Source organism: Pannonibacter sp. (assembly GCF_051860505.1).
In the GTDB taxonomy this organism is placed as follows: Bacteria; Pseudomonadota; Alphaproteobacteria; order Rhizobiales; family Stappiaceae; genus Pannonibacter.
The window spans coordinates 56814-114484 of sequence record NZ_JBHYDX010000014.1; the positions used below are offsets into that span (position 1 = coordinate 56814).

Annotated in this window: 49 protein-coding genes and 1 other annotated feature (2 of these 50 cut by a window edge); of the genes, 8 read left to right on the forward strand and 41 right to left on the reverse strand. The window is 62.7% G+C overall.

Annotation, left to right across the window (positions count from 1 at the left end; translation table 11 throughout):
* From ACTIFE_RS11495 to ACTIFE_RS11505, 3 genes are all read right to left on the reverse strand, one after another.
* Positions 1–626, reverse strand: the 5' portion of a protein-coding gene (locus ACTIFE_RS11495) for a universal stress protein (RefSeq protein ID WP_439529294.1). The gene continues 223 nt to the left of window position 1, outside the view; only the first 626 of its 849 coding nucleotides appear in the window; it begins with the start codon at positions 624–626; its stop codon lies off the left edge, out of view.
* A 13-nt stretch (positions 627–639) separates the two neighbouring features.
* Positions 640–2124: a SulP family inorganic anion transporter gene (locus tag ACTIFE_RS11500; protein WP_439529295.1), complete on the reverse strand. Its 1485-nt coding sequence runs from the start codon at positions 2122–2124 to the stop codon at positions 640–642.
* A gap of 82 nt (positions 2125–2206) precedes the next feature.
* Positions 2207–2262 (reverse strand) — a sequence feature (sul1 is cis-regulatory element that is thought to sense ions involved in sulfur or methionine metabolism; They are found in Alphaproteobacteria).
* Between the two features lie 101 nt (positions 2263–2363).
* Positions 2364–2756: a RidA family protein gene (locus ACTIFE_RS11505; protein ID WP_439529345.1), complete on the reverse strand. Its 393-nt coding sequence runs from the start codon at positions 2754–2756 to the stop codon at positions 2364–2366.
* 152 nt (positions 2757–2908) lie between these two features.
* On the opposite strand from ACTIFE_RS11505, the gene ACTIFE_RS11510 reads away from it, so the two are divergent.
* Positions 2909–3511, forward strand: coding sequence for a TetR/AcrR family transcriptional regulator (locus tag ACTIFE_RS11510; RefSeq protein ID WP_439529296.1), 603 nt, complete (start codon positions 2909–2911; stop codon positions 3509–3511).
* Between the two features lie 43 nt (positions 3512–3554).
* Here ACTIFE_RS11510 and glpK read toward each other — a convergent pair whose 3' ends face one another.
* From glpK to glpD, 8 genes are all read right to left on the reverse strand, one after another.
* Complete coding sequence (gene glpK, locus ACTIFE_RS11515; RefSeq protein ID WP_439529297.1) at positions 3555–5042, reverse strand: glycerol kinase GlpK; 1488 nt, start codon at positions 5040–5042, stop codon at positions 3555–3557.
* 193 nt (positions 5043–5235) lie between these two features.
* Positions 5236–6942 (reverse strand): ABC transporter substrate-binding protein, encoded by a 1707-nt coding sequence (locus ACTIFE_RS11520; RefSeq protein WP_439529298.1) that lies wholly within the window; start codon positions 6940–6942, stop codon positions 5236–5238.
* A 50-nt stretch (positions 6943–6992) separates the two neighbouring features.
* Positions 6993–7265 carry a DUF2160 domain-containing protein gene (locus tag ACTIFE_RS11525; RefSeq protein ID WP_439529299.1) on the reverse strand — a complete coding sequence of 91 codons (273 nt, stop codon included), beginning with the start codon at positions 7263–7265 and terminating at the stop codon, positions 6993–6995.
* A 17-nt stretch (positions 7266–7282) separates the two neighbouring features.
* Positions 7283–8059 carry a carbohydrate ABC transporter permease gene (locus ACTIFE_RS11530; RefSeq protein WP_439529346.1) on the reverse strand — a complete coding sequence of 259 codons (777 nt, stop codon included), beginning with the start codon at positions 8057–8059 and terminating at the stop codon, positions 7283–7285.
* 83 nt (positions 8060–8142) lie between these two features.
* Positions 8143–9015, reverse strand: a complete 873-nt coding sequence (locus ACTIFE_RS11535; protein ID WP_439529300.1) for a carbohydrate ABC transporter permease — start codon at positions 9013–9015, stop codon at positions 8143–8145.
* Entirely contained in the window at positions 9015–10091 is a 1077-nt protein-coding gene (locus ACTIFE_RS11540) for an ABC transporter ATP-binding protein (protein ID WP_439529301.1), read from the reverse strand. The genes ACTIFE_RS11535 and ACTIFE_RS11540 overlap by 1 nt, the downstream gene beginning before the upstream one ends.
* Before the next feature lie 10 nt (positions 10092–10101).
* Positions 10102–11190 (reverse strand): ABC transporter ATP-binding protein, encoded by a 1089-nt coding sequence (locus ACTIFE_RS11545; RefSeq protein ID WP_439529302.1) that lies wholly within the window; start codon positions 11188–11190, stop codon positions 10102–10104.
* 22 nt (positions 11191–11212) lie between these two features.
* The gene (gene glpD / locus ACTIFE_RS11550; RefSeq protein WP_439529347.1) at positions 11213–12808 is read right to left on the reverse strand and encodes a glycerol-3-phosphate dehydrogenase; all 1596 of its coding nucleotides are present in this window, start codon (positions 12806–12808) and stop codon (positions 11213–11215) included.
* Between the two features lie 317 nt (positions 12809–13125).
* Here glpD and ACTIFE_RS11555 point away from each other — a divergent pair, with 317 nt between their 5' ends.
* From ACTIFE_RS11555 to gph, 3 genes are all read left to right on the forward strand, one after another.
* Entirely contained in the window at positions 13126–13899 is a 774-nt protein-coding gene (locus ACTIFE_RS11555; protein ID WP_439529303.1) for a DeoR/GlpR family DNA-binding transcription regulator, read from the forward strand.
* Positions 13900–14003: 104 nt separating this feature from the next.
* Entirely contained in the window at positions 14004–14699 is a 696-nt protein-coding gene (rpe, locus tag ACTIFE_RS11560; protein WP_439529304.1) for a ribulose-phosphate 3-epimerase, read from the forward strand.
* Between the two features lie 8 nt (positions 14700–14707).
* Positions 14708–15379 carry a phosphoglycolate phosphatase gene (gene gph / locus ACTIFE_RS11565; protein ID WP_439529305.1) on the forward strand — a complete coding sequence of 224 codons (672 nt, stop codon included), beginning with the start codon at positions 14708–14710 and terminating at the stop codon, positions 15377–15379.
* A gap of 27 nt (positions 15380–15406) precedes the next feature.
* Here gph and ACTIFE_RS11570 read toward each other — a convergent pair whose 3' ends face one another.
* Entirely contained in the window at positions 15407–16618 is a 1212-nt protein-coding gene (locus tag ACTIFE_RS11570) for a hypothetical protein (RefSeq protein ID WP_439529306.1), read from the reverse strand.
* Positions 16619–16769: 151 nt separating this feature from the next.
* On the opposite strand from ACTIFE_RS11570, the gene ACTIFE_RS11575 reads away from it, so the two are divergent.
* Entirely contained in the window at positions 16770–17816 is a 1047-nt protein-coding gene (locus ACTIFE_RS11575) for an ABC transporter ATP-binding protein (RefSeq protein WP_439529307.1), read from the forward strand.
* A 15-nt stretch (positions 17817–17831) separates the two neighbouring features.
* Here the strand turns inward: ACTIFE_RS11575 and ACTIFE_RS11580 are convergent, their stop codons facing one another.
* The 11 genes from ACTIFE_RS11580 to ACTIFE_RS11630 form a co-directional block, all read right to left on the reverse strand.
* Positions 17832–19547: an ABC transporter permease gene (locus tag ACTIFE_RS11580; protein WP_439529308.1), complete on the reverse strand. Its 1716-nt coding sequence runs from the start codon at positions 19545–19547 to the stop codon at positions 17832–17834.
* A gap of 6 nt (positions 19548–19553) precedes the next feature.
* Positions 19554–20531 (reverse strand): ABC transporter substrate-binding protein, encoded by a 978-nt coding sequence (locus tag ACTIFE_RS11585; protein WP_439529309.1) that lies wholly within the window; start codon positions 20529–20531, stop codon positions 19554–19556.
* A 275-nt stretch (positions 20532–20806) separates the two neighbouring features.
* Entirely contained in the window at positions 20807–21988 is a 1182-nt protein-coding gene (locus tag ACTIFE_RS11590) for an alpha-D-ribose 1-methylphosphonate 5-triphosphate diphosphatase (RefSeq protein ID WP_439529310.1), read from the reverse strand.
* Between the two features lie 37 nt (positions 21989–22025).
* Positions 22026–22844 carry a sugar phosphate isomerase/epimerase family protein gene (locus ACTIFE_RS11595; RefSeq protein WP_439529311.1) on the reverse strand — a complete coding sequence of 273 codons (819 nt, stop codon included), beginning with the start codon at positions 22842–22844 and terminating at the stop codon, positions 22026–22028.
* A gap of 150 nt (positions 22845–22994) precedes the next feature.
* A complete protein-coding gene (locus ACTIFE_RS11600; RefSeq protein ID WP_439529312.1) occupies positions 22995–23939 on the reverse strand; it encodes a 2-hydroxyacid dehydrogenase in 945 nt (314 codons plus the stop codon).
* Between the two features lie 82 nt (positions 23940–24021).
* Positions 24022–26127, reverse strand: coding sequence for a putative bifunctional diguanylate cyclase/phosphodiesterase (locus tag ACTIFE_RS11605; protein ID WP_439529313.1), 2106 nt, complete (start codon positions 26125–26127; stop codon positions 24022–24024).
* A 102-nt stretch (positions 26128–26229) separates the two neighbouring features.
* Positions 26230–27162 carry a metal ABC transporter permease gene (locus ACTIFE_RS11610; protein WP_439529314.1) on the reverse strand — a complete coding sequence of 311 codons (933 nt, stop codon included), beginning with the start codon at positions 27160–27162 and terminating at the stop codon, positions 26230–26232.
* Between the two features lie 3 nt (positions 27163–27165).
* On the reverse strand, positions 27166–28407 hold the full coding sequence (locus ACTIFE_RS11615) for a metal ABC transporter permease (protein WP_439529315.1): 1242 nt from the start codon (positions 28405–28407) through the stop codon (positions 27166–27168).
* Between the two features lie 4 nt (positions 28408–28411).
* Complete coding sequence (locus tag ACTIFE_RS11620; protein ID WP_439529316.1) at positions 28412–29224, reverse strand: metal ABC transporter ATP-binding protein; 813 nt, start codon at positions 29222–29224, stop codon at positions 28412–28414.
* Between the two features lie 39 nt (positions 29225–29263).
* Complete coding sequence (locus ACTIFE_RS11625; protein WP_439529317.1) at positions 29264–30235, reverse strand: metal ABC transporter solute-binding protein, Zn/Mn family; 972 nt, start codon at positions 30233–30235, stop codon at positions 29264–29266.
* An 852-nt stretch (positions 30236–31087) separates the two neighbouring features.
* Positions 31088–31660, reverse strand: coding sequence for a fasciclin domain-containing protein (locus tag ACTIFE_RS11630; protein WP_439529318.1), 573 nt, complete (start codon positions 31658–31660; stop codon positions 31088–31090).
* 239 nt (positions 31661–31899) lie between these two features.
* Here ACTIFE_RS11630 and ACTIFE_RS11635 point away from each other — a divergent pair, with 239 nt between their 5' ends.
* A complete protein-coding gene (locus ACTIFE_RS11635) occupies positions 31900–34335 on the forward strand; it encodes a Tex family protein (protein WP_439529319.1) in 2436 nt (811 codons plus the stop codon).
* A 274-nt stretch (positions 34336–34609) separates the two neighbouring features.
* On the opposite strand, the gene fumC is transcribed toward ACTIFE_RS11635, so the two are convergent.
* The 10 genes from fumC to ACTIFE_RS11685 all read right to left on the reverse strand — a co-directional run bounded on the left by fumC (position 34610) and on the right by ACTIFE_RS11685 (position 47808).
* On the reverse strand, positions 34610–35995 hold the full coding sequence (fumC, locus tag ACTIFE_RS11640; protein WP_439529320.1) for a class II fumarate hydratase: 1386 nt from the start codon (positions 35993–35995) through the stop codon (positions 34610–34612).
* A gap of 661 nt (positions 35996–36656) precedes the next feature.
* The gene (locus ACTIFE_RS11645; protein ID WP_439529321.1) at positions 36657–37457 is read right to left on the reverse strand and encodes an anti-sigma factor; all 801 of its coding nucleotides are present in this window, start codon (positions 37455–37457) and stop codon (positions 36657–36659) included.
* Positions 37454–37993 carry a sigma-70 family RNA polymerase sigma factor gene (locus ACTIFE_RS11650; RefSeq protein WP_439529348.1) on the reverse strand — a complete coding sequence of 180 codons (540 nt, stop codon included), beginning with the start codon at positions 37991–37993 and terminating at the stop codon, positions 37454–37456. Before ACTIFE_RS11650 ends, ACTIFE_RS11645 begins: the two co-directional genes overlap by 4 nt.
* Positions 37994–38140: 147 nt before the next feature.
* Positions 38141–39259 carry an ATP-dependent DNA helicase gene (locus tag ACTIFE_RS11655; protein WP_439529322.1) on the reverse strand — a complete coding sequence of 373 codons (1119 nt, stop codon included), beginning with the start codon at positions 39257–39259 and terminating at the stop codon, positions 38141–38143.
* A gap of 591 nt (positions 39260–39850) precedes the next feature.
* Positions 39851–40690: a dipeptide ABC transporter ATP-binding protein gene (locus tag ACTIFE_RS11660; protein WP_439529323.1), complete on the reverse strand. Its 840-nt coding sequence runs from the start codon at positions 40688–40690 to the stop codon at positions 39851–39853.
* Complete coding sequence (locus tag ACTIFE_RS11665) at positions 40687–41538, reverse strand: ABC transporter ATP-binding protein (RefSeq protein WP_439529324.1); 852 nt, start codon at positions 41536–41538, stop codon at positions 40687–40689. The genes ACTIFE_RS11660 and ACTIFE_RS11665 overlap by 4 nt, the downstream gene beginning before the upstream one ends.
* A gap of 4 nt (positions 41539–41542) precedes the next feature.
* Complete coding sequence (locus ACTIFE_RS11670; RefSeq protein WP_439529349.1) at positions 41543–42397, reverse strand: ABC transporter permease subunit; 855 nt, start codon at positions 42395–42397, stop codon at positions 41543–41545.
* 97 nt (positions 42398–42494) lie between these two features.
* Entirely contained in the window at positions 42495–43502 is a 1008-nt protein-coding gene (locus tag ACTIFE_RS11675) for an ABC transporter permease subunit (RefSeq protein WP_439529325.1), read from the reverse strand.
* A 113-nt stretch (positions 43503–43615) separates the two neighbouring features.
* Positions 43616–45220, reverse strand: coding sequence for an ABC transporter substrate-binding protein (locus ACTIFE_RS11680; protein WP_439529326.1), 1605 nt, complete (start codon positions 45218–45220; stop codon positions 43616–43618).
* Between the two features lie 461 nt (positions 45221–45681).
* Positions 45682–47808 carry a mechanosensitive ion channel domain-containing protein gene (locus ACTIFE_RS11685; RefSeq protein ID WP_439529327.1) on the reverse strand — a complete coding sequence of 709 codons (2127 nt, stop codon included), beginning with the start codon at positions 47806–47808 and terminating at the stop codon, positions 45682–45684.
* 515 nt (positions 47809–48323) lie between these two features.
* Here ACTIFE_RS11685 and ACTIFE_RS11690 point away from each other — a divergent pair.
* A complete protein-coding gene (locus ACTIFE_RS11690; protein ID WP_439529328.1) occupies positions 48324–49391 on the forward strand; it encodes a DUF2336 domain-containing protein in 1068 nt (355 codons plus the stop codon).
* A gap of 127 nt (positions 49392–49518) precedes the next feature.
* Here ACTIFE_RS11690 and fliJ read toward each other — a convergent pair whose 3' ends face one another.
* Positions 49519–49926, reverse strand: coding sequence for a flagellar export protein FliJ (gene fliJ, locus ACTIFE_RS11695; RefSeq protein ID WP_439529329.1), 408 nt, complete (start codon positions 49924–49926; stop codon positions 49519–49521).
* Positions 49927–49955: 29 nt separating this feature from the next.
* The gene (gene fliI, locus ACTIFE_RS11700) at positions 49956–51281 is read right to left on the reverse strand and encodes a flagellar protein export ATPase FliI (protein WP_439529350.1); all 1326 of its coding nucleotides are present in this window, start codon (positions 51279–51281) and stop codon (positions 49956–49958) included.
* Positions 51282–51653: 372 nt separating this feature from the next.
* On the opposite strand from fliI, the gene ctrA reads away from it, so the two are divergent.
* Complete coding sequence (gene ctrA, locus ACTIFE_RS11705; protein ID WP_106751399.1) at positions 51654–52346, forward strand: response regulator transcription factor CtrA; 693 nt, start codon at positions 51654–51656, stop codon at positions 52344–52346.
* Between the two features lie 94 nt (positions 52347–52440).
* Here ctrA and ACTIFE_RS11710 read toward each other — a convergent pair whose 3' ends face one another.
* From ACTIFE_RS11710 to ACTIFE_RS11735, 6 genes are all read right to left on the reverse strand, one after another.
* Positions 52441–53421 carry an MBL fold metallo-hydrolase gene (locus tag ACTIFE_RS11710; protein ID WP_439529330.1) on the reverse strand — a complete coding sequence of 327 codons (981 nt, stop codon included), beginning with the start codon at positions 53419–53421 and terminating at the stop codon, positions 52441–52443.
* A gap of 414 nt (positions 53422–53835) precedes the next feature.
* On the reverse strand, positions 53836–54705 hold the full coding sequence (locus ACTIFE_RS11715) for a CheR family methyltransferase (protein ID WP_439529331.1): 870 nt from the start codon (positions 54703–54705) through the stop codon (positions 53836–53838).
* Positions 54702–55901, reverse strand: a complete 1200-nt coding sequence (locus tag ACTIFE_RS11720) for a protein-glutamate methylesterase/protein-glutamine glutaminase (RefSeq protein WP_439529332.1) — start codon at positions 55899–55901, stop codon at positions 54702–54704. The genes ACTIFE_RS11715 and ACTIFE_RS11720 overlap by 4 nt, the downstream gene beginning before the upstream one ends.
* A gap of 23 nt (positions 55902–55924) precedes the next feature.
* Positions 55925–56290, reverse strand: coding sequence for a response regulator (locus tag ACTIFE_RS11725; RefSeq protein ID WP_439529333.1), 366 nt, complete (start codon positions 56288–56290; stop codon positions 55925–55927).
* A 43-nt stretch (positions 56291–56333) separates the two neighbouring features.
* Positions 56334–56810: a chemotaxis protein CheW gene (locus ACTIFE_RS11730; protein WP_439529334.1), complete on the reverse strand. Its 477-nt coding sequence runs from the start codon at positions 56808–56810 to the stop codon at positions 56334–56336.
* Positions 56807–57671 carry the end of a hybrid sensor histidine kinase/response regulator gene (locus ACTIFE_RS11735; protein ID WP_439529335.1) on the reverse strand. 1883 nt of this gene lie beyond the right edge of the window, so only the last 865 of its 2748 coding nucleotides appear in the window; its start codon lies off the right edge, out of view — the gene reads right to left on this strand; its stop codon occupies positions 56807–56809. The genes ACTIFE_RS11730 and ACTIFE_RS11735 overlap by 4 nt, the downstream gene beginning before the upstream one ends.

Genomic DNA, 57671 nt, shown 5'->3' on the forward strand with positions numbered 1-57671 from the left:
AGTTTGCGCTTCAGCTCGACGCCCGGGCTGCCCGCCATCAGCAAGCGGGCCTCAAGCCCGGCCAGCAATGGACTGCGCGCCACATGATCCACCGCCTTCAGGCTGCTTGTGCCGCCATCGAAGGCAATCAGGAAACGCTTCAGCGGCTTGAAGGCCCGCGAGGCCACAAACAGCGGCTTGTGACTTGCCCGGGCGAGACGCTCGAGATTTGACCCCAGGTGCAGTTTGTTGAAGTCTGCCGCTTCGCCTCGCTTGCCGACGACGATCATCGCAGCTTCCGCTTCAAGGTCCGCGAGAGCCTCCACGACTTCGCCATGCCGCAGCCGTTCGCTCACGCTTACGCCACCTGCAGCGACGATACCCCTGGCATCTTCCAGCAGTGCCCGGCCCTGCTTCTGGGCCAGCTTTGCCCGTTCCTCGTCAAGCCGTGTGAGTTCGGTCAGCAGAGCCGTCCGCGCACCAAGCGCAATGGAACCGCTGAGATCGGCGCTTTCAGCGGCAGGACGGGTCAATACATGCACGAGTTCAACCGGCAGTGACAGGCGGCCGGCGATCCAGGCCGAGTGCTCGCAGACGCTGCGCCCGTAGACGGAGGCGTCCACCAGGGCAATGATCTTGTTACTCATCCTCGGATCTCCTTCAATGGGCCATCAGCTTGTCGAGCGCACCCGGCTTGTCATGCAAAGCCAGGCGGTCAACGATCGTTTCACTGGCCTCATTCAGACCGACAATCGTGACTTCAGCCCCTTCACGGCGGAACTTCAACACCACCATATCGAGGGCTGCCACGCTGGAAATGTCCCAGATATGCGCCCTCGACACGTCGATGACCACACGTTCCAAAACTTCCTTGAAGTTGAATGCCGCAGAGAAGTCTTCAACCGAGGCAAAGAACACCTGCCCCTCGACCACATATACCCGCTCACGCCCATCGGCGGACAGGTCTGACGTCACGCGGAAGATCTGGGAAATCTTCCAGGCAAAGAAGATGCCCGAAAGGAGAACCCCGACGAGCACACCAATGGCCAGATTGTGAGTATAGACAACGAAAAACACGGTTGCCAGCATGACAATGGACGAGCTTCTCGGATGATCGCGCAGGTTCTTGATCGATGACCAGCTGAACGTCCCGATGGACACCATGATCATGATCGCGACAAGCGCCGCCATCGGGATCTGGCTGACCCATTTACCGAGAACAACGATCAGGAACAGCAGGATGACGCCGGCAGCAAAGCTCGACAGGCGCCCGCGCCCACCGGATTTCACGTTGATCATCGACTGCCCGATCATGGCGCAACCGGCCATGCCGCCGAAGAAACCGGTGACGAAATTCGCAACGCCCTGGCCGACACATTCCTGATTGCGATCAGACGGCGTGTCCGTGAGATCATCAACAATCTGCTGCGTCATCAGGGATTCCAGCAGACCGACAGCGGCCACAGCAACTGAATACGGCAGAATAATCAGCAGAGTGTCGAGGTTCAGCGGAATATCCGGCAACAGGAACACCGGCAGCGTCGACGGCAGTTCGCCCATATCGCCCACTGTACGAACATCAAGGCCGAACCCGATTGAAAGCGCGGTCAGGACCAGAATACAGATCAGCGGCGACGGCACGGCCTTGGTCACATAGGGCAAGAGGTAGATGATCCCAAGGCCCGCGGCGACCATCGCATAGGTCAGCCACGTCACCCCGATCAGTTCCGGCAACTGGGCCAGGAAGATCAGGATCGCCAACGCATTGACGAAGCCAGTCATTACTGAACGCGACACAAACCGCATAACGAAGCCAAGCTTCAGCAGCCCTGCCCCAACCTGCAACACACCGGCAAGGATGGTTGCCGCCAGCAGGTATTGCAGGCCATGGTCCTTGACGAGGGTCACCATCAGCACAGCGGTTGCTGCCGTCGCCGCTGAAATCATGCCCGGGCGACCACCAACGATCGCTGTGATCACGGCAATCGAGAACGAGGCATACAGCCCGACTTTCGGATCGACGCCCGCAATGATCGAAAAGGCGATTGCCTCCGGAATGAGCGCGAGGGCAACGACGAGACCGGAAAGAAAATCCGCGCGGACGTTGCCGACCCATTGGGTCTTGTAGTTGGAAAAAGTAGTCATCAGTGTCCTGTTCAGATGATCAAAACCCCGTTGCCGCGCAGGCGCGAATGTCTGGCGGCGGGGCAGATTGGTCGATCAAGTGAATTGTCCGGCGGATCGGCGGCCGGAAAAGCCACCCGGATTTGCACCGGGTCCAGATGAGTACTTTCTCCTACTTCATTTCATACTGCATCGCAACATGCACATCAGGCCGCAGCTTGCACCTTAACCCCGCATCCGGCGCAAGCTGCGACAGCGCTTCAACCCGGCACCCGTGCGATCACCTTGATCTCGAAGTCGAATCCGGCAAGCCAGTTGACACCGATTGCAGTCCAGTTCGGATATGGCGCGTTGGGGAACACGTCTTGCTTCACGGTCATAAAGGCAGGAAACTGACCTTCCGGATCGGTGTGAAACGTCGTCACATCTACAATATCGTCAAACCCGCAACCGGCCGCATCAAGCGTCGCAGCAAGGTTCCGAAACGCCAGACGAACCTGCTGTTCGTAGTCTGGCTCGGGCGTGCCATCCGGGCGGCTGCCCACTTGGCCAGAGACGAACACCAGGCTTCCTGAGCGAATGGCCGCTGAGTAACCATGTTGCTCATAAAGGGCATGTCGTCCGGCGGGGAAAATTACTTCTCGTTGTGTCACTGGCTTTGCCTCGCTCTGCATGCCACCGCGCGATCGCTCATTGCACCGGGTGGCCCCCCCTCGGGAGTTTGATATACGATACGTATGCAGACTAATTGACATACGGATTGTATGTCAATTTCAAATACGCATCGTATGTGAATGGACCTGACATGGTGACAAGCCGCGCACAAAGCATGGAAGAAAACAGGATCAAGCTCATCGCTTCTGCCAGGCAGGCTTTCGCCGAAAAGGGCTATGCCGCCGCATCCATGGACACCTTGACCGCGAATGCCGGACTGACCCGCGGCGCGCTCTACCATAACTTCGGCGACAAACGAGGGCTCTTCGCCGCTGTTGTCGAGCAGATCGACACGGAAATGGCAAGACGTGCCAAGGTGATCGGCAGCAAGGCCGGAGGGAAATGGCCGGGCTTGCTCGCAGAGGCGGCCGCTTACATTGAAATGGCGCTGGACCCGGAGATCCAGCAGATCGTCCTGAGGGACGGCCCCGCCGTTTTGGGAGATCCATCCCAGTGGCCGAGCCAGAACAATTGCCTGCAGGTGACCCGGCAGGCAATTGAAGACCTTGTCAAAGACGGGACGCTTATCGCGGTTGATCCGGAAGCTGCCGCCCGCCTCCTGAGCGGGGCAGCGTTCAATGCAGCCTTGTGGATCGCCGCCAGCCAATCACCACACACTGTCCTCGACAAAGCCATGTCCGCCTTCACGGCAATGGCCAGCGGCCTCCTGGCAAAGCCGGTGACTACCCCGTGAAACGGCCCGCGCGATGGCGATCAGACAAGGCCTCTGCTCCGCACTAGACGCTCATGGTCGCTGCAACGGCGGTTTTCCAGGCGTCATACTTGCGCGCGCGCGTCGCCTCATCGATGCGTGGCTCGAAGCGCCGTTCGATAGCCCAGCTTTCGGCAAAGCCATTCATGTCAGGGTAGACGCCGGCTTGCATGCCGGCGAGCCAGGCCGCACCCAGGGCGGTGGTTTCCAACACGGTCGGCCGGTCCACAGGTGCACCGAGAATGTCGGACAGGAACTGCATCGCCCAGTCATTGGCGCTCATGCCGCCGTCAACGCGCAGCACCGCTTGCCCGGCTGCATTCGCCCAGTCGACCCGCATGGCCTCCAGCAAATCACGGGTCTGGTAGCCAACGCTCTCCAGAGCTGCCTTGGCGAATTCGCCAGGTCCCGAGTTGCGCGTCAGGCCATAGATCGCGCCGCGGCAATCGGGGCGCCAGTAAGGCGCGCCCAGGCCCGTAAAGGCAGGCACCAGAATGACTGACTGGCCCGGATCTGCCGTCTCGGCCAGCGCCTGTGTTTCCTTCGCCTCGCGGATGATCTTGAGCCCGTCGCGCAGCCACTGCACCACGGCACCGGCGATGAAGATGGACCCCTCCAGCGCATAGGTCGGCTTGCCGGCGATCTGGTAGGCGATGGTGGTCAGGAGCCGGCTTTTCGAAGTCACCGGCGTATCGCCGGTGTTGAGCAGGGCAAAACAGCCCGTGCCATAGGTGGACTTCATCATGCCCGGCTGGAAACAGGCCTGTCCCACAGTTGCCGCCTGCTGGTCCCCGGCAACGCCCAGGATCGGGATTTCGCGACCGAACAGGTCGGCGCGCGTGTGGCCGAACTCGGCGGCGCAATCCTTCACCTCGGGCAGCATGCCCATGGGAATGTCGAGGAGCTTGCAGATGTCTGCGCTCCACTCGCCCTTGTGGATGTCATAGAGCAGCGTGCGCGCCGCATTGGTCGCATCCGTGACATGCACGGCGCCGCCGGTGAGACGCCAGATCAGGAACGTGTCGACCGTGCCGAACAGCAATTCTCCTCGTTCGGCCCGCGCGCGCGCGCCCTCGACCGTATCAAGCACCCACTTCAGCTTGGTGCCGGAAAAATAAGGGTCAAGCAAAAGACCCGTCCTGGCCGCAACCATCGCCTCATGGCCTTCGTCCTTGAGGCGACGGCAAAGGTCCGCTGTACGTCGGTCCTGCCAGACAATGGCGTTATAGACCGGCTGTCCGGTATGGCGGTCCCACACGACTGTGGTCTCGCGCTGATTGGTGATACCGATGGCGGCTATGTCATGGCCGCTCTTGCCGGCGCGCTCGATGGCCGCGCGGCAGGAGCCAGCTGTCGTCGACCACAGATCGGCAGGATCATGCTCCACCCAGCCCGGATGCGGATAGATCTGCGGAAACTCTTCCTGCGCGCTGGCGACAATCTTCAGCGACTTGTCGAACAGGATGGCGCGGCTGGATGTCGTCCCCTGGTCGATGGCGAGAATATGCGTCACGTCGGCCTCCCCGATTGCGCCTGATCTTGCTGTCAGCGTCTGGTCATTCCGCTTAACAGGCTGACCTGGTCAGCTCAATGGCCCTAGGCCAGCTTTGGCCAGACAGGTGTCAAAGCTGAAGCCATTGCGCTCACCATGTCAGCCCGAAGGCGGGACCTTGCGGCCCCGCCCCCGGTTGTCGATGGGTACATGCTTATTTCCAGGACGCGATCAGCTCGTCATAGGAGACGGTGATCGGCTGTTCCTTCTCATTCGGAATCGGGCCCTTCGGCGCACCCGGCTGCTCGAACCAGTACTCAGCGGTCTGGACCTCGTTCAGCTTCGGGCCGAACTCGCCCTGAACGCCGGCTCGTTCCAGGCGCTCAAGCACCTTTTCCTGCTCGGCGCAGAGCGCATCCATGGCTTCCTGCGGGGTCTTCGCACCGGACGACGCATCGCCGATGTTCTGCCACCACAGCTGGGCCAGCTTCGGATAGTCCGGAACGTTGGGGCCGGTCGGCGACCACTGCAGACGAGCCGGCGAGCGGTAGAACTCGACCAGACCGCCAAGCTTCGGTGCACGCTCGGTGAAGCTGTCATGCTGCACCGTCGACTCGCGAATGAAGGTCAAGCCAACGTGGCTCTTCTTCACGTCCACGGTCTTGGAGGTGACGAACTGGGCATAGAGCCAGGCCGCCTTTGCACGGTCCACCGGGGTGGACTTCATCAGCGTCCAGGACCCGGCGTCCTGGTAACCGACCTTCATGCCCTCTTCCCAGTACACGCCATGCGGCGAGGGAGCCATGCGCCACTTCGGCGTGCCATCCTCGTTTACGACCGGCAGACCCGGCTTGACCATGTCGGCAGTGAAGGCGGTGTACCAGAAAATCTGCTGGGCAATTTCGCCCTGGGCAGGAACCGGACCGGCTTCGCCGAACACCATGCCGGCAGCAGCCGGGGGCGCGTACTTGTTCAGCCACTCGATGTACTTGGCGATCGAGTAGACGGCAGCCGGGCCGTTGGTGTCACCGCCGCGGGTTACGCAAGAGCCGACCGGCTGGAAGTTTTCGTTGACGCGGATGCCCCACTCGTCGACCGGAAGGCCGTTCGGCTCACCCTTGTCACCGGCGCCAGCCATCGACAGCCATGCATCGGTAAAGCGCCAGCCAAGCGACGGGTCCTTCTTGCCGTAGTCCATGTGACCATAGACTTTCTTGCCGTCGATTTCACGGCCGGTGAAGAACTCTGCGATATCTTCATATGCAGACCAGTTGACCGGGACGCCGAGCTCGTAGCCATACTTGGCCTTGAAGTCAGCCTTGTTCTTTTCGTCGTTGAACCAGTCATACCGAAACCAGTAAAGGTTCGCGAACTGCTGGTCAGGCAGCTGGTACAACTTGCCATCCGGACCGGTGGTGAACTTGGTGCCGATGAAATCGGCGAGGTCCAGACTAGGGTTGGTGACGTCCTTGCCTTCTTCCGCCATCCAGTCGGTCAGGTTGCGCGCCTGCTGATAGCGCCAGTGGGTGCCGATCAGATCGGAATCGTTGATGTAGGCGTCATAGATGTTCTCCCCGGACTGCATCTGGGTCTGCAGCTTCTCGACAACGTCGCCTTCGCCGATCAGGTCATGGGTGACCTTGATGCCGGTGATCTTGGCGAACGCGTCGGCGAGAACCTTGGCTTCGTATTCATGGGTGGTCAGCGTCTCGGAGACGACCTTGATTTCCATCCCCTTGAACGGAGCGGCAGCGTCGATAAACCACTGCATCTCCTTTTCCTGGTCAGCGCGGCTGAGGGTCGACATGTCGCCGATTTCTGCGTCCAGGAACGACTTTGCTGCATTCATGTCAGCAAAGGCGGCTCCGGTCGAAACCAGCATGGCGAGCGCCATAGCCGTCGAAGTGTAATACACTTTCATTCAGTTTCCTCCCGAGTGAATTGATCCGAAGATCAGGTTGCCGTTCGTCGTCAGACCCAGCGGAACACCGCAAAGGCGTAGACGAGACAGGCGATCAGAGCCCCCCAGAGAGGGGCGCCGAACAGCGCGAGCCAGCCAAGCGAGATGAAGGCCGAGCCCAAAAGGGTGATGAAGAGGCGATCGCCGCGCGTCGTCTCGATGCGCAGCACACCGACACGCGGCGTTTCCGGATAACGGATCGCCAGTGTGGTGAAGACCACCAGAAGCGTGGCAATCGTCACGAAGAAGATCGCAGTCGGTGCAGTCCAGGCCATCCAGTCCATATCTGTTCTCCCTCAGATCAGACGCGGCCCAGGGCAAAGCCCTTGGCGATATAGTTGCGGACGAAATAGATCACGAGCGCACCGGGGATGATGGTCAGCACACCGGCAGCCGCCAGCACGCCCCAGTCCATACCCGAGGCCGAAACCGTTCGGGTCATGGTGGCTGCAATCGGCTTGGCGTTCACAGAAGTCAGCGTCCGCGACAGCAGCAGCTCGACCCAGGAGAACATGAAGCAGAAGAACGCAGCCACGCCGATGCCGCTCGCAATCAGCGGCATGAAGATCTTCACGAAGAAGCGGCCGAACGAGTAGCCGTCGATATAGGCGGTCTCGTCGATTTCCTTCGGCACGCCGCGCATGAAACCTTCCAGGATCCACACCGCCAGCGGCACATTGAACAGGCAATGCGCCAGGGCAACGGCGATATGCGTGTCGAACAGCCCGACCGACGAATAGAGCTGGAAGAAGGGCAGTGCGAACACGGCCGGCGGCGCCATGCGGTTGGTCAGCAGCCAGAAGAACAGGTGCTTGTCGCCAAGGAACGTGTAGCGCGAGAAGGCATAGGCCGCCGGCAGCGCCACGGTGATCGAAATCACCGTATTCATCACCACATAGATCAGCGAGTTAACGTAGCCCATGTACCAGCTCGGATCGGTGAGGATCGTCGCATAGTTGGCGAGCGTCGGATCCTGCGGCCACAGCGAGAAGGTGGACAGGATTTCCGTGTTGGTCTTCAGGCTCATGTTGAAGAGCCAGTAGATCGGCAACAGCAGGAACACCAGGTAGAGGGCCATCACCACGGCATTGGAACTGATACCGATGCGGGCACGGCTCTGGCTGCGGGATGAGGTGGATACGGTCATGGTCGCGGTGCCCATCAGAAGCCCTGCCTTTTGTCGAGGTTGGTCATGACGGTGTAGAACACCCAGGAAATCAGCAGGATCACGAGGAAGTACATGATCGAGAAGGCAGCAGCCGGACCGAGATCGAACTGGCCAAGCGCCATCTTGACGAGATCGATCGACAGGAAGGTCGTCGAGTTGCCCGGTCCGCCACCGGTGACCACGAAGGGCTCGGTGTAGATCATGAAGCTGTCCATGAAGCGCAGCAGAATGGCGATCATCAAGACGCCCTGCATCTTCGGCAGCTCGATGTATCGGAACACGCTCCAGCGGCTGGCCTGGTCGATCTTGGCAGCCTGGTAATAGGCATCCGGGATCGACTGCAGACCGGCATAGGCCAGAAGCGCCACCAGCGAGGTCCAGTGCCACACGTCCATCACGATGACCGTGGCCCAGGCAGCTACGGGATCTTGGGTGTAATTGTAGGAGATCCCGAGCGCATGCAGCGTGGCGCCCAGAAGGCCGATGTCGACGCGGGCAAAGATCTGCCAGATGGTGCCGACAACGTTCCACGGAATAAGCAGCGGCAACGCCATCAGAATGAGGCAGAACGAGGCCCAGAAGCCGCGCTTGGGCATGTTGAGCGCGATGAAGATACCGAGCGGGATCTCGATGGCCAGGATGACTGCGGAGAAGATCAGCTGGCGGCCAAGCGCATCCCAGAGACGCTTGGAATGCAGCATGTCATCGAACCATTCGACACCGGCCCAGAAGAACTGGTTGTTGCCGAACGTATCCTGGACCGAGTAATTCACCACCGTCATCAGCGGGATCACCGCCGAGAAAGCGACGAGCACCAGAACGGGAAGGACCAGGAACCAGGCCTTGTGATTGACTGTCTTTTCCATCAGGCGGCCTCCCCCGAAACGCGCCAGTTGTCGGCATAGACATTGACTTGCGCCGGATCGAACACCACGCGGGTCATGTCAGACGTGATGCTGTCGCTTTCGCCAGCGATGATGTTGATGTCGGACCCGAAGAACTCGGCCCGGACGATCTTGTGCCGTCCCACATCCTCGACGCGGCGCACCTTCACCGGCAGCCCCTCGCTGTCGGACAGGCGGGCAAATTCCGGACGCACGCCGATCTGCACCTTGCCATCGAGCTTCGAATAGCCGTGACCAAGCGGAATGGTGGCACCGTTCACATAAGCCGTCGAACCCTCGACCTGCGCATCCATCAGGTTCATGCCGGGCGAGCCGATGAAGTAACCGACGAAGGTATGCGCCGGGCGCTCGAACAGTTCCTGCGGCGTGCCGATCTGCACCACGCGGCCGTCGTACATCACCACCACCTTGTCGGCGAAGGTCAGCGCTTCGGTCTGGTCGTGCGTCACATAGATCATGGTGTGGCCGAACTCGTGGTGCAGCGATTTCAGCTGCGTCCTGAGTTCCCATTTCATGTGCGGATCGATGACGGTGAGCGGCTCGTCGAACAGCAGCGCATTAACGTCCTCGCGCACCATGCCGCGGCCGAGAGAGATCTTCTGCTTGGCGTCCGCTGTCAGGCCCTGCGCCTTGCGGTCGAGAACGGCGTCCATGCCGATCATATGGGCGATCTTCTGCACCCGGTCCGCAATATAGGCCGCATCTGCGCCGCGGTTCTTCAGCGGAAACGCGAGGTTCCCGCGCACGGTCATCGTGTCGTAGACAACCGGGAACTGAAACACCTGGGCGATGTTGCGCTCTGCGGTCGGCTTCTCAGTCACATCCATGTCGTTGAACAGGATGCGGCCCTGGCTCGGCACCAGCAGACCGGAAATGATGTTGAGCAGCGTAGACTTGCCGCAGCCGGACGAACCGAGCAGCGCATAAGCCTCACCATCATTCCACACGTGGTTCAGTTCCTTGAGAGCAAAGTCGTCTTCGCTCTGCGGGCGCGGATTGTACGAGTGGGCGAGATTGTCGAGCGTGATCTTGGCCATGGGTCCCTCCTCACGCCGCCAGCGCATAGGCGGCCGGAGCCACCAGCGCGCCGTCCTGGCCGAAAATATAGACATGCGACGGGTCGAGATAGAGCTTCAGGGCGGTTCCGAGCATCAGGTCATGCACGCCGTGAATCAGGCCAACCCAGCGTTCGCCGTGATGCTCAAGATGCACGAAGGTCTCTGATCCGGTGATTTCGGTCACCGCAAGCTGCGCGGTGAACTCCATCGCATCCGCGCTATGACGGTGCAGTTCGAGATGGTTCGGGCGGAAGCCGGCGATGTAGCGACCATCATTCAGCTCGGCGAGCTTGCCGGCCGCCGGGATCGACTGGCCGTCCCCGAACATCAGCTTGGCGCCCGCCTTGGCGATCTGCAGGAAGTTCATCGGCGGATCGGAGAACACCCGCGCCGTCGTTGCATCCACCGGCCGGCGATAAACCTCGGGCGTCGGACCGAACTGGGTGATGCGGCCCTGCCAAAGGGTGGCCGCATGGCCGCCCAGCAGCAGCGCTTCTTCCGGTTCCGTTGTCGCGTAGACGAAGATCGAGCCGGAGGCCTCGAAGATCTTCGGGATCTCCACACGCAGTTCTTCGCGCAGCTTGTAGTCGAGATTGGCCAGCGGCTCATCGAGCAGAACCAGGCCGGCATTCTTGACCAGTGCCCGCGCCAGGGCGCAGCGCTGCTGCTGTCCGCCCGAAAGCTCCAGCGGCTTGCGCTTCAGCATCGGCGAAAGCTTCATCAGCTCGGCCGTCTGATGCACGGCCCTGTCGATCTCCGCCGACGATTTGCCCATCAGCCGCAGCGGGCTGGCGATGTTGTCGTAAACGCTCATCGCCGGGTAGTTGATGAACTGCTGGTAGACCATGGCGACAGCACGGTCCTGCACCCGCATGCCGGTCACGTCCTTGCCGTTCCAGAGGATGCGGCCCGTCGTCGGCTTGTCGAGCCCCGCCATCAACCGCATCAGCGATGTTTTGCCAGCCGACGTCGGTCCGAGCAGCACATTCATGCTGCCCTCACGCAAGGTCAGGTCTGTCGGGTGGATATGGGTTGCCCCACCCGCGACCTTGGAGACATTCTCCAGGACCAGGGTCATAATTGTCGTCCTCCCATTCCTGCTACTGCGCCGCGGCCGCCCCGTGCCGGGCCGTGCAGGCGTTCTTTATCCATTGATCCAGCGCGGCCACTTCAGCGACGCTCAGGCGCAGGCCCATTTTCGAGCGACGCCAGACGACGTCCTCGGCGCTGCGCGCATATTCCTTATCGATCAGCCAGTTCACTTCGCGTTCGGTCAGGTTCCAGCCAAACTGTTCACCCAGATCCTCCACCCGGGTTGCACCCTTCACGATCTCCGCGGCCTCGGTACCATAGGCCTTGACCAGACGACGCGCCCAGCGCTCGTCGAGGAACGGATGCGCCGTCCTTAGGTCACGGACCAGTTTCTCGACACCGTCGACGGGGAAGTTTCCACCCGGCAGTGGCACACGGGCCGTCCAGGCGGCACGGGCCTCCGGGAAATACGGCACGATCTTTTCAAGGGCATGTTCGGCGAGCTTGCGATAGGTGGTGATCTTGCCGCCGAACACATTGAGCAGCGGCGCGCCGCCGGTCTCGTCCACCTTCAGCACATAGTCCCGGGTCGCGGCTGTCGCCGACTTGGCACCGTCATTGTAGAGCGGACGCACACCCGAATAGCTCCAGACAATGTCCTCGACAGTGACCGGCTTCTTGAAATAGCCGGAGGCGAACTTCAGCAGATAATCGCGTTCCTTGTCGGTACAGACCGGCTTGATGCCCGGCTCCGGATGATCAGCATCCGTGGTGCCGATCAGGGTGAAGTCGGTCTCATAGGGGATCGCAAAGATGATGCGTCCATCCTCGCCCTGGAAGAAGTAGCACTTGTCGTGATCGTAGAGCTTCTTCGTCACGATGTGACTGCCGCGCACGAGACGCACGCTTTCCTGGGAGTTTGACCGCACGGTGTTGCGGATCACATCGCCGACCCACGGACCGCCGGCGTTGACCAGCATCCGCGCCCGGCGGTGGAACTGCTCACCCGTGTCGCGGTTTTCCAGCAGGATCTGCCACTGCCCGTCGACGCGTTCGGCCGACAGCACCTTGGTGCGCACCATGATCTCGGCGCCCCGGGCGGCCGCATCACGCGCATTGAGCACCACAAGCCGGGAGTCCTCGATCCAGCAATCCGAATACTCATAGGCCTTGGCAAAGCGCTCCTGCAGCGGCGCGCCTTCAGGTCCCCGCTTAAGATCTACGGTCGAGGTGCCTGGCAGCACTTTGCGCCCGCCGAGATTGTCATAGAGGAACAGGCCGAAGCGGATCAGCCAGGCCGGGCGGCGCCCCTTCATCCATGGCATCACGAGGTTCAGCAGCTTCGAGGTCGGTGTCTCGCCTTCGAATCGCATGTCCTTGTGATAGGGCAGGACGAAACGCATCGGCCAGGAGATATGCGGCATCGCCGCCAGCAGGGTCTCGCGCTCGATCAACGCCTCGCGCACCAGCCGCACCTCGAAATATTCGAGATAGCGCAACCCACCGTGAAACAGTTTTGTCGAGGCCGATGAGGTTGCGGAGGCGAGATCATTCATCTCTGCCAGCGACACGCTCAGACCACGCCCGGTCGCGTCACGGGCGATGCCGCAGCCATTGATGCCGCCGCCAATGATGAACAGATCGACCATCTGGTCTTGCTGCAATGCCACGGACACGAACCTCCCGGAACCGGTCTTTTGTGAACACAAACGAACCACAAAACCCCACCCACAGTCAACGAACGATTTTCGTTTGTGTTCGTTTTTGATTCTTCGCGTCAATCCAAACACTTAGCTGAGACAAACCGCCGCAGCCGGCGCTTTCGCGGCCATGTTGCCGGAATTAAACGGCTTTTTGTGCGGTGCGAAATGAAAATTTCGCACCGCGATAGTCAATCACATTTCCGACGCATGTTCGTAAACATGCTAAAAACTTGAAAAAAAGAGCCGAAGCGAACATAGTGCCTGTGACCCAAGGAAACATGACCGTGTCGCAGACCTTCCGCCAGCCAGAGATACTCGAGCTCGCCCGCCAGCAGGGAAAGGTCACCGTCGAGGGACTTGCCGAACATTTCGGCGTCACCGTCCAGACCATCCGCCGCGACCTGTCCGAACTGTCCGACAGCGGCAAGCTGGAACGTGTCCACGGCGGCGCCATTCTGCCGTCCGGTGTCACGAATATCGGCTATGAGGATCGCCGCAGCCTCAATCGCGATGCCAAGACCGCGATCGCGACGCAATGCGCCCGGGCCATTCCAAGCGACGTATCGGTGTTCCTGAACATCGGCACCAGCACCGAGGCCGTCGCCCGCGAGCTGCTGCACCATCGCAACCTGATGGTCGTCACCAACAACATGAATGTCGCCAACATCTTGGTCGGAAACCCGGACTGCCAGGTGATCGTCGCTGGTGGCGCACTGCGGCGAACCGACGGGGGTCTGGTCGGCAACCTGACGACGCGCACCATCGAGCAGTTCAAGTTCGACTTCGCCGTCATCGGCTGCTCTGCTCTTGATGAGGAAGGCGACCTGCTCGACTTCGACATTCAGGAGGTCGGTGTCAGCCAGACCATCATCCGCCAGGCGCGCAAGACCTTCCTCGTCTCCGATCATTCGAAATTCCAGCGCACGGCCCCGGCGCGCATTACCTCGCTGGCGCGCATCGACACCTTCTTCACTGACCACCCGCTCCCCAGCGCCCTCGCCATCCGCTGCGAAGGCTGGGGCACCAAGGTCGTCGTCTGCGGCGAAGGTTGAGGCAGCGCGCCTGCGGCACAGGGCCCATCGGCCAAAAAAACGGCTGACAAGCCGCGTTGACCGGACTACAGCCTGCCGCAGTCATTTCCGTGCCGGAGGCCCTGATGTCCGAGAAGCCGCACACCCTGATCGCTCCCTCCATGCTTGCCAGCGACTTCTCGCGCCTGCGCGACGAGATCCGGGCCGTTGATGCTGCCGGGGCGGACTGGATCCATCTTGATGTCATGGACGGCCATTTCGTGCCCAACATCACCTTCGGGCCGGATGTGATCGCAGCGATGCGGCCGCACACCACCAAGATCTTCGACACACACCTGATGATCGCCCCCTGCGATGCCTATCTCGAGGCCTTCGCCAAGGCCGGGTCCGACATCATCACGGTCCATGCCGAGGCAGGCCCGCATCTCGACCGTTCACTGCAGGCGATCCGGGCTCTTGGCAAAAAGGCGGGTGTCTCGCTCAATCCGAGCACGCCGGAAAGTGTCATCGAATATGTCATCGACCGGCTCGACCTGATCCTTGTCATGACGGTGAACCCTGGCTTCGGCGGCCAGAAGTTCATTCACGCCATGGTCGACAAGGTGGCTCGCATCCGCAAGATGATCGGCGACCGTCCGATTGACATCGAGATCGACGGCGGCGTCACCCCGGAAACCGCGCCGCTTGTGGCTGCAGCTGGCGCAAATGTGCTGGTGGCCGGGTCCGCCGTGTTCAAGGGCGGCACGCCGGAAACCTCCGATGTCTATGCCGCACAGATTGCTGCAATCCGTGAGGCGGCTGACGCCGCCGCCCGGTCGTGAGCGTCTCCATGCGGGCGGTTGTCTTTGATCTGGACGGCACGCTGGTGGACAGCGTTGCTGCCATCGCCGATGTCGGCAACAGCCTGATGCTGGAACTGGGCCTTGCTGCCCTCAGCGTCGAGGAAGCGCGCGGCTACATCGGCAACGGCGCGGCGAAATTCGTGGAGCGGGCGCTTGCCGCCCGCAATGTTGAAACCGACGCGACAGCTCTTGCGCATCACGTCGAACGCTTTGAAGAGATTTACAGCGCAGCACCTGGCTCGGCCAATCCGCCGTTTGCCGGCGCCGAACTGGCGCTCAAGACCTTGAAAGCCGAAGGCGTCCGCATTGGGCTTTGCACCAACAAGCCCGGCATCCCGACCGCCAATCTCCTGGCAGCGCTAGGCTGGAGCGAGCTGTTCGAGGTGGTGATCTCCGGCGACAGTCTGGCCACCCGCAAGCCGGATCCGGCACCACTGATTGAGGCAGCTCGCCGTCTTGGCTCCGACGTCACCGCGCCGGGCTTTGCCTATGTCGGTGACAGCGAGGTCGATGCAGAGACCGCCGAGCGCGCTGGCAGCCGCTTTGCTCTCTTCACCAGAGGCTATCGCAAGCAGCCGGTGGAGGCACTTCCGCATACGATCGCCTTCGACGATCTGGCGGCCCTGCCTGCCCTTCTGGCCGATCTCGCCGCCCGTTGACCGCGCGGCGAGATCTTTTTTAACGCGTCAGTGGGCAACGCCCGATCCGCCGACGCTGACGATGGTGTAGGGCATGCCCTCCACTTTGACCGTGCCGGCTTCCTTCAGCGTGTCGGCGTCGATCTTGCGAATGACGCCCGCGCGCGGGTCGGTCAGCAGCACCGTCTCGCCAGCGATCGCCAGACGCGGCCGCGGGTCAGCCCAGTGACCGTCCATCGAGTAGGCTTCCGTGACAGCCGCGCTCGCTTCAATTTTCGCTTCCAGCATGTTGAAGCGGTGCAAGGTGCCATCCTCCGTCAAGACGAAGGCGTGCTGTGCATGAGCCGGATCGAGGATGAAGTCGACGCGCCGGGACGGCAGCTTGGCATAGGTGAAATGCGGTGCATCAGCCGGATCCACGACCACGAGACCATCCGCACCGTAATTGCCAAGGAAGGCCTGCATCCCCTTTACGCCGAGCAGCGTGCCGGTCTTGCCCTGCGGCAGATCAGACCCGTAAGGAAGCAGCTTGAACTCGGGCTTGGCCCCATCGGCCTTCACCGCCAGCACGCCATCGCCGCAACCTGCCGCCAGATAGGCTCCCGAGAAGGCTTCGCCATGAATGCCCGGGCAGGACGCCAGCTCCGACACCGGCTTTCCAGCCGGATCAAAGGCCTGCAAACCAAGACGTGGCAGATTCTCTGAGCCGGCCGGCTTTTCTGTCGCCGAGACCGTGGAGAGCACATAATCCCCCATCACGGCGACAAAGCCATGGTGCGGCACCGACTGCGGGAAGTCCTTCAGCACCGGATCACCGGCGAGCAGGCCCTTCACATCGGCGAGGGCCGCGCGGCCGTCCTTGTCGAAGTTGATGGCCAGAAGGCCGGAATGCTCGACCACATGCACCGGATAGCCACCGGTCAGCGCCGTCGGCAGCTTGGCCGGATCGCTGATCTCGATATCGGAATGGTCGCCATGGCTCTCGATGACGACCCCCGTCTTCAGGAAGTCGACCCGGTTCTTGTCGCCTTGCACGGCGGCAATGCCCTGGCCGTTGCCGAAGGCGTAGATGCGCGCCGGGCCTTCGACATCGAAGCTCCAGCGTTTGTCCGGCGTATCGAGATCCAGCGCGGTGATCTTGCCCGTCGCATGATCTCCGATGAACACGCGCCAGTGGGTCTTGCTCACCTCGTCAGCAATCGCCGACAGGGAAAAGCCTGCACTCAACACAAGCGCCAGCGCTGTTGATCGCATGAACATTGGAACTCCTATAAATGTTATTACATTACATTTAACTACTAGCGTGCCCTGCAACGGGTTGCAAGCGCGAAACCACAGTTTGAACCGCGCAGGACACACGGGCCGGAGACGGTTTCAACAAACCGTCATCAAGCTGGCTTATGCCGCTCGCATGTCGATCAAACTTGAACAAGTCACGAAAGTTTTCGGCGCGCAGCGCGTGCTCGATGACGTTTCCCTCACCATCGCCGAAGGCGAGTTTTTTGTTGTCCTCGGCCCGTCCGGTTGCGGCAAGTCCACCTTGCTGCGCCTGATCTCAGGTCTCGAACCGCTCGACGGCGGCCGGATCGAGATCAACGGCCGCGAGGTCGCCTCAAGCGACCAGCACCTGCCGCCGGAAGCGCGCGGCGTCGGCGTGGTGTTTCAGTCCTATGCGCTCTGGCCGCATATGAGCGTCGCCAGCAACGTCGCCTTCCCGCTCGAAACGGCAGGCAAGACGAAGGCCGAGATCACCCGGCGCACCGACGAGTGTCTGGCGACAGTCGAACTGACACGCTTTGCCGAGCGCAAACCGGCAGATCTGTCGGGCGGCCAACGCCAACGCGTTGCGCTGGCCCGGTGCCTGGCCCAGGGTGCTTCCACCATCCTGATGGATGAGCCCCTTGCCAATCTCGATCCGCATCTGCGCGGGGCGATGGAGGAAGAACTCTCCGCCTTCCACAAGGCCAGCGGCGCAACGACGCTGTTCATCACCCACGACCAGCGCGAAGCCATGGCCCTGGCAGACCGGATCGCGATCCTGTGGGAAGGCCGGCTGTTGCAGGCAGACGCGCCTGAAGTGATCTACCGCCGCCCGAACAACCGTCAGGTCGCAGGCTTCATCGGCCAGGGAGCCATCGCGACAGTCGCCGTGCTTGGATCTGAAGGGGATCAAGCGCATATCCGGCTCGGCGGCTGCGACTTTACGGTTTCGGCGCTTCCCGGTACGCCGACAGGCACCGCTGCCCTGCTCCTGCGCCCGGAAGATCTAGAAATCGGCGCCGCCGACGCCCGTCTTACAGGACGCGTCGGACGCACGGTCTATCGCGGCGGCTTCCACGAGGCCGAAATCACCTTGCCGGGAAGCGAGACGCCGCTGCTGGCAAGGGTACCGACGAAGCCGCAGGCCGGTGCCGAGATTGGCGTATCCATCCGGTCAGGCTGGGTGCTGCCAGCCTGACCGGATCTCTGCGGATCAGTCCCGCCAGGGAATGCACCAGGCGGGAACCCGGCGAGCCAGGCCGTTCATGGCAACCATCACCAGGACTGTCGCAAGCACCACGACCGTGGACATTGCGGCAGCCAATGTCGTGGATCCTCCATCCTCATAGTTGAAGATCGTCGTGCCGATGGTCTCGGTTCCGGACGACCACAACAGCGCGGAGACCGTCACCTCATTATAGGCGGTGAGGAAAACAAGGATTGCCCCGGAAGCCGCCGCCGGCGCCACCAGCGGCGCAAAGATCCGCCGCAGCCGCGTCAGATAGCCCGCACCCGCGACCCGAGCCGCATCTTCGAGGCTCCTGTCCATCTGCAGATAGGCCGCCGTCACCGGCTTCAGCCCGACCGACAGGAACACCGCCACATAGGCGAGCAGAATGATCCACAGCGTTCCATAGAGCGAGACGCCGATCAGCGGCAGCGGCTTGAGGAAGGCCAGAATGAAGGCAATCGACACCACCAGCCCCGGGACGGCAAAGGCGACATCCGCCTGCGCCGCGGCAAGGCTCGCCGCCTGCCGCTTGCGTCCCTGCCGCAACACGGTCAGATGCCCCAGGCCTATGGCGATCACCGCGATGACCAATGCGGCGACAGCTGCAATGAAGGTCGAGTTGGCGAATGCCCGGAGCGTCACGCTTTGCCGCCACAACACCTCGACGAAATTGTTGAAGGTGATCGTGTCAGCCCCCAGCGCCAGGCCGTAGGTCGGCACCAGGGATGTCGCAACCAGCGCCGTGAAGGGCAGGACCAGTGTCAGGGCAATGAAGCCCCAAAGTCCGATTTCCAGCGGCAAACGCCCCTTGCCCAGCGCATAGGCCAGCGGCGCTTGCGGTAGCCCGATCAGGGTCGAGCGCATCCGCCGCTGCAGCAGCGACTGCACGCCCACCGCGATCAACGTGACAACCGCCAGCACCACCGAAATGACCGCCACATTCGGCAGCACATCCGGCCCGAAGCTGGCCAGCCGCCGCCACATCAACACCGGCAGGGTCGTATAGCGAGCCGGTATTCCGATCATCGCATTGATGCCGAAATTACCAAGCGCGGCCACGAAAGCCAGCATGAAGCCGGCAAGGAGCGACGGTCCGATCAGCGGCAGTGTGATGCGCAGGAGGACGCGCAAGCCACCAGCCCCGCACACCCGCGCCGCATCGGCAAGTTCACGCGGCAAGGATCGAAGCGCTGCGCGCAGGATCAGGAACACCAGCGGCGCATGTTGCAGCGCCAGCAGGCTGACGAGACCCGAGAAGGAATAGATCGCCGGCGTCACGCCCATCTCTGGCGCCAGACCAAGCGGCTTCAGGATCGGACTGCCCGGCCCCATCGCCTGGATCCAGGCAATCGCGATCACATGCGGCGGGATCATCATCGGCAGCAGGAGGCAGAAGACCAGAAGCCCCTTGGCCCGCACATCCGTCAGACCAATCGCCAGTGCCAGCCCCGCGCCCAGACCCGTCGCGATCAGCGCCGACAGGAAACTGCTTTCAAAGGAATTCCAGAGCGCCCGCTGGACCGACTTGTTGCCCATGGCCTCGATCAGCGGCCCGAGATCAAGCCCGCCCGGCCCGGTCACTCCCACCTTGAACAGGAGCACCAGTGGCAGGCCGCAAATCAGCGTCACCACCGCAACGAGAACGGCGAGGGTGATCCCCTCGCCGTCCGGACGTATTCTACGGAAAAATGCGGTCATTGACCTTTAGCCGCCGAAAATTTCCGTGAACTTCGCCTTGTTGGCAGCGTCGCCCTCAAGCGCCTTGGCCGGGTCGAACGGCAGCAGCTTGATGGTGTCGCGGGCGGGGAAGCCAGCCGGCGGGGTTACACCCGGATGCGCCGGCAGGTAGCCCTGCTTGGACGCCAGTTCCTGGCCTTCCGTGGAGATCAGGAAGTCGACAAAGGCCTTGGCGGCCACCGGGTTCTGGGCGGTGGAGAGGATCGCCACCGGCTCGGTCACGGCCGACACGCCTTCTTCCGGGAACACGAATTCCACCGGAGCGCCCTGCGCCTTGCCACGGATCGGCATGTAGTCGACCATGAAGCCATAGAGCTTCTCGCCGCCGGCGATCGCCTTGTAGACGCCGCCATTGCCGCCCTGCGGGTTCGCGCCCTGCTCTGCCAGCTTCTCGTAGTAGGCCCAGCCGAGATCCGGGTTGTTGGTGATGGCAACCATGTGGATGGTCGCAGCGCCCGAGGTCAGCGGCGACGGCATCGCCAGCTTGTCCTTCACTTCAGCCGTCAGCAGATCCTTGTACGAGGTCGGCTTCACCGGGGCATTGGTGTTGTACATGATGCCGGTGGTGATCAGCTTGGTGGAGAAGTAGGTCTTGTCCGTGTCCATGATCGCCGGGTCATAGGCAGACACGTCGGCGCCCTCATGCTTCATGAGACGGCCTTCCTGCTTCAGGCTTTCCATGGTGACGGTGTCAGCGATCAGCAGCAGGTCCGGCTTCGGTGCGCCGGCTTCGATCTCGGCGCGCAGCTTGGCCATCACCTGGGTCGTGCCATCGCGGACCCATTCGACGTCGACGGCCGGATACTTGGCCTTGAATGCGTCTACCGTCTGCTGGGCATCTTCGTTCGGCTGGGAGGTGTAAAGCACCAGCTTGCCGGAAACGTCGGCAGCCTGGACCTGACCGGCGATAAGGAGCGCGGTCGCGGCGATAAGCAGCTTCTTCATGATGGATCCCTGTCAATCGCGCGCCGCCCCTGCGGCGCTGCTAGCCGGGCTCTAGCAGCGTTTGATGACAGTTTTGTTGACCGATTGTTACAGCTTTTCTACACTCATTAGCCGGACAAGCTTTTCGCACGCAGTTTCTTGGGGTTTTTCCGCAGACTAGGCGGCGACAACGCGCTGCCAGAACGGCCTGGCGTCAGACGCAGCTACACTGTGCGGCGAACGCGCTCCTATCCCGGTTCCAGGAACCCGTTTCGGTCCTCACGGAATCCCGGCCCTCAATGGACAATAGTGCCCGCCCGCCACACACGGCGCAGGATCGGGTGCCCGGCATGCACGCGAACCTGCAAAAGGTCGGCCCGGCGTCCGGCAGCAATTTCGCCTCGGTCTGCAAGCCCGGCCGCTTCCGCAGGGGATTTGCTGACCAGTCGAACGGCGTCAGGCAAGCGGCTGTCGTCTGCCCCGTCGAGGCCGATCAGGAAGGCTGCGTCAAACATCGAGCGCGGAACGTAGTCAGAGGCAAGCATGTCGAGAATGCCTTCCTCAAGCAGTTCTGCCATGGAGACATTGCCGGACTGGGAACCGCCACGCAGGATGTTGGGCGCGCCGCCTACATTCAGCATGCCCTTTTCACGGGCATAACGCGCCGCTTCGATGGTGCAGGGAAATTCGGAAATCAGGATGCCATCTGCGATGGCTTCATCGATATGCGCTAGCTCCGTGTCGTCATGGGACAGCAGCGGCTTGCCATACGCCTTCGCCAGGCCGATCACCGCCGGGCGAACCTGTGCGCTGATTCCATCGGCCACAGCGAGCATATCGGCCATCTCGGCTTCAACGACCTGTTGCGCATGTCCTGTCTCGGCCATCCGCCGCTGGATATACGCTGCCACGTCGCGGCTCTGGCGGCGCCCCGGCAGGTGCTCCATGACAGACACTACCCGAACAATGTCACGACCGATCGTGGTCTCCGTCAGGCGCGGCGTGTTGGTGTCAACGATTTCGCAGCGCAAATGCACCAGATGCTCGGCGCGCAAGAGACCGGCCGCCTGGGCTTTCTCGAGTGCGTCAATCATCGGCACCAGAATTTCCAGCCGCTCCGGGTTTTTCACTGTCGCGCCGACACACAGGCTGTCAAACACCGTCGTGATACCCGCCCCGATGATCTGGCTGTCATGCGCAAGGGCTGCCCGGAACGGGTTCCACTTCACATGTGCCTGCGGGAAGACATGTTTCTCGAAATGGTCGGTGTGAATGTCGACCAGGCCCGGCAGCAGATAGTCACCGTCGAGATCGATCGCACCGAGCCCGGCTGGCGCCCGTCCCTCGCCAACCTCGGCAATCTGGTTGCCGCGCAGCACCACATGACCCGCGATTACCCGGTCCGCAAGCACGAGGCGGGCGTTGTCAAACACCGTTTCAATTGCGCTTGCAGCAACGGGATGGTCCATTCGGGTCATGTGATCAATCCTTGAAAACAAAAGTAAAGTCAGACGATTACTGCGCCAAACCCTGCGCCTGCAGCCAGGCAATCGAAGCAGGGACCTCGTCGAGATCGCGCAGTTCGATGATCAGGCGAGGCTGGCTCGTCAGGTCGGCAAGCGCTGCGAACACCGAATGCCAGCGGATTGTGCCCTGACCAAGGCTCCAGTGGCGATCCGCATAGCCGTCCGCGTCCTGCAGATGGATATGCCGGAGCCGGTTGCCGGCAGCACGGATGTAGTAGTCAACCGGAGGGGCGCCAGTCGACCCGTGAGCGTAATGGGCGTGCCCGGTGTCAATGGACACGGCAACAGCGCTGGACTGGAAACTGTCGGCCAGAAGCACGCGATCCTTCGGATCCTTGTCCTCGATGTTCTCGATGACAAGCTCGCATCCGATGGCTTCGGCCCGCTTTACCGGCTCAGCCATGATCGCGTGGCAGCGCTCCATCGTTCGCTGGCGTGCCGAGGCATAGTTGTCGAAGTTGTTGTAGTCCCAGGTGGAATACGGGCTGTGTACCACCATATGCGTTGCACCAAGGGCCTCGCAAACCTCAAGTCCCTGCAGCAGGCGGCGGGTCACCACGGCCGCAATATCCGGATCCGGATTGGCGATATTCATGCCCCAGAAAGGACCATGGATGCCCATCCGGCCCGTGTGGCCATCCAGCACCTTCTTTGCCCTCTCGACCAGCGGCTTCCAGTCACCGTTGAGGACTTCCGCGTTGACGAAGTCTTGCAGTTCGAGATCGCGCGGCTTTTCGGTCATCAGCGCACGATGGCGCTCATAGGCGTCGAGCGTAAGCGCCGCACCAACGACGGGAAGAGTGCTCATGATCAGATCCTTCAGGGCGGGACCCGGTCATTCGGCCGGGCAACAAAAGGCGGGAGAGGAAATTCATGCGAATGACTCGCACCTCCCTCTCATAATGCCGATGTTTGACAGGAAAGCGACATGGCAGCCGAAAAGTCGCTGCACGCCCGGTCAGTAGCCGCGCAGACGGTCGACCGCCGGCGGGATGTCGCCCGTTGCAAAGTAACGCGTGAGGTTCCGGGCAACGATCAGGCTGGCCGTTGCTGGGGTCGTAGGTGCGCTGACATGCGGGAGGATTGTAACGCGGGGATGCGTCCACAACGGATCCTCGACCGGCAGCGGCTCGCGGGCAAAGACATCGAGCACGGCGTGGGACAGTCGCCCCGCATCAAGGGCAGCGACAAGCGCCGTTGTATCGACAATCGCGCCCCGGGCAAAATTGATCAGTCCGGCTTGACTGGGCAGCAAGGCGAGCCGTCTTGCATCGAGCAGACCACGGGTTTCGTCGGTCAGTGGCAGCAGGACCACCAGGATATCGGACATCGACAACACGGTATCGAGCCCGTCCGGGCCTGAATGACAGGTGACGCCCTCAACTGTTTGCTGTGTCCGGCTCCAGCCGGCCACGTTGAAGCCATTGGCCCTCAGTCGTCGCGCGGAGAGTGCTCCAAGATTACCTAGACCGAGAACGCCGACCGTGCGCTCCTGCGGCAGGCGGTGGGGACGCTCTAGCCAGATGCGCTGTTCCTGCTGTCGGCGGTAGGCCGGAACATCCCGGTGCAGATAGAGCGTGAATGTCAGCACGGCCTCGGCCATGGTCTCGGCAAGCTGCGGATCCGTCATCCGAACGATAGCAAGGGGCGTGTCGCCAAGCTCGGCGACAAGCCGTTCGACCCCAGCCCAAAGGCTCTGCACCCAGACAAGCGATGGCAAGCCGCGCAGTTCTTCCGGTTCCGGATTGGCAATGATCGCAACGGACGCCGCCTGCCGCTCCGCTGCCGACAGGGCCGTCAGGGGGCGAATGTCCATGTCAGGCAGCTGGGCAGCGAATACCGAAAGCCAAAGCGCCTGCTCATCCAGGCTGATGCGGGTGACGAAGGGAATGACAGGGCGCATGACACCATCCAGAGCTTGACCCAAGGCCCCCGCTCCGGGCGCCGGACTGATCAACAGTCACTAGCATGGCAACCCGCTTGCGTCAGGTTCGGATCGCGCGGGCATTCGGCTTTTCCTCGGCCCTGTCCTCGGCCCTGTCCTCGGCAAGGGCCGCCAGATGCAGGCCGTCGCGCAGCATCAGGACCTGAGCGGAGGCAAGGGGCATGGGCCGGCCGAACAGGAAGCCCTGCACGGTCGGGCAGCCCTCGGAGCGCAGGAAGTTCAGTTGCTCTTGCGTTTCAACACCTTCGGCAAGCACGGGAATGTTGAGACTGTCCGCAATGAGCAAGGTCGCCCGCACAATTGCCGCCGCCTGGGGCTTCTCAGCAACGCACTGGATAAAGCTGCGGTCGATCTTGATCTTATCGAAGGGGAAATTCTGCAACAGGGACAAGGACGAATACCCGGTTCCGAAGTCGTCCATCGCGACCGTGACACCGAGGCTTTTCAACCCGTTGATGGTTGCAAGGGCGCGGGACTGATCTTCGATCAGGCCGCTTTCCGTCAGTTCAATCTCCAGCCGCGCCGGATCGAGGCCTGTTTCAGCCAGAACCTCGGCAACCCTGGCAGGAAGGTCAGCTTGCGTCAGCTGGTAGGGCGCAACATTGACCGCAACCCGATAGCGGTCCGGCCAACTGGCCGCATCCCGGCAGGCCTGGCGCAGTACATGGTCGCCAATATCCAGGATCAGCCCGGTGCGTTCAGCCAGAGGTATGAAAATATTGGGAGAAATCGTCCCGAGGGTGGGATGGTTCCAGCGGACGAGCGCCTCGAACCCGACGATCTCAAGGGTGTTCGTGTCATTCTGCGGCTGATAATAGATTTCCAGCTGATCACCGGCGATTGCCGAGCGCAGATCAATCGACAGCACCGCACGGCTGCGGTTGTCTTCGTCCATTCCTTCGCTGTAGCGGCAAATCTGATTTGAACCGAGGGTCTTGGCCTGGGCAGCAGCAAGTTCAGCGCGAGTGAACAGGACCTGCGGTTGAATGCCATTGTCGGGTGACAGGGCAATACCGATACCACTGCCAAGTGTAATAGTGCTGTCGGCGACCCGATGTGGACCAATAATCGCAAGGTGAAGCCGTTCCGCGAAGCGCCGGGCCTCCCCGCGACCGAAGACATTTGGCTTCAGTGCGATGAACTCATCGCCGCTTATACGCGCTACAAACTCATCGCCCTGCAAGCTTTCGCGTAGCTTTGACCCGAGAAGACGCAGAACTGCATCACCCGTATCCTGGCCATGTGCACCATTGATATTGCGGAACTGTTCAAGATCGATAGCAAGGACGGCAACACGAGCAGACGACTGCGTATTGGCGGCAATCATGTCGCTCAGTTGCCGCTCCGCATAGCCCCGGTTCGGCAAGCCGGTCAATGCATCATAGAGCGCAAGCCGCTGGAACGTCGCTGAAGCCTCATTTGTGCTATCAACATCAATGGCATAAGCAGATCCGACTGTCGCAAGGATCAGCAGCGTGATGCCAATCACGGCCGCGAGCATGAACCCATCCGGCAGTGCCTGGACCGGCACGTCAGCGACAAAGCCCGGAATGATGGTAATTGCGGTCATGCCCGTGAAGTGCATGGAAACAATGGCAAAAATCATCGCAACGGCCGCACCGTAGCGGCAGAAGCGGGTCACAGGCCGGCAAATGCGGTTCATCGCCAGCGCACCGAATGCGCCTCCAAGCAAAATCGAGGCGATGATATAGCCGGAGTTCCATTCGATTACGCCGGGAACCTGGAACGCGGCCATGCCGGTGTAATGCATGGCGGCGATGCCGAGACCGAAAATTAAGCCTCCAATTTCAATGAGGTAGCTTGAGGCGGTCCGTGCGGCAATGAAGAACGCGGCGGCACTAGACGCCATCACCATGATCAGGCTGAGCAGGGTCAGGACCGGTTCGAAGGTCCGCTCGAAGGGGACGATATAGCCGAGCATGGCGGCAAAATGCGTTGTCCAGATGGTGCTGCCAGCAACCAGAGAGGCAAGGAACAGCCAAAGCAAGCGGCGCGACCCTTCGCTCCTGCGCACGCGCGCAAAGAGCCGCATGGAGAGGACAGACCCCATGACGCAGATGAGCGCTGCGAGCGCGACGTAGCGCAGATCATGCGCGACAGCTATACAGGACAGAACCGTAAGCATTTACAACTCCCGACCTGTAGGCAATACATCAGGTGGTCGTAAAGCTTTGCTAACGTTTCGGGGGTTTTGCAGCTAGGGTGAATGAATTCTTAGCGAAACACTTCAACTTCCGATTGCCTTCGACATCCCGACCCGCCCGCGGCGAGGCCCGAACAGACAGGCAAGAAAGAGCACGGCCCCGGATACAGTTGCAATCATTCCAGCTGCACTGACCGCGTTGTCAAAACCGAGCAAAATAGGTCCATAGCCAGCCAAAACATAGCCAGCCACTGCCGAAAGTGAAGCAAACGCGACACTCCAGCCGATCTGCAGGGACAACCGGTCGGTCATCAGCCGGGCAGCGGCGGGAGGACAGATGAACATGGCGATGACGATAATCGATCCGACCGCGTCAAAGGCCGCAACCGCCGCCAGTGCCGCCGCCATGACCAACCCCAGTCCGATCAGCCCAACCGGCAGACCAATCGCGGCGGCATAGCCCTCGTCAAAGGTCGACAGCTTGAGCGGGCGCCAGAAGATCACCGTCAGCAGGACGATCAGTCCGGCGACAATCGCCATCCGGGTCAGTTCCGGCGGCAGGTCGGCAAGGGCAACCGGATCGAGCAGCGAGTTCCAGCTTTCGGCGGACAGCCAGATCAGACTTTCCAGATTGCCGTAAAGGGCATGTTCAACATCAAGATGGACCCGGCTGGTGTTGCTCTGCTCCAGGAGCAGGACGCCAGCGGCAAAGAGGCCGGTGAAGACAACGCCCATGGCCGCGCCCGGCTCGATGCGGCCAAGACGCCGGATCAACTCGATCAGCACAACCGACACCAGCGCCGCCCCGGCCGCGCCAAGCAGCATGGGCCAGGTTTCCAGCGACCCGGTCACGAGAAAGGCAATGATGATGCCGGGCAGGACCACATGCGAGATGGCATCGCCGACTAAGGCCTGGCGCCGCAGGATGAGGAAATTGCCCGGCAGGGCGCAGGCGATGGCCGCAAGCACGCCGATCAGCAACGGGGTCAAGCTGAGCTGAACGAATTCGGCACCCATCGATCAGGCTCCTGCGGCTTTGGGACCAAGATGGCGGTCGAGACTGGCGATCTCGTCGGCTGTCAGAACTTCGGCAATCCCGGTCAGTCCGTCATAGCGGCCGGTCACGGCCTCCTGCGGATGCAGCTGCCGGGCAATGCGCCAGCGGTTTTCATCCAGCAAGGCACGAGCCGCCTCCGCCCTGCCCGCTTCCGTCGGCTGACGGTCGGCGCGCAGGTAGCCGGCCCGGGTGAGAACGCGGAGCGTCAGCCGGTCGTGGATCGGCTCGCCGTGTGCAAGCGCCAGAAGCCCTTGCCGGAGGTGAACCTTGTGCTGGAACCGGCGGTGCGCCACCGCACTGGCCAGAACCCCGCGCCGGGGCGCGATGAGCAGCGACAGGGCGAACAGCCCGACGCCCACCAACACGATGATCGGGCCGGTCGGAAGATTTGGGGCCGATGCAGAGATCGCCGAGCCGACATAGCCGGCGACCGCGCCAAACAAACCGGCAAGCAACGCGACCGTTCCCGTTCGCTCGCTCCAGAACCGGGCCGTGACCGGGGGAATGACCAGCAGCGCCACGATGAGGATGAGGCCGACCAGCTTCAGGCCGATGACGGTGATCGCCAGCACCAGACCAAGCATGACCGCATCCATGCGGGTGACAGAAATGCCGCTCGCCTCGGCATAGCCGGGATCGAAACAGACGATGGTGAGCGGCCGGCGAAACAGGAGGATCAGCAGCGCACAGAGCGCACCGCCAGCGGCAATCAGCAGGGCATCGGTAAACAGCATGCCGGCGGTGGAGCCGAGCAGGAAGCCCTCCAGCCCCGCCTGACGACCATGGTCCATCACCTGGATGACCGTCAACAACACGATGCCGAAGCCGAAGAACACCGACAGCACGGCCCCGATGGCGGTGTCCTCGGCAAGGCGCGTGCGACGGGTGATGGCCGTGACAGCCAGCAGCCCCAGCCCGGCAGAGAGCGCAGAGCCGATCAGCAGGCCGACCAGGGACCGGCCGCTGCCGCCAAAGGCGACCATGATCATGAAGGCAAGGCCGACGCCGGGCAGCGTTGCATGCGCGATGGCATCGCTCACCAAAGTGCGCTTGCGCAGGAACAGGAAAGTGCCGGCCGCCCCGGCAGCGCCGCCAAGCAGGGCCGCGCCGATGCCGACCAGCGCGGCGTTGTAGCCAGCGCCAAGTGTCAGCGCCTCGAGGAAGCTGATCAGAGCAGGCGGCAGGACGGAGAGGAGCGTGCTCATCGGATCAGGCCGGCAGCCGCAGCTGTTCAAGATGGCCGCCCGCCAACCGGCCGCCATAGGTTGCCTGCAGGTTGGCCTCGGTAAAGGTGGTGGCAACCGGCCCTTCAGCGATCTTGCGCAGGTTGATCATCAGGCAATGATCGAAATAGTCCGTCACGGTGGCGAGGTCATGGTGGACGCAGACCACCGTCCGCCCCTCTTCCTTCAGCGACTTCAGCACATCGACGATGGCCCGCTCGGTCGCGGCATCCACGCCCGCGAAAGGCTCGTCGAGCAGATAGAGGTCAGCACGCTGCGCCAGAGCCCGGGCAAGAAAGACGCGTTGCTGCTGGCCACCGGACAACTGGCCGATCTGCCGGCTGGCGAAATCGGCCATGCCGACGCGGTCAAGACAGGCGGCGGCGAACTGCCGGTGCCGGCTGCGCACAAAGCCAAGCAGCCCCAGTTCGCGCGACAGACCCATGAGCACGACATCCTCGACCGTGGTAGGAAAATCCCAGTCGACGGATGCGCGCTGCGGCACATAGGCAATGCGGTGCCGGGCGTGGGCGAGCGGAACGCCGAAGACTTCCACCTGGCCCGACAGGCGGGGAATGATGCCGAGCGTCGCCTTGAGCAGGGTCGACTTGCCGGCACCATTCGGCCCGATGATCGCGGCCATCGCCCCCTCGGGGATCCTGGCCTCGACGGAAAAGACCGCCGGTTTGCCGCCGTAGGAAACGGTCATTTCGGACAGGGCAAGCGCTGTCGCCGGCGCCTTGGGCACGGATGGGCCGGGTGTGTTGGAGGCAACGAGTTCAAGCGAGGGAGATGTCATGTTGCTGTCCTGTTGCCGCACATCGGTGTTGCCTCTGGTTCAAAGCCCGGCGGAAAGCCGCCCGGCCCTGCCACCTTCCGGCGCTGTCCCACCCATCGCCCTGGTGATCAGGGTGACGTTGTGGTCGATCATCCCGAGATACGTGCCTTCATAGGTGCCGGTTTCACCCATCGCATCGGAGAACAGCTCGCCGCCGATGCGCACCTCGTGGCCTTTCGCCGCAGCCCCTTCGATCAGGGCGCGGATGTTGCGGTCCGAGACGGAACTTTCGACAAAGACCGCAGCGATCTTGCGGCTGACCAGAAGATCGACCAGCTCGGACACGCGGTTGAGGCCGGCCTCGCTCTGGGTCGAGATGCCCTGGATGCCGATCACCTCATAGCCATAGGCCCGGCCGAAATAGCTGAAGGCGTCATGGGCCGTCAGGAGCACGCGCGAGCCCTCCGGCACGCTGGCCAGAACCTGCCGGCTGTAGGCGTCCAGCGCGGCAAGCTCAGTGAGATAGGCCTCGGCATTGGCCTTGAATGCGGCAGCCTCAGACGGCTGCACCTCGGTCAGCGCATCGCGCACCGCGACAACGACATCCGCCCACAGCACCGGGTCCATCCAGACATGCGGATCATAGCGGCCGGCGTAGTCCTGATGCCCGAGCAGGCGGGACGTGTCGACCGCCTCGGCAACCGCGACGACCCGGCGTTTCTTGGCCAGATCGGCGAAGAAGTCCTCCATCTGGGCTTCGAGGTAAAGGCCATGCCAGAGCACCACATCGGCCTTGGTCATGGCAACGATGTCGCTGCGGGTCTGGCGATAGGAATGCGGATCAACGCCGGAGCCCATCAGCGCGGTAACCGTTACCGCATCGCCGCCAACGGCGCGGGCCGCGTCGGCAATCATGCCGGTGGTCGCAACCACGGACAGGGGCGCGGCCGAAAGGGCGGGCACCCCGCCTGTAAACAGAAGTGTGACGGCAACCAGCGCCGATTTCAGAATTCCCCGTCGAGCGAACACCATGTCTTTGGCCCCTTTCCTTGCACTGTCGCGCGGCAGCGCAACAAAGGCAAATGCTTTTAAGAATGACTTGCAAGAAAGATGGTGCAAATGCGAATGAGTTGCAAGAGAAAAAATGAAGGCGGTGGATGGCGACGGCGAGAGGGCTAGGTGCGGGGCGGTGGAGCGGGGGGAAGCGGAGCGGGATGGCGGCAGGGAGAAATGCAGAGCGTCGTTGCGGAGCTACCATAGCCTATCCCCTCCCCTCGTCGCTCCTGCGCAGGCAGGAGCCCAGTAACCGGGGCGTCTTTGGCTGGAACACCCAACGCCCACCGGGGGTACTGGATCCCCGCCTTCGCGGGGATGACGACGGAGGATGGGGATGGCGGCGGGGGCGACGGAGAGGTACGGCGGGCCGGCGCGGTGGAGAGGTGCAGGGCCAAGCCCCTCCCCCCGTCGCTCCTGCGAAGGCAGGAGCCCAGTAACCGGGGCGTCTTCGGCTGGAACACCCAACGCCCCCACCGGGGCTACTGGATCCCCGCCTTCGCGGGGATGACGACCGAGGGTGGGATGAAGGCCGGGGACGGCGGAGGGCGCGGCGGAGGTGGCTCGCGGGGTTGCGAAACGGCGCGGCAATAGCAGTCCGCGCCTCACCCCTCCCCTCGTCGCTCCTGCGAAGGCAGGAGCCCAGTAACCGAGGCGTCTTCGGCTGGAACACCCGACGCCCACCGGGGGTACTGGATCCCCGCCTTCGCGGGGATGACGACCGAGGGTGGGGATGGCGGAGCGGGGCGGCGAAGTGTCCCGGCGGATCAACAGGAAACACCCCCGGCGCAGAGCGCCAGGGGTGGAGATTGTCGCGAGGGGAGACGGAGATCAGCTGGCCGGCAACAGGACGGTGTCGACGACGTGGATGACGCCGTTGGACTGGTCGACATCGGCGATGGTGACGGTGGACATGTTGCCCTGGCCGTCCTCGATCATGATCTTGCCGTCCATGGCCTTGGCCGTGAAGGTGCAGCCGCCGACGGTTTCGATCTTGGCGCTGCCTTCACCGCTGGTGATCATCTGCGACAGGGCGTCGGACATGACCTCAGCGCCCACCACATGGCAAGTGAGGATCTTGGTCAGCTGGTCCTTGTTTTCCGGCTTCAGCAGCGTGTCGACCGTGCCGGCCGGCAGCTTGGCGAAGGCATCGTTGGTCGGGGCAAAGACAGTGAAGGGGCCGGTGCCGGCCAGGGTGTCAACAAGGCCTGCGGCCTGGACGGCGGCGACCAGCGTGGTGTGATCCTTCGAGTTCACGGCGTTCTCGACGATGTTCTTTTCCGGATACATCGGAGCGCCGCCGACTTCCTTGGTCATGCCGGACGCGATGGCGGTAACACCCATGAGGGCGAGGACGCCAGCAGCAATGCCGGCACGAAGCGAGGTCTTGATCAGGGTCTGCATCGAAAGTCTCCTCTTGCGTGACGAAGCGCCCTCTGTCGGGGCGTTCAGGAGGAGTTACGGCAGGCCGGGCAGGAAAGTTTCAGCCCCTTTTGCATTTTTCTGGCAGCGGTGTTTTCGACCGGCAAAGCGCCAGGCAAACGCGGCAACTGTGAATCGCCTGCGCGATGCCGCTTTATTGCCGCACAGCTCCGCTCTATGGTCGCCGCCCGATCATGACCGACACCACTGGAGCGCCGCCCATGTCCGATTTCAGCGAAAGCCCCGAAGGCTTTGCCGCAACGCCCGCCGCAGCCCGGAAGACCCAGGTCGCGCCCGAGGTGGCCCTGCGCATCGCCCGGCGCATTGCCGAAGAAATCGCCTGCCAGCCGGCGCAGGTGAATGCAACGGTCCAACTCCTCGATGAAGGCGCCACCGTTCCGTTCATCGCCCGCTACCGCAAGGAAGTCACCGGCGGGCTCGATGACATCCAGCTGCGCAAGCTGGAAGAACGGCTGATCTATCTGCGCGAGATGGAAGACCGGCGCGGCGCGATCCTGAAATCCATTGAGGAACAGGGCAAGCTGACCGACGATCTGGCGCTCAAGATCGCCAAGGCCGACACCAAGGCCGTGTTGGAAGACCTCTATCTGCCGTTCAAGAAGAAGCGCCGTACCAAGGCCCAGATCGCCCGCGAGGCCGGGCTGGAGCCGCTGGCCGACGCGCTGCTGGCCAATCCGATGCTGTCGCCGGAGAGCGAGGCCGTTGCCTTCGTCAGCGAGGAAAAGGGCGTCTCCGACGGCAAGGCCGCGCTTGATGGGGCCCGCCAGATCCTGATGGAACGCTTCTCCGAAAACGCCGAGCTGGTCGGCCGGCTGCGCGAGCATCTGGTTGCCAAGGGCGTTGTCACCTCCAAGGTGATCGACGGCCAGCAGGAAGCCGGCGCAAAGTTCGCCGACTATTTCGACTACACCGAGACCTGGGCCAAGATCCCGAGCCACCGCGCGCTCGCCCTGTTCCGTGGCCGCAACGAAGGCGTGCTGGCGGTGGAGCTGACGGTGGACGCCGATGTCACCGAGGGGCTGAAGCCGGCCGAGCGCATGGTCGCCCATGCCGCCGGCATTTCCGATCAGGGCCGCCCGGCCGACAAGTGGCTGATGGATGTCGCCCGCTGGACCTGGAAGGTGAAGCTCGCCCTGCATCTCGAACTCGACCTGATGGGCACCTTGCGCGACAAGGCCGAGGAGGAAGCGATCCAGGTCTTTGCCCGCAACCTCAAGGATCTTCTGCTGGCCGCTCCCGCCGGCGCGCGCGCGACGCTGGGTCTTGATCCCGGCATCCGCACCGGCGTCAAGGTCGCGGTGGTCGATGCCACGGGCAAGCTGGTGGAGACGGCAACGGTCTATCCGTTCCAGCCGAAGAACGATATCGCCGGGGCCCGCAACACGCTGCTGGCGCTGATCGCCCGGCACAAGGTTGGCCTCATTGCCATCGGCAACGGCACCGCCAGCCGCGAGACCGACCGCCTCGCCGCCGAGGTGATTGCCGACATTCCAGTTGCCATGCGTCCGATCAAGGTCATCGTCAACGAGGCCGGGGCGTCGATCTATTCGGCCTCGGAACTGGCCTCCAAGGAAATGCCGGGCGTCGACGTGTCGCTGCGCGGGGCGGCTTCCATCGCGCGCCGCCTGCAGGATCCGCTGGCGGAGCTGGTGAAGATCGAGCCGAAGTCCATTGGTGTCGGCCAGTATCAGCATGACGTTAACCAGACCAAGCTGGCCCGTGCGCTGGACGCGGTGGTGGAAGATGCCGTGAACGCCGTCGGCGTGGATCTCAACACCGCCTCGCCGGCCCTGCTCGCCCGCATCTCAGGCCTTGGCGAGGGTCTGGCGAAAGCCATCGTCGAGCACCGCGACGGCATCGGCGGCTTCCGCAGCCGCAAGCAGCTGATGGATGTGCCGCGTCTGGGGGCCAAGGCGTTCGAGCTCTGCGCCGGCTTCCTGCGCATCCGCGATGGCGACAATCCGCTCGATGCCTCCTCCGTGCATCCGGAAGCCTATCCGCTTGCCGCCCGCATCGTTCAGGCCTGCGGCCGCGACGTGCGCCAGATCATGGGCGACAGCGCCTTCCTGAAGACGCTGAACGCGGCCCAGTTCACCGACGAGCGATTCGGCCTGCCCACCGTGCGCGACATCATCGCCGAGCTGGAAAAGCCCGGCCGCGACCCGCGCCCGGAGTTCAAGACCGCGACGCTGCTGGATGGTGTCGAGGAGGTCTCGGACCTCAAGCCGGGCATGAAGCTGGAAGGCACGGTCACCAACGTCACCAACTTCGGCGCCTTTGTCGACATTGGCGTGCACCAGGACGGGCTCGTGCATGTGTCGCAGCTGGCCGACAAGTTCGTCGATGATCCGCACAAGGTGGTGAAGGCCGGTGACATCGTCTCCGTCACTGTTGTCGAGGTCGACGTGAAGCGCAAGCGCATCGCCCTGACCATGAGGAAGGCCGCCGACTATCAGGCCGGCCGCGAGCGGTCCGACACGCGCGGTCCTGATCGCGATGGCCCACGCGGTCCGCGTCCGGGTGGCGGTGCGCCCCGTGGTGGCGGCAAGCCGGGCGGTGCGCCAGCGCCCAGCGGCGGCGGCAACAGCGCCATGGCCGCCGCCCTCGCCGCAGCCATGAACCGCGGCCGCAAATGATGCAAGGCTGAGAGGATAAAGGGCGGCGCCTCGTGCCGCCCTTTTGCTTTAAGAAGCTCCCACAGACGTCACCCCGGGCGCAGCGAAGCGGCGACCCGGGGCCTACTCATTTCCAGAGCAGTTGAGGCTGGCCCGGCGTCGCCAAAGGCAGACGTACCATGCGTGCCCCCACCCGCCACGCTTCGACGCTCCACCACCGCTCTGCGAGTGAGTAGGCCCCGGCTCGCGCTGCGCTTGGCCGGGGTGACACCGGGCAAATTGCCAACGGTGATGGCTACAACGTCGGCCCAAGCATCAGCTTCGGATCGACCAGCCGGTCGAAGTCCTCTTCCGCCACGAAGCCCAGCGCCAGGCAGGCCTCGCGCAGCGACAGGTCGTGCTCGAAGGCGTGGTGGGCGGCGTGGCTGGCCTTGTCGTAGCCAATCACCGGCGACAGGGCCGTCACCAGCATCAGTGACCGCTCGACATAGGCGGCAATGCGCGGCTCGTTGGCCTCCAGACCTTCGACGAGATACTTCTGGAAATTGCGCGAGCCATCGGTGAGCAGCCGAACCGACTGCAGGATCGCGGTGATCATCAGCGGCTTGTAAACATTCATCTCGAGATAGCCACTGGCGCCGCCAAAGCCCACGGCAACATCATTGGCCATCACCTGCGCCGACAACATGGCCAGCGCCTCGCACTGGGTCGGGTTCACCTTGCCCGGCATGATCGACGAGCCCGGCTCGTTCGCCGGCAGGATCAGCTCGAACAAGCCGCAGCGCGGGCCGCAGGCCAGGAGACGGATGTCGTTGGCGATCTTGAACAGCGATCCGGCCAGCGTCTTCAGCGCGCCATGCAGCATCACCAGCCCGTCATGGGCCCCTTGCGCGGCGAACTTGTTGGGATGGCTGACAAAGGGCAGGCCGGTGAGTGCCGCGATCCGGGCCGCTGCCGCCTCGGCAAAGCCCTTCGGCGCGTTGATGCCCGTGCCCACCGCCGTGCCGCCGAGGGCGAGCTTGTACACGTCGCCCAAAGCCCATTCGATGCGGGCGATGTTCTCGTCCAGCATGGACACATAGGCAGAGAATTCCTGGCCCAGCGTCAATGGCACTGCGTCCTGCAGATGCGTGCGGCCGATCTTGATGATGTGGTCCCAGGCCTTTGCCTTTTCATCCAGTCCGTCCCGCAGGAAACGGACGGCGGGAATGAGCTTGCCCGTGACCTCGATCACCGCTGCCATGTGCATGGCCGCCGGGAACGTGTCATTGGAGGATTGCGACATGTTCACATGGTCATTGGGGTGCACCGGTTTCTTCGAGCCGAGCACGCCGCCGGCCATCTCGATGGCGCGGTTGGAAATGACCTCGTTGACATTCATGTTGGTCTGGGTGCCGCTGCCGGTCATCCAGACATGTAAGGGGAAATGGTCATCATGCGTGCCGGCGGTGACTTCCTTCGCCGCCGCGATGATGAGCGCCGCCAGATCGGGCTTCAGCAGGCCGAGGTCGCGATTGGTCTCGGCGCAAGCCTCCTTCAGCACGCCATAGGCATGGATCAGCTCGATAGGCATCTTCTCGATGCCGATGTCGAAATAGGTCAGGGACCGCTGGGTCTGCGCACCCCAGTAGCGGTCTGCGGGAACGTCGATCTCGCCCATGCTGTCGGTTTCGCGGCGCATGTCGGCTCCTTGCGGGAATCGGGCACAGCTGGCCCTCAGGTTGATCGCGTCCGCTGACACTCCTGCACGGTCGGGCAAAAAGGGCAAGGCCGGTTGGAGACGGATCCCTGCCGGCGCCGTCCCCTCGGGCGTCATCCAACCCTCCGCCGTCAATCCCACCTCCGCTATCCTCACCCTCAGCCGTCATCCCCGCGAAGGCGGGGATCCAGTACCCCCGGTGGATGTTGGGAGTTTCAGCCGAAGCCGCCTCGGTTACTGGGCTCCTGCCTGCGCAGGAGCGACGAAGGAAAGGCTGCTGCTTTAGCTGCTTTGCCGCGCCACCAGCAGTCCCCGCTCCGCTATCCTCCCCCCGGTCGTCATCCCCGCGAAGGCGGGGATCCAGTACACCCGGCGGGCCTTGGGTGTTTCAGGTTTTGATACCTCGGTTACTGGGCTCCTGCCTTCGCAGGAGCGACGAGGGGTTTGCGACCGACCGCTTCGCCGCCCTGCTCCGCGTTTCTCAGCGCCGCTATCCTCACCCTCAGCCGTCATCCCCGCGAAGGCGGGGATCCAGTAGCCCCGGCGGATGTTGGGTGTTCCGGCCGAAGACGCCTCGGCTACTGGGCTCCTGCCTGCGCAGGAGCGACGAGGGGAGGGGGGATCGACGGGACCAGGTTGCCAGTCAGCGCGGTTCGGGGATCAGTTTGCCGGAGTAGATCACAGGGCCGGTCGGGTCTCCGTTGGGGGAGCCGCCCTTGGGTTCGAGGGTGATGGCGATGGCGGCATCGCGGCGACCGTAATCGGCATCGCGCACCGGGAGATGGGTGATATCGGCGCTGTCGGCCAGAACGCCGAGGGACAACGGCGGGCGGCTGCCGTCGCCGGCGAGATACCAGACTTCAAGGCTGCGGTCGGCAGGCTGCTCGGCGCCGAGATCCCGCAGGGAGACGATCCCGGTCTCAATGTCGACGCTGACAACAATCGCCGGCTGCGCGCCGTCGCGGTTGACGACGGCGAGATACTTCTGCCCGGCCACGACGGGCTCCGGCTCTGGCAGGGGGGCCAGCAGCACGGCCGCAAGGCTGGCAGCAAGCGCAGTGCTGGTGGCCGCCGCGGCAAGCGCGGCCGCGCGCCAACGGTTCAGGCGGCGCTGGAGAAGATCTGAGGCTGAAGAGACTGACCCGGCACCTGGCAACGCTGCAGCGGCAGCTTTGGCTTGTCCTTCGATCTGGGTCTCGATGCGGGCAAACAGATCGGCCGGCGGGGCAACGGGAGGTACGCTGTCATCCAGCGGGGCAAGGCGCTGGCGCCAGTCCGCGACCAGCCGGGCGAAGTCCGGATCGGTTGCCAGCCGCAGGTCGGCGTCACGGCGCTCACTCTCAGAAAGGCTGCCCAACACGAATTCACCGGCCAGAGCGTCAAGCTCGAGCCGGTCATCGGGTCCGGATGGGGCAGTTCCTGGCGGTGTGGAGCGTCCTGTCATTCGCGGTCCATGCAATCCTTCAACCGCATCAGGCCGCGGCGGAGCCATGTCTTGATCGTGGCCTCGGGCCTGTCATATCGCACGGCCAGTTCCTCGCGGGAATAGCCTTCGCAATAGGCGAGCACGACGCAATCGCGCTGGATATCCTCCAGTTCGCCCAGGCAGACGCGCAAGGTGCTGCGATCCGCATGACCCATGAGCCCGGCGGCCGGATCGGCAATCGCCTCCAGTTCGCCCTCCTCCTGCGCCAGCTCCAGCGACTGGGCCCGCCCGCGGCGGATCTGGTCGATGGCGGCATTGCGCGCGATGGCGGCGAGCCAGGTGATCGGGCGGCCGCTTGCCGGGTCGTAGCGTGCAGCGTTCTGCCAGACCTTCACATAGGCCTCCTGCAGCACCTCCTGCGCCTTGTCCCTGTCCCTGCAGATACGCAGGACCACACCGAAAAGTTTCGCCGAGGTTGCATCATAAAGCACGCGAAAAGCCGACCGGTCACCCTGCGCCGTCGCGCTGATCAGCGGCGCGAGGTCGAGAGCCATCTCGGCAGCAAGAGTGTCGGCGACGTCCGGCACAGGATCTCCCCGTTCCTGCAGGGCGCGTTGCCGGAGGGCAAGGCCAGGTCGGTTCATGGGAAGGATACGGCGACCAGCGGAGGCTGGATCAGAACCAGAGCCTCAAAAGCGCCCTCACCTTACGATGGTAAGCCGTTCGGCAGCGCGGGTGACGGCGGTGTAGAGCCAGCGGTCGCGGTGCTCGCGGAAGGCGAAGCTTTCGTCGAAAAGGACGACGCTGTCCCACTGCGAGCCCTGTGCCTTGTGCACGGTGAGGGCATAGCCGAAGTCGAACTCGTCGGCTTTGCGCTTCAGGGCATAGGGGATCTGCTCGGCCCCTTCTTCGAACATCGCCGGCAGCACCTTGACCTCGACCGACTGTTTGGCCGGTTCGTCTTCCGGCATGATGTCGAAGCGCAGCGTGTTGCCGCGCGGCGGCTTCAGGCGCTTGACCTGCCACAGGCCGCCATTGAGCAGCCCCCGGGCCTTGTCGTTCCTGAGGCAAACCAGCTTGTCGCCGACGGCCGGCATCGGAGTCAGGAAGCCCTTCAGCTCGCGGATGCGGGTGTTGTAGAGGCGGCGGGTGCGGTTGGTGCCGACAAGCACCTGGTCGGCGGCAAGGATCTGGTCCTTGTCGATGTCGCGGCGGGAAATGATGCGGCTGGCGCCGAAGACGCCGTAGTCGAGCGCGCCGCCCTCGCGGATGGTCATCGACATGCGGACAATCGGATTGTCCTGCGCCTGGCGGTGCACTTCCGTCAGCATCACATCCGGCTCGGCCTCGGTGAAATAGCCACCGCCCTTGACCGGCGGCAGCTGGGCCGGGTCACCCAGCACCAGAACCGGCGTGCCGAAGGAAAGAAGGTCGCGGCCAAGATCCTCGTCGACCATTGAGCACTCGTCGATGACGATGAGTGAGGCCCGCGCGGCGGCGCTGTCGCGTTTCAGGGCGAACTGCGGCCCGGCATCCTCCCCCTCCTCGACGATTTCCTCTTCCTTCGAGGCGCGCGGACGGTAGATGAGCGAATGGATGGTGCCTGCGTCGGTGCAGCCCTTCTGGCGCAGGACATGCGCGGCCTTGCCGGTGAAGGCGCCGAAACAGACATCCCCGTCGATGCCCTCGGCCAGATGCCGGGCCAGCGTGGTCTTGCCGGTTCCGGCGAAGCCGAACAGGCGGAACACCTGCTTGTCGCCGCGCTTCAGCCATTGCGCGGCATCCATCAAGGCCTTTTCCTGCTGCGGCGACCAGAGCATCCGTGCGATTCCCGTTTCGTTCGCTGAAGGCAATAGCGGGTTTTGCCGTCCGGCGCATCCGCCTTTCCACGTCAAGCACAAAGGCCTGCACGGGAGGCGATCGGACAGATCCTTGTGACATCTAAACCACCAGAAGCCTATCCCCGGGCGCAGCGAAGCGAGAGCCGGGTTTACAGAAACTGAGCCCCCCAAGAAAGCCTCCCTGCCTGACGGCAGAGACGTGCGTTTGCGTCACCTTCGTCGCTCCTGCGAAGGCAGGAGCCCAGTAATCGGGGCGCTACTTGGGTGGCATGCGGCGGAATACAATCGAGTCATTCGGTTACTGGGCTCCTGCCTGCGCAGGAGCGACGAGGTCGGAGACCTTGCGGTCCGGTTCATGACGGCTGCACGCGGCATGTCGAACAAGTCAACGCGGCAGCCCCAATTCTCGCTCTGGAAACGAGTGGGCCCCGGCTTGTGCTGCGCTCGGCCGGGGTGACACGGAGCGGGAGTGGACGGCCCGGAAGCATATCCAGGCGGCTGAAAGCGACAAAAAGGCCCGCGCCGGGGGACCGGGCGGGCCTTTTGATCGGGGGCAAGTGCGGGGCCGGGTCAGGCCGCAGAGGCGGCTTTCTTGGCGGCGACGCGCTTGCGGATCGCTTCGACGCCGGCATCCGGGGTCGCGGTGAACAAGGTCTGGGTGTAGGCGTGTTGCGGGTTGCCGAAGACTTCCTCGCGCGTGCCGTATTCCACCACCTCGCCGTAGTACATCACCATCACCTTGTCGGCGAGGTAGCGCACGACCGAGAGATCGTGGCTGATGAAGACATAGGTGAGGCCCATCTCGTCCTGCAGGTCTTTCAGCAGGTTGAGGATCTGCGCCTGGACCGACAGATCAAGCGCCGAGACCGGCTCGTCGAGCACCAGGAGCTTCGGCTTCAGCATGATCGCGCGGGCAATGGCTACGCGCTGGCGCTGGCCACCGGAGAACATGTGCGGATAGCGGCCGTAGTGTTCCGGCTTGAGGCCGACTTTCTCCAGCATCGCGAGAGCCGCATCACGGCGCTCGGTCGCGTTCATGTCAGTGTTGAGCAGCAAAGGCTCCTCAAGCACGTGCCCGATCTTCTGGCGCGGGTTGAGCGAGCCGTACGGGTTCTGGAACACGATCTGCACCTTGCGGCGCATTTCGCGCGAAATGCCGGTCTTGCTGATGTCGATCTTCAGGCCGTCGATCTCGACGGTACCTGCGGTCTGCGGATCGATCATCGACAGGATGCGGGCAAGGGTCGACTTGCCGCAGCCACTTTCGCCGACGACGGCGAGGGTCGAGCCGCGCTCGACGTCGAAGCTGACACCCTTGACTGCCTGCAGCACGCGCGGCTTGGAGAACAGGCCGCCGCCGATGACATACTCACGGGTGACGTCGCGCACCTTCAGGATGGGATCACTCATGCGCGGGCCTCCTCGGCAGCGAAGGACTTGGCAAAGTCACTGACGGTCGGCAGCCGGTCGCCCGTGGCGTTTTCCGGCAGCGCGGCGAGCAGCGCGCGGGTGTAGGGGTGCTTGGGCGCCTCGAACAGGGAGAGCACGTCGGCCTCCTCCATCTTCTTGCCCTGGTACTGCACGATGACGCGGTCGGCGGTTTCGGCCACGACGCCCATGTCATGGGTGATCATGATCAGCGCCATGCCGCTGTCGCGTTGCAGCTGCATCAGCAGGTCGAGGATCTGCTTCTGGATCGTCACGTCGAGCGCGGTGGTCGGCTCGTCGGCGATGAGCAGTTTCGGCGAACAGGCAATGGCCATCGCGATCATGACGCGCTGGCACTGGCCGCCCGACATCTGGTGCGGGAAGGAATTCATCCGCCGCTCCGGCTCAGGGATTCCGACGGCGTGCATCAGCTCCAGCACCCGCTCGCGGCGCTGGCGCCCGGTCAGGCTGGTGTGGACCTTCAGCGCCTCTTCCAGCTGGAAACCGGCAGTAAAGCACGGGTTCAGGCTGGCAATCGGCTCCTGGAAGATCATGGAGATGTCCTTGCCGATCACCTTGCGGCGCTGCTTCGGCGTCAGGGTGCGAAGGTCGAGGCCTTCGAACTCCATCTTGTCGGCCGTGATCGTCGCGGTGTTCGGCAGGAGGCCCATGGTCGCCAGCATGGCCACCGACTTGCCCGAGCCGCTTTCGCCTACAATGGAGAGAACCTCGCCGGCATCGACAGTGTAGTCGACACCATCCAGCGCCCGGAACGGGCCTTTCGCGGTGTCGAATTCAACCCGGAGGTTGCGGATATCGAGAAGCGCCATGGTCTCAGCTCCGCTTCAGCTTGGGATCAAGGGCGTCACGCAGACCGTCACCCATGAGGTTGATCGCGAGCACCGTGATGAGGATGGCCAGGCCCGGGAAGGTCACGACCCACCAGGCGCGCAGGATGAACTCACGCGCTTCGGCCAGCATCGTGCCCCATTCCGGGGTCGGCGGCTGTGCGCCCATGCCGAGAAAGCCGAGGGCGGCCGCATCGAGAATGGCGCTGGAGAAGGACAGGGTGGCCTGGACGATCAGCGGCGCCAGGCAGTTCGGCAGGATCGTCTTGAACATCAGGCGCATATGCCCGGCACCGGCCACGCGGGCGGCCACCACATAGTCGCGCGAGCGCTCGGCCAGCACGGCCGCGCGGGTCAGGCGGACGAAATGCGGCTGCAGCACGAGGGCAATTGCAATCATGGCATTCATCAAACCCGGCCCGAGGATCGCCACCAGCACCAGGGCGAGCAGCAGGGAGGGAAACGCCAGGATGATGTCCATGATGCGCATGATGAAGGTATCAACCGCACCGCGCATGTAGCCGGCGATGAGGCCGAGAATGACGCCACCCGTCAGCGCGATGACCACCACGACACAGCCGATGAACAGCGAGAACTGCGCGCCATAGATGAGGCGGGACAGCATGTCGCGGCCAACGGCATCCGTGCCGAGCAGGAAGGCCCACTTGCCGCCTTCCTGCCAGACCGGCGGGACGAGGAAGCTGTCGCGATACTGCATGTCCGGCGCATGCGGGGCGATCAGCGGCGCGAAGATCGCGGCGAAGACCAGCAGAAGAAACACGGCCAGGCCGATGACGGCGCCGCGGTTCTGCGAAAAGTAATACCAGAACTCGGTCAGCATTGCCCGGGTGGCGTTGCGGCTTTCACGTTCCAGCTTTTCGGCGATGACGGAGGCATCCGCCTTGGGAGAGGTGCTCATGGGTTTTCGGTCCTTCCGCTCAGTTGTGGCGGATGCGCGGGTTTACGAGCCCGTACAGGATGTCCACGATCAGGTTGACCAGCATGATGATGCCGGCGATGAGCAGCAGGCCGCCCTGAACGACGAAGTAGTCGCGGCGGGAAATGCTGTCGACAAGCCACTTGCCGATGCCTGGCCAGGAGAAGATCGTCTCGGTCAGGATCGCACCTGCCAGAAGCACACCGACCTGCAGGCCGATGGTGGTGATAACCGGGATCAGCGCATTGCGCAGGGCATGCAGGCCGATGATCCGGTGCGGCGGCAGGCCCTTGGCCCGGGCCGTGCGGACGTAATCCTCACCAAGCACTTCAAGCATCGCCGAGCGGGTCTGACGTGCGATCACAGCGAGCGGGATGGTCGCCAGAACGACCGACGGCAGGATGAGATGCCGGACCGCCGACAGGAACGCCCCCTTCTCGCCAGACAACAGGCTGTCGATCAGCATGAAGCCCGTGACTTGCGGGAAGAAATACATCAGCGAAATGCGCCCGGACACGGGCGTCCATTGCAGGATGCCGGAGAACAGGATGATCAGGAGCAGACCCCACCAGAAGATCGGCATGGAATAGCCGATCAGCGCCGTGCCCATGACCGTCTGGTCAATGAACGAACCGCGCTTCACGGCAGCCAGAATGCCGAGCGGAATGCCGATGGCGACCGCGATCAGGATGGCGCAGACGGCCAGTTCGACGGTGGCCGGAAACAGCTGCAGGAATTCATCCAGCACCGGCTTCTTCGAGGAAAATGATGTTCCGAGGTCGCCCTGGAAGATCTTGCCAAGATAAACGAGATACTGCTCCCACCAGGGCAGATCGAGGCCCATCTGGCGCATGAGTTCCGCCTTGCGTTCCGGAGCAATCCCGCGCTCGCCGGCGAGCAGCTCAAGCGGATCACCGGGCAGGAGCCGGATGAAACTGAAAGCGACCAGGGTCACACCGAGAAAGGTCGGGATCAGCAGGCCGAGACGACCGAGAAGAAAGCGAAACATGGCGATGTCCGGATTTGAGAGAACCGGCTCGCAGGGGGAAACTCCCGCTACGGCCGGTTCGCCAAAAGCGAAGGCACCGGCGGATTATCCGCCGGTGCCGCTGAATGCAAGGATTACTCGGCGATATCAACGCCCTCGAAGGAGTGGCCACCGAGCGGGTTCATGACATAGCCCGAGACCTTCTTGGACATCGGCATGAACACGACGGAGTGAGCGATGGTTGCCCACGGAGCCTGTTCCTTGAACACGACCTGCGCCTGCTCGTACAGCTTGGTCCGCTCGGCCTTGTCGGTCACGACCTTCGCCTTCTGCACCAGAGCTTCGAACTCGTCGTTGCACCACTGGGCGCGGTTGGAACCGCCCACAGCGTCACAGCCGAGCAGAACGGCGAGGAAGTTGTCCGGATCACCATTATCACCGGTCCAGCCGAGGAGAACGGCACCGTCACGGTCCTTGTCGCTCGAGCGCTTGAGGTATTCACCCCACTCGTAGGAGACGATCTCGACCTTGACGCCGACCTTTTCGAAGTCAGCCTGGATCAGTTCGGCCATGCGGCGGGCGTTCGGGTTGTACGGACGCTGCACCGGCATCGCCCAGACCTTCATGCTGAGGTCCTTCACGCCAGCTTCCTCAAGCATCTTCTTCGATGCTTCCGGATCGTAGGCGTCGTCTTTGATCTGGGTGTTGTAGGACCACATGGTCGGCGGGATCGGGTTGGTCGCGGCCTGGCCGGAGCCCTGGAACACGGCGTAGAGGATGGCGTCCTTGTTGATCGCCATGTTCAGCGCCTTGCGGACCTTCGGATTATCGAAGGGAGCCTGGGTGCTGTTGTAGGCGAGGTAGCCGACGTTCAGGCCCTGCTGCTCCATGATCTGCAGGTTCGGGTCGGTCTTGATGGCAGCGATATCGGCCGGGGCCGGATACGGCATGACATGGCACTCACCGGCCTTCAGCTTCTGCAGGCGAACGGCTGCGTCCGGCGTGATGGCGAAGACGAGGTTGTCGACCGGCTGCTTGCCACCCCAGTAGTCCTGGTTGGCGGCGTAGCGGATAACGGCGTCCTTCTGGTAACCGACGAAGGAGAACGGGCCGGTGCCGACCGGCTGCTGGTTCAGGTTGGCCTTGGTGCCGGCCTTGTCGAGCTGGTCGGCATATTCAGCCGAGACGATGGACGCGAAGTCCATGGCAAGGTTTGCCAGCATCGGGGCTTCCTGACGGGTCAGCACGAACTTGACCGTGTGATCGTCAACCTTGACGATTTCCTTGATCAGGGTCGGCAGCGACATGCCGTCAAAATACTCCCAGGTCGCGCCTTCCGTGTAGGTGTTCCACGGATGGTCCTTCTTGCCCTGACGCTCAAAGGAGAAGATCACGTCATCGGCGTTGAAGTCGCGGCTCGGGGTGAAGAAGTCCGTCTTGTGGAACTTCACGCCCTTGCGCAGGTTGAAGGTGTACTCCAGCCCGTCGTCGGAAACGGTCCAGGATTCAGCCAGACCCGGAATGACTTCCGTGGTGCCCGGCTTGAACTCGACCAGGCGGTTGTAGATCGCCTTGGACGAGGCATCGAACGTGGTGCCCGACGTATACAGGGCAGCGTCAAAGCCTTCCGGCGAACCTTCCGAGCAGTAAACCAGCGTCTTGGCCTGAGCGCCGGTCGCGGCAATCGCGATCAGGCTGGCCCCGAGAAGCGCGGCCTTCAGGGTGGTGCGGATAATCATAAAACTGTTCTCCCCTTGATGAGAAAAGCGGATCTCGCAACTTTGAGATTGTGCGAAAGTTTATCGATCCGCTTGCAGCGAAATAAGGACCGTTTTTGCGCCGAAAGCAACCGACAAAAGATTTCGATCTTCTGGCCTTAAACGAAATTTTTTAACTCGGTCATATTTGCTGACCTAAGGGCTTGGCAGCCGATGCTGTCCAATGCATTCCAAAAGCCCACGCCGTACTGATGCACCGCAACATAACCCAACAAAGGCCACAAAGTAGCCTAAATTTCAATATGTTGCATTGCAGTTTCCGCAACAGCACATTTTACCGGGACAGGCGACATCTACCGCAACGCAGCAAACGCCGGGAGCAATTCACGAGCTACGCGTTAGTACGTAGGAAGTTCAAAGTTTTCCCGTCTACGCGGAAACAGCGCGGCTTTCTTCCCCGGCTCCTGACCAAAGATATCCTGTCATGACGCCGCCCCGGGCGCCGCTCCTGCATCCTTGGGGAGGGCTTCAGTCGGTTTTACTTCGCCCGGCCGCTCAGACTTCGCGGAATCGGAGGCCACATGATAGGTGACCTGCGGGAACGGAATATCGATGCCCTTCTCGTCGAACACCCGCTTGATATGCTCGTTGTAGGCACGCCCCGTGGCCCATTGGGCGCCGGGGAAGGTCTTGATCCGCGCCCGGATGCTGACTGCGGAATCGCCGAACGCGATGACACCGTGCATTTCCAGATCCCCGATGATGCTTCCCCCTGCCGGCGAGGCCTTCAGGCGGTCGAACGCCTCCTTCAGCGCTGCTTTCGCCATATCGATGTCGGTCGCGTAGGACACCCCGATCACCGCGACATGATAGGAGAAGTCGCGCATGAAGTTGGAGACCATGTCGACGCTGGAAAACGGAATGATATGGGTGGTGCCGTTGATGTCACGAATGCGGACGGAGCGCACCGTCAGGCGTTCCACCGTGCCGGTGATCCCGGCAACGGTGATGACATCGCCTTCGTTAATGGCGTTCTCGATCTGGATGAAGGCGCCGGTGATGATGTCCTTCACCAACGTCTGCGCGCCGAATGACACGGCAAGACCAAGCACACCCGCACCGGCGATCAGCGGCCCGATGTCGAGCCCAAGCTCGGAAAGGGTCAGCATGCCAGTCATGACAATGACCACGACGGTGAAGGCATTGCGGAACAGCTGGAACAGCGTCCGCTCGCGGGCCGAGACGATCATGTCGCCGGCCGGACGGAGGCGCAGGTCAACCCAGGACATCACGGCCAGCCAGACGAGGCAGCCAAGCAGAACAACAAAGCCTGCCGAGGCAAACCGGCCGACAATTTCGGTTCCGGCCCCCGCCTTCAGCCAGTCTGCAAGATCAATGACGGACCAGGTGTCGAGCAGAACGGCTGCCGTCACGATGAACAGGACCAGCCGCACGACCTTGAGCAGATGCGGCACCACGGAATTGATCCGCCCTTCCAGCGCCGGGAGAGTTTCGGAGATGTGCTCGGGCAGGTGAATTCCGCCTGCGATCTTCCGCGTCAGCAGCATCGAACTGACGCCACCGGCCAGAATGATCACAATCGAGAAGAAGGTGGCATTGACCACGACTTCCATCGCCTCAAGCGGCCGTGTGATCCAGATGCCAAGCACAACGAGCGTGTAAAGGATCGCCAGAAACGCCCAGAGCCGCCCCAGCAGATGCATGAGACTGCGGCCAAGCTCGCCGTCAAGGGTCGCGGCATAGGACTGGATCGCCAGACGCACGGGTGTTGCGTTGCGCAGGACCAGCCCGATGGCCGTCGCCGCCGCTGCGAGGATGACAATCACCCGCAAGGCATTTCCAATCGCCAGGGACATGGTGATGTTCGCGATCGGCACAGCCAGGATCACGCCATACACCAGCAACGACAGCAGCGCCCCGACCCAGGCGGCCCAGTAGCGCGATGTGGCAGTGGAGAACGGCACCAGCCGCAGGCCCTGGTAATCCGGCGACAGCAACACGCGCAAAAGCACCCGCGCCACACCCGCCGCAAGGAATGCATCGAGGGCAAGCGACTCGATCAGCGTGATCTCACCGCCGAGTTGCCCCAGATGCATGATGCCGACCACCACGACGGCCATGACAACGCCAAGCAGGAGAGCAAGCACGTCACCGGCCGCAAGCAGCAGCAGCAGGCCGATACGCCAATACCAGCCACGCGCGCTGAAGCGCCTGACAAGCCAGGTGCCCCCCAAGCGGCCAATCAGCCGCAACAGCCAGTAGGTGCCGATTGCCGCACCCAATACGACCGCGAGTTCTGCCGCACTTTCCTTGACCTTGTCCCACTTGACCTGGATCTGCCCGGTGAAGAGCAACTGCAGGCCCTTAAGGGAGACGGAAATGCGGTTGAACACCGACACGACATCGCCAAAGGCCTGCCGCGAAAAATCACCGATTCGCCCGGACAGGATCTGCTCTGCCGCCGAAACCGGTCGAATTGCCTGCGCGGGCGTTGCCGCCTCGGCGACCTGTCCACTGACGACGCCACTCTTGCCAAGGCCTTCGAGCAGACCGACGAGTGCCGCCCGGCCGACCGGGTCCTGCAGCACCTGGACCAGAGCATCCCGCGCGGCCGCGATGTCCTGCTGCGTCTGCGGGGATGCCGGGGTGGACGAAGCAGGAGCGGGCGCTGCAGCGGATGATGCACCGGCTGCGGACCCGTTGGGCGCCGTTGCAGGGGCGGCCTTGGCTGGCTCGGCGGCGGCCGGGCCGGTTTGCGCTGCCGGAGCAGAGGGGGACGCGGGCTGGCTCTGGGGCTGTATCGGGGCCTGTGTCGAAGTCTGGCCCGACGTTTGGCCTGATGTTTGGGCATTGGCCAGGCCAGAGGCCGCGAGCATCAGACAGACAAGAGCGCATGCCAGCCATAGGAACAGCTGGCGCAGGCGGCGGGGGCGGACATCGGAACAGGAGGAGGTCATCACACAATCGATCATAGGCATCAGATAGCAAACGGCGGAGCAAGTTGCACGACATCCGGTGCAAAAACATGGTCGCAATCAAGGCAGCCTGTAACGAAACCCTAACCGTAATGAGGTTACGATCAGTCAAATATACGGATGGGGCCATGCTGAAGAAGCTTCTTGCGCTGGCGCAGGAGACATCACCGGATTCGCGCGCGGCGCTGATGCAGAAGACTGCCGAGGTCTTCCTGCAAGGCGTTGGAACACATACCCCCGCAGAACTGGCCCTGTTCAGCGATATCCTGCTGCATCTGGTCGACCAGACCGAAGAGAAGGCGCGCGCCCGGCTGTCACAGACCCTGGCCGGATGTCCGCAGACCCCCTCACCTCTCGCCCTGCGCCTCGCCGCCGATGTTCTCGTGGTGGCAAAACCGATGCTCGAGCGTTCAAAGGCCCTGACCGCGACGGACATCGTTTCGTTGGCGCGCAAGCTCGATGACGGCCATCTGCAGGTTCTGGCCGGCCGGCGCGACCTGCCAAGCCGGGCGGCAGATGCCCTTGTTCGGCGTGGCAGCGGCAAGGTGATGCGCCGGGTGGCCAGCAACCGCAATGTCCGGCTGTCGGAATGGGCGATGCGGAACCTCGCCGAAGGGGCCATCAATGATGCGGTGCTGCGCGAAGACCTCACCATGCGTTGCGACCTGACGCCGACGATCTGCAGCTTCCTGATCCCGCATGTGAACCCGGTGACACGGGAACGGCTGAGGGCCGTGGCCACCGGGCAGATCACGCCGGAGGAACTGGATGGCATCGCCCGGCGGCGGTCCCTCAGACGGGCTCTCGGCATCCGCCTCGACACTTTCGAGATCGGCAAGCTGTGGCAAATCGTCGAGAGCCAATTTGCAACGCTCGACGACATGCTGATGCTCTTGCTGGAGGACGACCGGCTGGGCCACGCCGCCGAGTTGATCGCACTGGAGACCAAGGACAACCGGCAGAAGCTGAAAGAGTCCGTGCTCTCCGGGGAAACGGCCCAAATCATCTCTGCCGCACGGCAGGCGAAGCTCGCGGAACCAACCTTCGAGGCCCTGGCCCGGGCCAGATGCCGCTACCTGCGGATCCCGGAAAGCCAGGCCGCCGCCCTGGTGCGCCAATACACCCAGCGCCAGGATGATCCGCTCGAACTCAAGCGCCGGTCGAGCGGCTTTGCAGCACGGCGCGCGTCAGCCTGAAGAAAAGAGTTCCGCGCTGCCGATGTAAAAAGGCCGGCGCGATAACGCAGGCCCTGGACCCGGCAAAAAACGGGCAATCGGCGGCAAGGGAGCAGGAAAGGCCGGGCGGGGAAGGCCCGGCTTCGCTTCAGCGGGCGCGGACCCGGCTGGCAACCTCGTCGAGCAAGGCCTGCTCGGCCTGTTCCTGGGCTTCACGCTCACGCTGGTGATCGCGTTCCTCAAGTTGCTCGAACTTCTTCAGTTCCTCGATGGACTGGGTCAGCTCATCGCGGGCGCGTTCCAGCTGGTCATTCAGCTCCAGCGCCGAATTGCGCAGGTTGTCGCGGCGGGTCGCAGCCGCCTTGGCGAAGGTCGGATAGGCGAAATGCGCCACATCGGTAATGCCGACACGCTCTTGCTCGGAGCGAATCTGATCATCCAGTTCGTCCGCCATGCGATGGAAGTCCGCAATCATGGACTCGATCTGCATCAGATGACGGCGCTTCTCGTCAACCTGGAAGCGCTTCAGGCGAATGAGGCTTTCTCGGGACTTCATGACTCAGTACTCCCCTTTGGCCACCTACATTATCCGGGACTCATTTCCAAAAGGTTGGCAAGCATCGCATAGCCCTCATCGAGGCTCGTCGCATCGCCCTTGCCTTGTGTCAGAAAGTCTTCCATCAGCTCATGCCGGCCAATGGCCTCATCGACAAGGGCATCGGATCCGCGCCTGTAGGCGCCCAGCCGGATCAGCTCTTCCATGTCGGCGAAGGTTGCCATCAGGGCCTTCGCCTTCCTCAGGATCGGCACATAGGCTTCCGGAACACAGCGCGGCATCGTCCGCGACACCGACTTTAGCACATTGATCGCCGGATAGCGCCCCCTCTCGGCAATCGCGCGTTCCATGACCACATGGCCATCGAGAATCCCGCGCACCGCATCGGCGACCGGCTCGTTGTGATTGTCGCCTTCGACGAGGACCGTGAACAGGCCGGTGATCGATCCGGAGCCGACCTTGCCCGGCCCTGCCCGCTCGAGCAGCCGCGGCAGCTCGGTGAAGACGGTCGGCGTATAGCCCTTCGATGTCGGCGGCTCGCCGATCGACAGGCCGATCTCGCGCTGCGCCATGGCAAAGCGCGTGATGGAATCCATCATGCACAGCACGCGCTTGCCTTCGTCGCGGAAATGCTCCGCGACGGTCATGGCAAGATAGGCTGCCTGGCGCCGCATCAGCACGCTTTCGTCAGACGTGGCGACGACGACAACCGAGCGCGCCAGCCCCTCCTCGCCCAGGTCATCCTCGATGAATTCCTGCACCTCGCGGCCGCGTTCGCCGATAAGGCCGATCACAGAGACGTCGCAGTCGGTGTTGCGCGCCAGCATCGACATCAGGACGGACTTGCCGACACCGGAGCCGGCGAAGATGCCCATGCGCTGGCCCTCGCAGCAGGTGACGAAGGTGTTAAGCGCCCTGACGCCCAGGTCCAGTGGTCCGCCTACGCGAGCCCGGTCGGCAGCTGGAGGCGGTGCAGAGCGCAACCGGCGGGCCAGTTCACCGCCCGGCAAGGCGCCCTTGCCGTCGATCGGCTCGCCCATCGCGTTAATAACTCGGCCGAGCCATGCGGTTGCAGGATGCACGACACTGTCACGCGCCGCGATGACGGCCCGGCACCCCATTCGCACCCCCTCCAGACCCGAGAAAGGCATGCACAGCGCATGCCCTGACCGGAACCCCACCACTTCGGCAAAGACTGGCTGGTTTCCCTCGCCAATATCGATGGCAAGGCGGGCGCCGACGCTCATTTCATGGATCGGCCCGGCGATCTCCACCAAGAGGCCCTGGACAGCGACGACCCGCCCCCAGATTTCTGTGGCCATGAGCGATTCGATCTCGGCAAAGAGCGATTTCAGGGCTGCATCTCCTCGGAAACAGGCTGTCGGTAACCGAACGTTTACGTCTCTGCTTAATGTTAATGAACGAAGCGTTGAGAGGCGAGAGCCATTTCAGGGCGGAGCGGGACTGCGTGAAATGAGTCTGTACGGAATCGGCTAGCACGATTTCTTCATGTGAAACGTTAAGTAGGCCTGAGGTCAGAATTTTCTTGATTCTCAATTCCTTGGCGGGTTCTTCACAGATTCGTTCTCATAAGGCTTGCTGCTACGAATCAGAATTTGTTAACCATTGACCATTAGCTTTGAGTCGGGGTTAACAGCAGTCCTTCGTAGCAGGCACCGACAGAGCCGTTGCGACTTGCCCAGGATAGGCAGCACAAGGGGATTGGCATGCGTGTATTGTTGATTGAGGACGACAGCGCCACGGCGCAGAGCATCGAGCTGATGCTGAAGTCCGAAAACTTCAACGTCTACACGACAGATCTTGGCGAGGAAGGCATCGACCTCGGCAAACTGTACGATTATGACATCATTATGCTCGACCTGAATCTCCCGGACATGTCCGGTTACGAGGTTCTGCGGACACTGCGCGTGTCCAAGGTCAAGACACCGATCCTGATCCTGTCCGGTCTTGCCGGCATCGAGGACAAGGTGCGCGGTCTCGGCTTCGGTGCCGACGACTACATGACCAAGCCGTTCCACAAGGACGAACTGGTCGCCCGCATCCATGCGATCGTCCGTCGCTCGAAGGGCCACGCCCAGTCGGTCATCGTCACCGGCGACCTGCGCGTCAACCTCGACACCAAGACCGTTGAAGTGTCCGGCCAGCGCGTGCACCTGACCGGCAAGGAGTACCAGATGCTGGAACTCCTCTCGCTGCGCAAGGGCACGACCCTGACCAAGGAAATGTTCCTGAACCATCTCTACGGCGGGATGGACGAACCGGAACTGAAGATCATCGACGTGTTCATCTGCAAGCTGCGCAAGAAACTGGCGGCAGCGACACACGGCAAGAACTATATCGAAACCGTCTGGGGCCGCGGTTATGTGCTGCGCGAACCCGACATGGAAGTGGCGGCCTGATCCAGCTCGCCCTGCCCTTCTCCAAGCCTCGCTTCATTCAAAAGGCCTCGCCGGATTACCGGCGAGGCCTTTCGTCATTTCATGCCGGTGACCGTCACAGGTTGAGCTGATAGGTCGCCGGGACGTAGCGAAAGCCCGAACCAGCCGCCTCGACAAACCCGAGGGCCGGTGCCGGCATGTGATAGCCGATGAACGGGATCCGATCGCTGGCCAGCATGCCGAGCACCTTGCGCCGGGTCGCGGCCGCTGCGGCCTTGTCCATGTCAAAGCGGACTTCCCAGTCCGGGTAAGCCAGCGACCAGACATAGTGATTGGTCATGTCGGCCGTGATCAGGAGCTGCTGCCCGGCAGACTCGAGCATGTAGACCATGTGCCCGGGCGTGTGACCGACCGCAGCCATCCCGGTGATGCCGGAGACCACGCTGCCCCCCTCCCCGATGAAGGACATCTTCTCGGCAAAGGGCGTGATGTTGGTCGTCATCAGCTTGGCAACGCCATTGCTGGCGGGATCCTGCTTGGACCAGAAATCGAACTCGCCCTGCCCCGTGACATACCGGGCATTCGGGAAGGCAGGAGCGCCGGCTTCGATCATGCCGCCGATATGGTCGGGATGCATGTGGGTGAGGACAACGATATTGACCTGCTCCGGCGTATATCCGGCGGCGAGGATGGCCGCACGCAAGTTACCCCGCCCCGGACGCCCGCCTTCACCGACGCCCGTATCGAACAGCACCAGTTCATTACCGGTGTTGACGAGGGTCGGCGTGAAGGAATTGCGGAACTTGTCAACAGGCAGGAAACTCGCCTGCGAAACGGCATTGAACTCCTCCGCCGGCACATTCATGCCGAAGGTCTTCTGCGGCTCTTCACTGACCGCTGCCCCGTCGAGAAGCGTCGTCACCTCGAAATCGCCGAGCCGATACCGGCTGATTACAGGAAGAACGCCGGCCTGCTGTGGTGCGGCTGCATGTGCAATACCCGGAGCAAGGGTCATGCCCGACATTCCGGCGAGCCCAAGCCCGGCGGCCCCGGCCAACAAGCCCCGCCGGGAAATGGAATTGGTCTGGTCCGTCATTTTGCCTCCTTCGGGCACAAGGCCCACCTGTTCATGACGCAGTCTCCGGCTGGACACTGGATCGGGTTCCCTACGCCACCGGGAACGTTAAGGATTGCATCAGACCAAGAAGTCGGGCGCATCTGACGGCCTTGTGATCACTGCGTGAGGACATGCAAAAGGGCCGGTCACTGGACCGGCCTCGAGCTTGATGACAAACCTCGACCTCTCCGAAGTCATCCCGGCCAAGCGCAGCGCCGAGCCGGGACCTGAGAGTCGGGGCCTCTATGGTTCAATCAGCTAACCGGGAGAGACCTTGGCTCTCCGGTCCCGGATCTCCGCTTCGCTCTCGTCCGGGATGACGATACAGGGGTTGTCAAAAACAAAAGGGCCGGTCACTGGACCGGCCCTCAATCAGGTTCTGGATCGCACGGCTCACTTCAATCCGAAGCTGCTTGCCATGGCCAGCCGCGGTGCGGCGGTCGCGCTTGCCGCCTGCTTCAGCTGATAGAGGCCGCGCTGGCCGGGAACCGGCTGGAAGGCATCGGTCAGGCCGACAACAGTCTCGGCCGCGCCCAGAACGAGGAAACCATCCTCCGGCATCATGCGAGCAATGCGCTGAAGGATGTCGATCTTGGTCTGCTGGTCAAAATAGATCAGCACGTTGCGGCAGAACACGATGTCGAATTCACCGAGGTGGCTGAAATTCTCCAGGAGATTCAGCTTGCGCCATTCGATCATGGTCCGCAGGTCCGGATTGATCTGCCAGAGATCCCCCTGCTGGGCGAAATACTTCAGCAGCATCTGGATCGGCAGGCCGCGCTGGACTTCGAACTGGCTGTAGATGCCAGCCTTCGCCTTTTCCAGAACTTCCGAGGACAGGTCAGTCCCAAGGATGCGGAAACGCCAGCCGGCGACCTTGTGTGCGGCTTCCTTCAGGCAGATGCCGATGGAATACGGCTCCTGGCCGGTGGACGCAGCCGCGCACCAGATCTTCACGCTGCGCGAGCTGGCACGCTTTTCCAGCATCGCCGGCAGCATGATGTTGTTGAAGTGTTCGAACGGCGTCTTGTCGCGAAAGAAGAACGACTCGTTCGTCGTCATCGCCTCGACTACAGCATTCGACAAGACGGCGTTGCCACCGCGCTGCATGGCCTGCACGAGACCCGACAGGGTGTCGATGCCATTCTTGCGGGCCACCGGAACCAGCCGGCTTTCAACGAGATACTGCTTGTCGTCAGACAACATCAGGCCCGAGCGTTCCTTCAGGAACCGCTTGAGAAAATCATACTCAGTCGGGGTCATCGGGCACTCCCCTTCAACACACGAACAATCTTGGGACCGATGTCCGTCAGCGGCAGCACGTCGCTGCAAAGACCGGTGTTTGCGGCGGCACCCGGCATGCCCCAAACGACGCTCGAGGCCTCGTCCTGGGCGATGATGCTGCCACCACCGGCAGAGATCGTCTTGACGCCATTGGCGCCGTCCGAACCCATGCCGGTCAGAACCACCGCGAGGGTGGCTGAGCCATAAGCCTTGGCGACGCTGTCAAACAGCGGATCAACCGCAGGCTTGCAGAAATTCACCGGTGCGTCGTCGGTCAGCCGCACCTTGACCGCACCGGCATCCTTTTCGAGGATCATGTGCTTGCCACCTGGCGCCACGTAGATGTGACCCGGCTGCAGCACGTCTCCGGTCTCGGCCTCCTTCGACGGACGCATGGCGGCCTTGCCGATATGTTCGGCGAGAATGGCCGTGAAGGTGGGCGGCATGTGCTGGGTGATGACGACCGGAATATCGCTCACCGTCGAACCGATGTCCTTCATCAGTTGCTGCAGCGCCTGCGGTCCGCCGGTGGACGAGCCAATCGCCAGGATGCGCGGACGCGCGGACGAATAGGGCTTGAGCTGGAAGCCTGGCTTGCCGGCATCTGCCCGCACGCCCGGCATTGCCGGCCTGTTTGCCAGCGCGCCGACAGGGGCCTGCGACGCGGATCGTCCCGCGTTGGTCTCGGCCCGCATGGTCTTGCCACGGCCGGACAGGCGGCGCGCCCGTTCCCCGAGGATCTTGACCTTGTCGATCAGTTCACGGCGAAAATCGACCGAAGTGGTGATTTCAGACGTGGATTCCGGCTTCGGAACATAGTCAGCCGCGCCGAGGGTCAGGGCTTTCAGCGAGATATCAGCGTTGCGACGCGTCAGCGTGGAGGCCATGACGACAACCAGGTCACGCTTCTTGGCCAGCATCAGCGGCAAGGCGGTCATGCCGTCCATTTCCGGCATTTCGATATCGAGGACAACGACATCCGGATTGCTGCGCAGGATGTCATCCACCGCCAGCTTGCCATTGCGATGGGAAGCGACGACGGCAAGCGCCGGATCAGCGTCCAGCCATCGGCTCAGAAGGCCACGGATGACGACCGCGTCGTCAACGACCATGACACGGATGGGGTCCGTATTCGGAGATGACCCGGTACTCGGGTTCATTTGTGCAAAAGCCATGTGGCGCACCCATACAGGAGAGATCAGATGAGGCCGACTTCCTGGAATTTCGCTTCCACGATCTCCCGATCAAACGGCTTCATGATGTATTCATTGGCCCCGGCGCGGATCGCCCGGGCGATATGGGCCACATCGTTCTCCGTGGTGCAGAAGACCACGATCGGCTTCTCGCCACCGGGTTCCCGGCGCAGGCTGGTCAGGAACTCAAGACCGTCCATCACCGGCATGTTCCAGTCGAGCAGGATGGCATCCGGCATGGCCTTGCGGCATGCATCGAGTGCCTGCTGACCGTCCTCGGCTTCCGAAATCTGGAACTGCAGATCCTCGAGGATCCGGCGGGCGACCTTGCGGATGACGCTGGAATCATCCACCACGAGACACTGTTTCATCTGTTTCATCTCCACTTTGCCGGAGCCGCGTACGGCGATGGCGTCAGGCGGCCATCGCGTCGGTCATCATGGCCCCGAGCAGACGCTCCACATCGAGGATGACCATCAGCTGACCATCCAGCCGATGCACGCCGGCAGAAATTTCGGCCCAGCGCTTGTCAAGGTTCTGCGGGTTCGGCTCGGCCGTCTTGCCGGAGAGGGTCAGGACCTCGCCAACCGTATCGATCACAAGTCCGTAGGATTCATGCTTGTACTCGATGCCGACGGCCATCATCTGGCCGTCCTGGCGCGGCGGCAGGTGCAGGCGGCGGCGCATGTTGATCGCCGTCACAATGCGCCCGCGCAGGTTCAGCACTCCAGCGACTTCCGGGGCCGACAACGGCACCCGGGTCACGCTTTCCGGCACGAAGACGTCGTGCACCTGGGAGATCGGCAGGCCGAACAACTGGCCACCGATCACCACGGTGACGTACTGGATCATGTCGGTGCCCGAGGCGACGCTATGGTCCAAGACACTCATGCGGCAACTCCCATTTCACCCGAGAACACATCCTTGAGAGCAGCGATCAGACCCGGACGGTCGAACTTCGCCACATAATCGTCGAAACCTGCCTGGCGGCCGCGTTCGATCGAGGCCGGCGTAACCATGGCCGACAGGGCCAGGACCGGCATCTTGCGGAAGCGCGGATCGCGGCGCAGGGCCTCGCAGAACTCGAAGCCGTTGACACGCGGCATCTCGATGTCACTGACCACGGCCTGGAACTCGACGCCGCTTTCGAGCACTTCGAAGGCTTCGTCCGGACCATCGCAGGTGGTGACGTCATAGCCGGCGGCTTTCAGCACCGGGGTCAGCATGTTGCGGAAGAAGGCCGAGTCATCGACGAAGAGGATCTTCTTCGTCAGCGAACGGATGTCCATCTCCTTGCGCATGAACCAGTCCTCGAAGGCCTGCGGCAGGTAGTAGCCGAGGTCGAGAATTTCAGTTGCGCGTTCCTTGATGACTGCCGAGCCGAGGATACCCGGACGCTCGGAGCCAACTTCGATGTGCAGGCGCTCTTCGACAATGTCGACGATCTCGTCAACCACCAGGCCCATGGAGCGGCCGCTGTCGGAGAACACCAGCATCGGCTGGGTGCCTTCGACCTTGTGATGGTCGCCTTCGTTGACATAGACGAGCGGCATCAGCGAACCGCGGTACTGGACCAGATCGCGGCCGTTGGAGCGTTCGATCTTGGAGACCTCGAACTCTTCCAGACGCGTGACCAGGGACAGCGGCACGGCCTTCGGCTCCGGCGCACCGGCGCGGAACAGCAGCAGCGAGATCGGCTTCTGGCCTTCGCCGGCAACGCGGCGGTTCTCATCGGCTTCCTCGTTCTGCTCA

What these genes read in the sequence shown, in the direction of transcription:
- ACTIFE_RS11595 (WP_439529311.1), bottom strand. Translation starts at nt 22,844, where the DNA reads ATGAGCACTCTTCCCGTCGTTGGTGCGGCGCTTACGCTCGACGCCTAT.
- ACTIFE_RS11645 (WP_439529321.1), bottom strand. Translation starts at nt 37,457, where the DNA reads ATGACAGGACGCTCCACACCGCCAGGAACTGCCCCATCCGGACCCGAT.
- ACTIFE_RS11585 (WP_439529309.1), bottom strand. Translation starts at nt 20,531, where the DNA reads ATGAAGAAGCTGCTTATCGCCGCGACCGCGCTCCTTATCGCCGGTCAG.
- ACTIFE_RS11610 (WP_439529314.1), bottom strand. Translation starts at nt 27,162, where the DNA reads ATGGGTGCCGAATTCGTTCAGCTCAGCTTGACCCCGTTGCTGATCGGC.
- ACTIFE_RS11655 (WP_439529322.1), bottom strand. Translation starts at nt 39,259, where the DNA reads ATGCTCTGGTCGCCGCAGCAGGAAAAGGCCTTGATGGATGCCGCGCAA.
- ACTIFE_RS11650 (WP_439529348.1), bottom strand. Translation starts at nt 37,993, where the DNA reads ATGGCTCTCGACCTCGCGCCGCTGATCAGCGCGACGGCGCAGGGTGAC.
- ACTIFE_RS11665 (WP_439529324.1), bottom strand. Translation starts at nt 41,538, where the DNA reads ATGGCGCTTCTCGATATCCGCAACCTCCGGGTTGAATTCGACACCGCG.
- ACTIFE_RS11535 (WP_439529300.1), bottom strand. Translation starts at nt 9,015, where the DNA reads ATGGAAAAGACAGTCAATCACAAGGCCTGGTTCCTGGTCCTTCCCGTT.
- ACTIFE_RS11730 (WP_439529334.1), bottom strand. Translation starts at nt 56,810, where the DNA reads ATGAGTGTCTTGGACCATAGCGTCGCCTCGGGCACCGACATGATCCAG.
- ACTIFE_RS11500 (WP_439529295.1), bottom strand. Translation starts at nt 2,124, where the DNA reads ATGACTACTTTTTCCAACTACAAGACCCAATGGGTCGGCAACGTCCGC.
- ACTIFE_RS11635 (WP_439529319.1), top strand. Translation starts at nt 31,900, where the DNA reads ATGTCCGATTTCAGCGAAAGCCCCGAAGGCTTTGCCGCAACGCCCGCC.
- ACTIFE_RS11540 (WP_439529301.1), bottom strand. Translation starts at nt 10,091, where the DNA reads ATGGCCAAGATCACGCTCGACAATCTCGCCCACTCGTACAATCCGCGC.
- ACTIFE_RS11620 (WP_439529316.1), bottom strand. Translation starts at nt 29,224, where the DNA reads ATGACATCTCCCTCGCTTGAACTCGTTGCCTCCAACACACCCGGCCCA.
- ACTIFE_RS11580 (WP_439529308.1), bottom strand. Translation starts at nt 19,547, where the DNA reads ATGACCGCATTTTTCCGTAGAATACGTCCGGACGGCGAGGGGATCACC.
- gph (WP_439529305.1), top strand. Translation starts at nt 14,708, where the DNA reads ATGCGGGCGGTTGTCTTTGATCTGGACGGCACGCTGGTGGACAGCGTT.
- ACTIFE_RS11555 (WP_439529303.1), top strand. Translation starts at nt 13,126, where the DNA reads ATGACCGTGTCGCAGACCTTCCGCCAGCCAGAGATACTCGAGCTCGCC.
- ACTIFE_RS11675 (WP_439529325.1), bottom strand. Translation starts at nt 43,502, where the DNA reads ATGTTTCGCTTTCTTCTCGGTCGTCTCGGCCTGCTGATCCCGACCTTT.
- ctrA (WP_106751399.1), top strand. Translation starts at nt 51,654, where the DNA reads ATGCGTGTATTGTTGATTGAGGACGACAGCGCCACGGCGCAGAGCATC.
- fumC (WP_439529320.1), bottom strand. Translation starts at nt 35,995, where the DNA reads ATGCGCCGCGAAACCGACAGCATGGGCGAGATCGACGTTCCCGCAGAC.
- ACTIFE_RS11625 (WP_439529317.1), bottom strand. Translation starts at nt 30,235, where the DNA reads ATGGTGTTCGCTCGACGGGGAATTCTGAAATCGGCGCTGGTTGCCGTC.
- ACTIFE_RS11710 (WP_439529330.1), bottom strand. Translation starts at nt 53,421, where the DNA reads ATGACGGACCAGACCAATTCCATTTCCCGGCGGGGCTTGTTGGCCGGG.
- ACTIFE_RS11530 (WP_439529346.1), bottom strand. Translation starts at nt 8,059, where the DNA reads ATGGCCCTCTACCTGGTGTTCCTGCTGTTGCCGATCTACTGGCTCTTC.
- ACTIFE_RS11570 (WP_439529306.1), bottom strand. Translation starts at nt 16,618, where the DNA reads ATGTTCATGCGATCAACAGCGCTGGCGCTTGTGTTGAGTGCAGGCTTT.
- ACTIFE_RS11720 (WP_439529332.1), bottom strand. Translation starts at nt 55,901, where the DNA reads ATGGCTTTTGCACAAATGAACCCGAGTACCGGGTCATCTCCGAATACG.
- ACTIFE_RS11715 (WP_439529331.1), bottom strand. Translation starts at nt 54,705, where the DNA reads ATGACCCCGACTGAGTATGATTTTCTCAAGCGGTTCCTGAAGGAACGC.
- ACTIFE_RS11630 (WP_439529318.1), bottom strand. Translation starts at nt 31,660, where the DNA reads ATGCAGACCCTGATCAAGACCTCGCTTCGTGCCGGCATTGCTGCTGGC.
- ACTIFE_RS11660 (WP_439529323.1), bottom strand. Translation starts at nt 40,690, where the DNA reads ATGAGTGATCCCATCCTGAAGGTGCGCGACGTCACCCGTGAGTATGTC.
- ACTIFE_RS11590 (WP_439529310.1), bottom strand. Translation starts at nt 21,988, where the DNA reads ATGACCCGAATGGACCATCCCGTTGCTGCAAGCGCAATTGAAACGGTG.
- ACTIFE_RS11690 (WP_439529328.1), top strand. Translation starts at nt 48,324, where the DNA reads ATGCTGAAGAAGCTTCTTGCGCTGGCGCAGGAGACATCACCGGATTCG.
- rpe (WP_439529304.1), top strand. Translation starts at nt 14,004, where the DNA reads ATGTCCGAGAAGCCGCACACCCTGATCGCTCCCTCCATGCTTGCCAGC.
- ACTIFE_RS11615 (WP_439529315.1), bottom strand. Translation starts at nt 28,407, where the DNA reads ATGAGCACGCTCCTCTCCGTCCTGCCGCCTGCTCTGATCAGCTTCCTC.
- ACTIFE_RS11520 (WP_439529298.1), bottom strand. Translation starts at nt 6,942, where the DNA reads ATGAAAGTGTATTACACTTCGACGGCTATGGCGCTCGCCATGCTGGTT.
- ACTIFE_RS11600 (WP_439529312.1), bottom strand. Translation starts at nt 23,939, where the DNA reads ATGCGCCCTGTCATTCCCTTCGTCACCCGCATCAGCCTGGATGAGCAG.
- ACTIFE_RS11725 (WP_439529333.1), bottom strand. Translation starts at nt 56,290, where the DNA reads ATGAAACAGTGTCTCGTGGTGGATGATTCCAGCGTCATCCGCAAGGTC.
- ACTIFE_RS11525 (WP_439529299.1), bottom strand. Translation starts at nt 7,265, where the DNA reads ATGGACTGGATGGCCTGGACTGCACCGACTGCGATCTTCTTCGTGACG.
- ACTIFE_RS11680 (WP_439529326.1), bottom strand. Translation starts at nt 45,220, where the DNA reads ATGATTATCCGCACCACCCTGAAGGCCGCGCTTCTCGGGGCCAGCCTG.
- ACTIFE_RS11575 (WP_439529307.1), top strand. Translation starts at nt 16,770, where the DNA reads ATGTCGATCAAACTTGAACAAGTCACGAAAGTTTTCGGCGCGCAGCGC.
- ACTIFE_RS11510 (WP_439529296.1), top strand. Translation starts at nt 2,909, where the DNA reads ATGGTGACAAGCCGCGCACAAAGCATGGAAGAAAACAGGATCAAGCTC.
- ACTIFE_RS11545 (WP_439529302.1), bottom strand. Translation starts at nt 11,190, where the DNA reads ATGACCCTGGTCCTGGAGAATGTCTCCAAGGTCGCGGGTGGGGCAACC.
- ACTIFE_RS11670 (WP_439529349.1), bottom strand. Translation starts at nt 42,397, where the DNA reads ATGCTGACCGAGTTCTGGTATTACTTTTCGCAGAACCGCGGCGCCGTC.
- ACTIFE_RS11605 (WP_439529313.1), bottom strand. Translation starts at nt 26,127, where the DNA reads ATGCTTACGGTTCTGTCCTGTATAGCTGTCGCGCATGATCTGCGCTAC.
- fliJ (WP_439529329.1), bottom strand. Translation starts at nt 49,926, where the DNA reads ATGAAGTCCCGAGAAAGCCTCATTCGCCTGAAGCGCTTCCAGGTTGAC.